Below are 57,671 nucleotides of genomic sequence, written 5' to 3'. Positions count from 1 at the left end.
ACAATGGCATCCTGCGATCATGCACCCGCCGGTCAGTCGACCTACACTTTCTGGTTATAACCTTGTGTGGGCTGCTTCCTTTGCCCTTCGACTTCATCCACCATAGCCGCGCTTTTGGGGGCGCCTGCTCCATTAGGTATACAGGTTTGACACCCCCAAGAGCTGTTACTAGCTTCATTGGATCCAACTTTAGTCATCGTTGAGGCAGACGTCGCGTGGCCGAGAAAATCAAATTGAGCAATGTGCTGGCCAGCGAGCAGCTGTTGCCGCACCAGGCCCGTGGCGTGATCGAAGAACGCCTGCGTAGTGCCATTCTTGATGGCCGTTTGCCCCCTGGTACTGCCATCCGCCAACAAGAGCTCGCTACCTTGTTCGGTGTAAGCCGCATGCCTGTTCGCGAAGCCCTGCGCCAGCTCGAAGCGCAATCACTGCTGAAAGTGGAAATGCACAAGGGCGCGGTTGTTGCGCCGCTGATCGGCGAGGATGCGGTGGACACCTATGCCCTGCGCGTGCTGCTTGAGACCGAGGCACTGCGCCAGTCCATTCCGCTGCTCGATGCCAACGACATCGCCAGTGCCCGCGGGTATATCCAGCAACTGGAAAACGAAACCCGTCACGCCGAAATCGGCCGCCTCAATCGACTGTTCCACATGTCGCTGTACAGCAAGGCGCCGAACAAGAAGCTGCTGCGCCTGATCGAGGACGAATTGAACGAGGAAGAGCGCTTCCTGCGGTTTCATCTTTCGTCCATGGGCCTGGGCAAGCTCACCCAGGACGATCACAACGCACTGGCGGATGCGGCTGGCGACAAGCTGGTGGATGAAGCAGTAACGGTGCTGGAACGGCACCTGAATAACGCATCGCGGGTAATCCGCAAGTACCTGGATACACAACGGAGCCGCTAGCGAGCAGTGACTGCATCAAGGTGCGGTCGAATAGGTTGCAAATTGATCTGCCCTTGTCAACAATGAGACTAATTATCATTCATGTCCATTGGTGGCAGCGCCCTCCCATGCCCAGCAACGATTCCGTGCAAACGCTCTACAGTGACCACCACGGTTGGTTGCATGCCTGGCTACGCAGCAAGCTGGGCAACGCCGCCGATGCCGCAGACCTGGCTCAGGACACCTTCGTACGCCTATTGCAACGTCGCGAACATCTGCAACTGAACACACCCCGGGCTTTCCTGAGAACGGTTGCGCGTGGGCTCGTGATCGACCACTGGCGGCGCGAGGAACTGCACAGGGCCTATCTCGAGGCGCTGGCACAGTTGCCGGAAGCGCAGGCCCCTTCGGCCGAAACCCGTGAGCTGCTGCTGGAATTGCTGGAGCGCATCGCGCGCATGCTCGAAGGCCTCAAGCCCAAAGTACGTCGTGCATTCCTGCTTGCCCAATGCGAGGGGCTGAAGCACCAGGCGATCGCCGACCAGATGGGGATCTCGGTGCGTACCGTGGAGCGCTATATCGCCGACGCGCTCTACCATTGCTACTTGCTGCGCTACGCCGACGAGTGTTGACGCAATGACCGATTCACAGCCCGGTGCAACAGCAGTCAAGCAGGCCATCCAGTTGATGCTGAGGCTGCGCGAGAGCGGGCATGCCCCTGCCCTGCAACAAGAGTGCAGGCAATGGCGCACTGCCCACCACGAACACGAGCAGGCTTGGCAACGAGTAATTCACCTGCATCAGGACCTCGACCTGCGTGCCATACCCGTTGCCGGGCTGGCTTTGCAAACCCTGGAGACCAGCCAGCGCCGCCTGCATCGTCGGCAGGCGCTGAAACTGCTTGGCGGCGTTGCCATGGTAGGGACGGCGGCATGGCTGGGAAAAGACCTCGATGCGGTCAACGCCTGGACATCAGACTACGCCACCGGCACGGGCGAACGACGCAGCTTTGCGCTTCCCGATGGCTCGCAGATGCAACTCAACACTCGCAGTACCGTCGACCTGGCCTTCAATGACCAGCAGCGCCTGGTCCGCCTGAAGCAGGGGGAATTGATGATTGCCTGCAACCGGCAGCGTTCCTTGCTTGTAGAAACTCGTGACGCGTTACTGGAAGGGTTCGAAGGACGCTTTGTGGCGCGTCAGGACAGCGACTGCACGCAGGTCAGTGTCAGCCATGGCAGGGTGGCGATACACCGGCCTGACAATGGCCAGCTGCAATGGATCGAAAGCGGCCAGAACTGGCGCCTGGATGCGCTAGGCACACACCAGCTCGAGCAGGTGGACATGGATGCGATGGCCTGGACAGAAGGCCTGATCGTCACCCGGAACATGCGCCTGTTCGACTTCCTCTCTCAGGTCAGCCGTTATCGCCATGGTTACCTGGGCTGCAACGACGATATTGCCGATTTGCGCCTGTCGGGTGTATTCCGCCTCGAAGACCCGGAGCAACTGCTGCAACTGCTGCCACGGACGCTGCCCGTGCGGCTTCGCCAACGTACACGCTGGTGGGTTCGCGTGGAGGGGCTGGCCTGATCTGACGGGGGCTATTGCGTTCAGGGCTGCTATGCAGCCCATCGCCGGCAAGCCAGCTCCCACAGGGATCGCACAAGGCCTGAGGGCTATGCGATCCCTGTGGGAGCTGGCTTGCCGGCGATGGGGCGCGTAGCGACCCCAACAACTTTTTTGACGGGTTTTGAATGCCGGTCCGGCTAGGACAGTAAGCGACACCTCCTGCCCTCACACTTCAACGGACCCCCTCATGCCTACCGCTCCCGCGCATATGCGCATGTTTACCGCGAATGATTTTCGATCTGTCTTGCACTCAGTATATTTACGCAAAGCAGTCCGGGCTGCCCTGTTTGGCACCTCCTTGGGCCTGACAGCCGTCACACCACTGTCCATAGCAGCAGAAACGGCCCAGGTAAGCCACCACTACGCGATCCCGGCCGGCCAGTTGGATGATGTGCTCAACCAGTTCGCCCGCCAGGCTGGCATCACCCTGTCGAGCACACCCCAGCTCACCCAAGGCTTGCAGTCGAATGGCCTGCAGGGGCAGTACTCTACCGATCAGGCACTGCGCAAGTTGCTAAATGGCAGCGGCCTGGGAGCCGTTAACCAGAACGGCCGCAGCTACGTGCTGCAGGTACAACCCCAAGGCGCTGCATTGTCATTGCCAGACACCGATGTCCGTAGCTTCACACTTGGCAATGCATTGGGCAGCATGGAGGGTTACAACGCTACCCACAGTCAGGTGGCGACCAAGACCAGCATGCCGCTGGTAGAGACATCACAATCGGTCTCGGTGGTTACCCGACAGCAGATGGACGACCAAGGCTCACAAACGGTTGCCCAAGCCATGCGCTACACACCTGGGGTACTGACCAACCCCTACGGGGCGACCCATCGTTATGACTATGTGGCCATGCGTGGCTTCAACGACGGCTCGGTAGACAACATCTACGTCGACGGGCTCAAGTCGATGGGAGACAACGGCACCTACAGCACCATGCAGGTGGACCCGTACTTCCTGGAGCGCATCGATATCCTCAAGGGACCGTCTTCGGTACTGTATGGCCGTAGCTCGCCAGGAGGCCTGGTGGCACTGACCACCAAGAAGCCGCTGTTCACCCCCTACCATCAAGTCCAGGCCACCCTCGGTACCCAAGGCCAGCGCGGCATGGGTTTCGATTTCAGCGGCTCCGTGGATGACGACAAGCGTATCGCTTATCGCCTGACAGGCCTGGCGGATGCTTCCGACACGCAGTTCGACCACAACAAGGAAGAACGCTACGCCATCGCGCCGGCCGTCAGCATCGACTTCAGCGAAGACACTTCGCTGACCCTGCAGGCCTACCTGCAACACGACCCCAACGGCGGCTATCACGGCGGTAACCCCGCAGATGGCATGCTGCACAAGCGCAACGGATTGCGCCTTTCGGACCATTTCTTCGAAGGCGAGCCGGGTATCGACAACTACGAGCGTACCCAACAGTCCTTCAGCTATCAGTTCGAGCATCGCTTCAACGATGTGTTCACGGCACGCCAGAACTTCCGCTATCAGGATTCCGACGTGTCGATGGACCAGGTGTATTCCGCCGGCTGGGCGGATGCCGACAGCAATATCCTCAACCGCGCCTATACCGGCGGCGACGAACGCCTGCATTCGTACATCATCGACAACATGCTGCAGGCGGAATTCTTCACCGGGGCCGCCAAACACACCTTGCTGCTGGGCACCGACTACCAGCGACGCAAGGCTGACGTGGCCTGGCGTTATGGCACAGTCGATCCGTTGGATGCAGGCAACCCGAAGTACGGCAACGGAAACCTTCACGTGCTGGGCGAGAACCGCTACCAGCGGCGCTTGCAGCAAACGGGCGTTTACCTGCAGGACCTGGTGGAGCTGGACCAATGGCGCTTCTCGTTGGGGCTGCGCCAGGACTGGGTGAAGGTGTCCGAGGAGAATCGCGACAGCAACACAAAGGTCAGTGACCAGCGCTCCAGGTTCACTACCCGCGCAGGAGTGCTCTACCTGTTCGAGAACGGCATTGCGCCCTATTTCAGCTACTCGGAGTCGTTCAACCCCAATACCGTGTCCGACCAGGAAGGACGCCCTCTGGCACCGACCGAAGGCACTCAATGGGAGGCTGGCATCAAGTATCAGCCGCCGGGTAGCGACAATCTGTTCACCGCATCGGTGTTCCGCATCGAGCAAGAGAACCTGGCCTCGAAGCAGCCTGACGAGGACTTCTATCGCCCTGTAGGGCAAGTTCGCTCACAAGGACTTGAACTGGAGGCCCATGTGCAACTGACCGACAGCTTGAAGCTGCTGGGCGGCTATACCTTTACCGATATCGAGTACGCAAAGTCGATGCCCAGCCTGGTGTCCGGCAACCTGGATAACAAGGGCAATTCGCCAACCCAGGCACCGAAACAGATGTTCTCGCTTTGGGCTGACTACAACTTCCACCAGGGGGCCCTGGATGGCCTGCGCTTGGGTGGTGGGGTGCGGTATGTGGGGTACAGCTGGGTGGATGCGGAAAACAGTATGAAGGTGCCCTCCTATACCCTGTTCGACGCCTCGATCGGCTATGACCTGGGCAAGGTCGGGCTGCGGGGGATGGATGTGCGCTTGAACGCCAACAACCTTACCAATGAAAGCTACATCACTTCGTGTGCCAGCTTGAACTACTGCTACATGGGTGAAGAGCGCAATGTCAGTGCCACGGTCAGCTATCAGTTCTGACCTGATTGCGACGCACATAAGCCCTGGGTTTTTTCGGCCCTGAAAGACAAAGCCCCTGTCTGCATCGCAGACAGGGGCTTTGGATTTGAATCTTGACGATGACCTACTCTCACATGGGGAAGCCCCACACTACCATCGGCGATGCATCGTTTCACTGCTGAGTTCGGGATGGGATCAGGTGGTTCCAATGCTCTATGGTCGTCAAGAAATTCTGTGTGCTGGCCCGTCCCTCGGACGTACCTGCGAATCTCTGTAGTTCCTACTTAAAGACAAAACCCCTACCTGCATGCGCAGATAGGGGTTTTGTGAAATGAATCTTGACGATGACCTACTCTCACATGGGGAAACCCCACACTACCATCGGCGATGCATCGTTTCACTGCTGAGTTCGGGATGGGATCAGGTGGTTCCAATGCTCTATGGTCGTCAAGAAATTCTGTTGCCAGAATGTCCAAATGGACAGCCCAGCGAATTCGGATATGCGATATTTGTGATGTTGCGAACTTTCGGTTGCTTCGTCTTCACCACCGCAATCTGCGCTAGCAAATTGCTTGGGTGTTATATGGTCAAGCCTCACGGGCAATTAGTATTGGTTAGCTCAACGCCTCACAGCGCTTACACACCCAACCTATCAACGTCGTAGTCTTCGACGGCCCTTTAGGGGATTCAAGATCCCAGTGAGATCTCATCTTGAGGCAAGTTTCCCGCTTAGATGCTTTCAGCGGTTATCTCTTCCGAACATAGCTACCCGGCAATGCCACTGGCGTGACAACCGGAACACCAGAGGTTCGTCCACTCCGGTCCTCTCGTACTAGGAGCAGCCCCTCTCAAATCTCAAACGTCCACGGCAGATAGGGACCGAACTGTCTCACGACGTTCTAAACCCAGCTCGCGTACCACTTTAAATGGCGAACAGCCATACCCTTGGGACCGGCTTCAGCCCCAGGATGTGATGAGCCGACATCGAGGTGCCAAACACCGCCGTCGATATGAACTCTTGGGCGGTATCAGCCTGTTATCCCCGGAGTACCTTTTATCCGTTGAGCGATGGCCCTTCCATACAGAACCACCGGATCACTAAGACCTACTTTCGTACCTGCTCGACGTGTTTGTCTCGCAGTCAAGCGCGCTTTTGCCTTTATACTCTACGACCGATTTCCGACCGGTCTGAGCGCACCTTCGTACTCCTCCGTTACTCTTTGGGAGGAGACCGCCCCAGTCAAACTACCCACCATACACTGTCCTCGATCCGGATAACGGACCTGAGTTAGAACCTCAAAGTTGCCAGGGTGGTATTTCAAGGATGGCTCCATGAGAACTGGCGTCCCCACTTCAAAGCCTCCCACCTATCCTACACAAGCAAATTCAAAGTCCAGTGCAAAGCTATAGTAAAGGTTCACGGGGTCTTTCCGTCTAGCCGCGGATACACTGCATCTTCACAGCGATTTCAATTTCACTGAGTCTCGGGTGGAGACAGCGCCGCCATCGTTACGCCATTCGTGCAGGTCGGAACTTACCCGACAAGGAATTTCGCTACCTTAGGACCGTTATAGTTACGGCCGCCGTTTACCGGGGCTTCGATCAAGAGCTTCGCTTGCGCTAACCCCATCAATTAACCTTCCGGCACCGGGCAGGCGTCACACCCTATACGTCCACTTTCGTGTTTGCAGAGTGCTGTGTTTTTAATAAACAGTCGCAGCGGCCTGGTATCTTCGACCGGCATGGGCTTACGGAGCAAGTCCTTCACCCTCGCCGGCGCACCTTCTCCCGAAGTTACGGTGCCATTTTGCCTAGTTCCTTCACCCGAGTTCTCTCAAGCGCCTTGGTATTCTCTACCTAACCACCTGTGTCGGTTTGGGGTACGGTTCCCAGTTATCTGAAGCTTAGGAGCTTTTCTTGGAAGCATGGTATCAACCACTTCGTCGCCTGAAGGCAACTCGTCATCAGCTCTCGGCCTTGAAATCCCGGATTTGCCTAAGATTTCAGCCTACCACCTTAAACCTGGACAACCAACGCCAGGCTGGCCTAACCTTCTCCGTCCCTCCATCGCAATAACTGGAAGTACAGGAATATTAACCTGTTTTCCATCGACTACGCTTTTCAGCCTCGCCTTAGGGACCGACTAACCCTGCGTCGATTAACGTTGCGCAGGAAACCTTGGTCTTTCGGCGTGCGAGTTTTTCACTCGCATTGTCGTTACTCATGTCAGCATTCGCACTTCTGATACCTCCAGCAAGCTTCTCAACTCACCTTCACAGGCTTACAGAACGCTCCTCTACCGCGTCATCAAAGATGACACCCGTAGCTTCGGTGCATGGTTTGAGCCCCGTTACATCTTCCGCGCAGGCCGACTCGACTAGTGAGCTATTACGCTTTCTTTAAAGGGTGGCTGCTTCTAAGCCAACCTCCTAGCTGTCTAAGCCTTCCCACATCGTTTCCCACTTAACCATGACTTTGGGACCTTAGCTGACGGTCTGGGTTGTTTCCCTTTTCACGACGGACGTTAGCACCCGCCGTGTGTCTCCCATGCTCGGCACTTCCAGGTATTCGGAGTTTGCATCGGTTTGGTAAGTCGGGATGACCCCCTAGCCGAAACAGTGCTCTACCCCCTGGAGTGATACATGAGGCGCTACCTAAATAGCTTTCGAGGAGAACCAGCTATCTCCGAGCTTGATTAGCCTTTCACTCCGATCCACAGGTCATCCGCTAACTTTTCAACGGTAGTCGGTTCGGTCCTCCAGTCAGTGTTACCTAACCTTCAACCTGCCCATGGATAGATCGCCCGGTTTCGGGTCTATACCCAGCGACTAAACGCCCTATTAAGACTCGCTTTCGCTACGCCTCCCCTATTCGGTTAAGCTCGCCACTGAATATAAGTCGCTGACCCATTATACAAAAGGTACGCAGTCACCTAACAAAGTAGGCTCCCACTGCTTGTACGCATACGGTTTCAGGTTCTATTTCACTCCCCTCTCCGGGGTTCTTTTCGCCTTTCCCTCACGGTACTGGTTCACTATCGGTCAGTCAGTAGTATTTAGCCTTGGAGGATGGTCCCCCCATATTCAGACAAAGTTTCTCGTGCTCCGTCCTACTCGATTTCATTGACAAGAGATTTTCGTGTACGGGGCTATCACCCACTATGGCCGCACTTTCCAGAGCGTTCCACTAATCTCAAATCAACTTAAGGGCTGGTCCCCGTTCGCTCGCCACTACTAAGGGAATCTCGGTTGATTTCTTTTCCTCAGGGTACTTAGATGTTTCAGTTCCCCTGGTTCGCCTCTTGCACCTATGTATTCAGTACAAGATACTCAGCTTATGCTGAGTGGGTTCCCCCATTCAGAGATCTCTGGATCACAGTCTGTTTGCCGACTCCCCAAAGCTTATCGCAGGCTACCACGTCTTTCATCGCCTCTGACTGCCAAGGCATCCACCGTATGCGCTTCTTCACTTGACCATATAACCCCAAGCAATCTGGTTATACTGTGAAGACGACATTCGCCGAAAATTCGCATGTTGCTCTTTCGAGCAGAACTCACAAATTTTACCTTAGCCTGATTAACCAGCAGTGAAACTGGTCATCAGTCTATATCTATCACATATCCGAATTTTTAAAGAACGATCTGACAAAAGTCAGAAATCAACATTCGATGCGAATGCTCATTTCTGAGTTTGATCAACTAAAACAAGTGGTGGAGCCAAGCGGGATCGAACCGCTGACCTCCTGCGTGCAAGGCAGGCGCTCTCCCAGCTGAGCTATGGCCCCGCATATTGGTAGGTCTGGGCAGATTTGAACTGCCGACCTCACCCTTATCAGGGGTGCGCTCTAACCAACTGAGCTACAGACCTAAGGGTAAAACTTTGGGTCTTGATCGTCTTCAACCATGAATCAAGCAATTCGTGTGGGAGCTCATCAGTAGGCTGATGTCGTCGATTAAGGAGGTGATCCAGCCGCAGGTTCCCCTACGGCTACCTTGTTACGACTTCACCCCAGTCATGAATCACACCGTGGTAACCGTCCTCCCGAAGGTTAGACTAGCTACTTCTGGTGCAACCCACTCCCATGGTGTGACGGGCGGTGTGTACAAGGCCCGGGAACGTATTCACCGCGACATTCTGATTCGCGATTACTAGCGATTCCGACTTCACGCAGTCGAGTTGCAGACTGCGATCCGGACTACGATCGGTTTTGTGAGATTAGCTCCACCTCGCGGCTTGGCAACCCTCTGTACCGACCATTGTAGCACGTGTGTAGCCCAGGCCGTAAGGGCCATGATGACTTGACGTCATCCCCACCTTCCTCCGGTTTGTCACCGGCAGTCTCCTTAGAGTGCCCACCATAACGTGCTGGTAACTAAGGACAAGGGTTGCGCTCGTTACGGGACTTAACCCAACATCTCACGACACGAGCTGACGACAGCCATGCAGCACCTGTGTCAGAGTTCCCGAAGGCACCAATCCATCTCTGGAAAGTTCTCTGCATGTCAAGGCCTGGTAAGGTTCTTCGCGTTGCTTCGAATTAAACCACATGCTCCACCGCTTGTGCGGGCCCCCGTCAATTCATTTGAGTTTTAACCTTGCGGCCGTACTCCCCAGGCGGTCAACTTAATGCGTTAGCTGCGCCACTAAAATCTCAAGGATTCCAACGGCTAGTTGACATCGTTTACGGCGTGGACTACCAGGGTATCTAATCCTGTTTGCTCCCCACGCTTTCGCACCTCAGTGTCAGTATCAGTCCAGGTGGTCGCCTTCGCCACTGGTGTTCCTTCCTATATCTACGCATTTCACCGCTACACAGGAAATTCCACCACCCTCTACCGTACTCTAGCTCGCCAGTTTTGGATGCAGTTCCCAGGTTGAGCCCGGGGCTTTCACATCCAACTTAACGAACCACCTACGCGCGCTTTACGCCCAGTAATTCCGATTAACGCTTGCACCCTCTGTATTACCGCGGCTGCTGGCACAGAGTTAGCCGGTGCTTATTCTGTCGGTAACGTCAAAACAGCAAGGTATTAGCTTACTGCCCTTCCTCCCAACTTAAAGTGCTTTACAATCCGAAGACCTTCTTCACACACGCGGCATGGCTGGATCAGGCTTTCGCCCATTGTCCAATATTCCCCACTGCTGCCTCCCGTAGGAGTCTGGACCGTGTCTCAGTTCCAGTGTGACTGATCATCCTCTCAGACCAGTTACGGATCGTCGCCTTGGTGAGCCATTACCTCACCAACTAGCTAATCCGACCTAGGCTCATCTGATAGCGCAAGGCCCGAAGGTCCCCTGCTTTCTCCCGTAGGACGTATGCGGTATTAGCGTTCCTTTCGAAACGTTGTCCCCCACTACCAGGCAGATTCCTAGGCATTACTCACCCGTCCGCCGCTGAATCAAGGAGCAAGCTCCCGTCATCCGCTCGACTTGCATGTGTTAGGCCTGCCGCCAGCGTTCAATCTGAGCCATGATCAAACTCTTCAGTTCAATACTGCTTGGGTTTTTAAGAAACCCTAAACTTGGCTCAGCAATCTCAAATGACTATGTGATTTCTCGCATGGCCACTTGTGATGCTGATAATCTTTGTGACTATCAGTCCGTACTCACAAGCACCCACACGAATTGCTTGATTCGATTTGTTAAAGAGCGTTTGGTTAAGAGCGTTTCGTCTCAACCGAGGCGCGCATTCTACGCTTTCCTCATTTGCTGTCAAGCGTTTATTTTGAAGTTTTTGCGAGAAACTCGTTTAACTTCAGACACTTAACTTGCTTCGATCTCTCGTCGCGGGAGGTGAATAATACAGCATTCAGAAACGCTGTCAACCACCTTTTTACCACCACCGGCTGGCCTTCAGCCTACCAGGAGAAGCGATAGCTTCTACTTAAAGACAAAACCCCTACCTGCATGTGCAGATAGGGGTTTTGCGAAATGAATCTTGACGATGACCTACTCTCACATGGGGAAACCCCACACTACCATCGGCGATGCATCGTTTCACTGCTGAGTTCGGGATGGGATCAGGTGGTTCCAATGCTCTATGGTCGTCAAGAAATTCTGTTGCCAGAATGTCCAGATGGACAGCCCAGCGAATTCGGATATGCGATATTTGTGATGTTGCGAACTTTCGGTTGTTTCGTCTTCACCACCGCAATCTGCGCTAGCAAATTGCTTGGGTGTTATATGGTCAAGCCTCACGGGCAATTAGTATTGGTTAGCTCAACGCCTCACAGCGCTTACACACCCAACCTATCAACGTCGTAGTCTTCGACGGCCCTTTAGGGGATTCAAGATCCCAGTGAGATCTCATCTTGAGGCAAGTTTCCCGCTTAGATGCTTTCAGCGGTTATCTCTTCCGAACATAGCTACCCGGCAATGCCACTGGCGTGACAACCGGAACACCAGAGGTTCGTCCACTCCGGTCCTCTCGTACTAGGAGCAGCCCCTCTCAAATCTCAAACGTCCACGGCAGATAGGGACCGAACTGTCTCACGACGTTCTAAACCCAGCTCGCGTACCACTTTAAATGGCGAACAGCCATACCCTTGGGACCGGCTTCAGCCCCAGGATGTGATGAGCCGACATCGAGGTGCCAAACACCGCCGTCGATATGAACTCTTGGGCGGTATCAGCCTGTTATCCCCGGAGTACCTTTTATCCGTTGAGCGATGGCCCTTCCATACAGAACCACCGGATCACTAAGACCTACTTTCGTACCTGCTCGACGTGTTTGTCTCGCAGTCAAGCGCGCTTTTGCCTTTATACTCTACGACCGATTTCCGACCGGTCTGAGCGCACCTTCGTACTCCTCCGTTACTCTTTGGGAGGAGACCGCCCCAGTCAAACTACCCACCATACACTGTCCTCGATCCGGATAACGGACCTGAGTTAGAACCTCAAAGTTGCCAGGGTGGTATTTCAAGGATGGCTCCATGAGAACTGGCGTCCCCACTTCAAAGCCTCCCACCTATCCTACACAAGCAAATTCAAAGTCCAGTGCAAAGCTATAGTAAAGGTTCACGGGGTCTTTCCGTCTAGCCGCGGATACACTGCATCTTCACAGCGATTTCAATTTCACTGAGTCTCGGGTGGAGACAGCGCCGCCATCGTTACGCCATTCGTGCAGGTCGGAACTTACCCGACAAGGAATTTCGCTACCTTAGGACCGTTATAGTTACGGCCGCCGTTTACCGGGGCTTCGATCAAGAGCTTCGCTTGCGCTAACCCCATCAATTAACCTTCCGGCACCGGGCAGGCGTCACACCCTATACGTCCACTTTCGTGTTTGCAGAGTGCTGTGTTTTTAATAAACAGTCGCAGCGGCCTGGTATCTTCGACCGGCATGGGCTTACGGAGCAAGTCCTTCACCCTCGCCGGCGCACCTTCTCCCGAAGTTACGGTGCCATTTTGCCTAGTTCCTTCACCCGAGTTCTCTCAAGCGCCTTGGTATTCTCTACCTAACCACCTGTGTCGGTTTGGGGTACGGTTCCCAGTTATCTGAAGCTTAGGAGCTTTTCTTGGAAGCATGGTATCAACCACTTCGTCGCCTGAAGGCAACTCGTCATCAGCTCTCGGCCTTGAAATCCCGGATTTGCCTAAGATTTCAGCCTACCACCTTAAACCTGGACAACCAACGCCAGGCTGGCCTAACCTTCTCCGTCCCTCCATCGCAATAACTGGAAGTACAGGAATATTAACCTGTTTTCCATCGACTACGCTTTTCAGCCTCGCCTTAGGGACCGACTAACCCTGCGTCGATTAACGTTGCGCAGGAAACCTTGGTCTTTCGGCGTGCGAGTTTTTCACTCGCATTGTCGTTACTCATGTCAGCATTCGCACTTCTGATACCTCCAGCAAGCTTCTCAACTCACCTTCACAGGCTTACAGAACGCTCCTCTACCGCGTCATCAAAGATGACACCCGTAGCTTCGGTGCATGGTTTGAGCCCCGTTACATCTTCCGCGCAGGCCGACTCGACTAGTGAGCTATTACGCTTTCTTTAAAGGGTGGCTGCTTCTAAGCCAACCTCCTAGCTGTCTAAGCCTTCCCACATCGTTTCCCACTTAACCATGACTTTGGGACCTTAGCTGACGGTCTGGGTTGTTTCCCTTTTCACGACGGACGTTAGCACCCGCCGTGTGTCTCCCATGCTCGGCACTTCCAGGTATTCGGAGTTTGCATCGGTTTGGTAAGTCGGGATGACCCCCTAGCCGAAACAGTGCTCTACCCCCTGGAGTGATACATGAGGCGCTACCTAAATAGCTTTCGAGGAGAACCAGCTATCTCCGAGCTTGATTAGCCTTTCACTCCGATCCACAGGTCATCCGCTAACTTTTCAACGGTAGTCGGTTCGGTCCTCCAGTCAGTGTTACCTAACCTTCAACCTGCCCATGGATAGATCGCCCGGTTTCGGGTCTATACCCAGCGACTAAACGCCCTATTAAGACTCGCTTTCGCTACGCCTCCCCTATTCGGTTAAGCTCGCCACTGAATATAAGTCGCTGACCCATTATACAAAAGGTACGCAGTCACCTAACAAAGTAGGCTCCCACTGCTTGTACGCATACGGTTTCAGGTTCTATTTCACTCCCCTCTCCGGGGTTCTTTTCGCCTTTCCCTCACGGTACTGGTTCACTATCGGTCAGTCAGTAGTATTTAGCCTTGGAGGATGGTCCCCCCATATTCAGACAAAGTTTCTCGTGCTCCGTCCTACTCGATTTCATTGACAAGAGATTTTCGTGTACGGGGCTATCACCCACTATGGCCGCACTTTCCAGAGCGTTCCACTAATCTCAAATCAACTTAAGGGCTGGTCCCCGTTCGCTCGCCACTACTAAGGGAATCTCGGTTGATTTCTTTTCCTCAGGGTACTTAGATGTTTCAGTTCCCCTGGTTCGCCTCTTGCACCTATGTATTCAGTACAAGATACTCAGCTTGTGCTGAGTGGGTTCCCCCATTCAGAGATCTCTGGATCACAGTCTGTTTGCCGACTCCCCAAAGCTTATCGCAGGCTACCACGTCTTTCATCGCCTCTGACTGCCAAGGCATCCACCGTATGCGCTTCTTCACTTGACCATATAACCCCAAGCAATCTGGTTATACTGTGAAGACGACATTCGCCGAAAATTCGCATGTTGCTCTTTCGAGCAGAACTCACAAATTTTACCTTAGCCTGATTAACCAGCAGTGAAACTGGCCATCAGTCTATATCTATCACATATCCGAATTTTTAAAGAACGATCTGACAAAAGTCAGAAATCAACATTCGAACTGAATGTTCATTTCTAAGTTCTGACAAGCTACTGCGTACGGCGAAAGTGGTGGAGCCAAGCGGGATCGAACCGCTGACCTCCTGCGTGCAAGGCAGGCGCTCTCCCAGCTGAGCTATGGCCCCGTATTCTACGGCTGAACCATGTAATGGTAGGTCTGGGCAGATTTGAACTGCCGACCTCACCCTTATCAGGGGTGCGCTCTAACCAACTGAGCTACAGACCTATAACAGGGTCGCGTTACAGCATCGTCTTTTACAATGAATCAAGCAATTCGTGTGGGAGCTCATCAGCAGGCTGATGTCGTCGATTAAGGAGGTGATCCAGCCGCAGGTTCCCCTACGGCTACCTTGTTACGACTTCACCCCAGTCATGAATCACACCGTGGTAACCGTCCTCCCGAAGGTTAGACTAGCTACTTCTGGTGCAACCCACTCCCATGGTGTGACGGGCGGTGTGTACAAGGCCCGGGAACGTATTCACCGCGACATTCTGATTCGCGATTACTAGCGATTCCGACTTCACGCAGTCGAGTTGCAGACTGCGATCCGGACTACGATCGGTTTTGTGAGATTAGCTCCACCTCGCGGCTTGGCAACCCTCTGTACCGACCATTGTAGCACGTGTGTAGCCCAGGCCGTAAGGGCCATGATGACTTGACGTCATCCCCACCTTCCTCCGGTTTGTCACCGGCAGTCTCCTTAGAGTGCCCACCATAACGTGCTGGTAACTAAGGACAAGGGTTGCGCTCGTTACGGGACTTAACCCAACATCTCACGACACGAGCTGACGACAGCCATGCAGCACCTGTGTCAGAGTTCCCGAAGGCACCAATCCATCTCTGGAAAGTTCTCTGCATGTCAAGGCCTGGTAAGGTTCTTCGCGTTGCTTCGAATTAAACCACATGCTCCACCGCTTGTGCGGGCCCCCGTCAATTCATTTGAGTTTTAACCTTGCGGCCGTACTCCCCAGGCGGTCAACTTAATGCGTTAGCTGCGCCACTAAAATCTCAAGGATTCCAACGGCTAGTTGACATCGTTTACGGCGTGGACTACCAGGGTATCTAATCCTGTTTGCTCCCCACGCTTTCGCACCTCAGTGTCAGTATCAGTCCAGGTGGTCGCCTTCGCCACTGGTGTTCCTTCCTATATCTACGCATTTCACCGCTACACAGGAAATTCCACCACCCTCTACCGTACTCTAGCTCGCCAGTTTTGGATGCAGTTCCCAGGTTGAGCCCGGGGCTTTCACATCCAACTTAACGAACCACCTACGCGCGCTTTACGCCCAGTAATTCCGATTAACGCTTGCACCCTCTGTATTACCGCGGCTGCTGGCACAGAGTTAGCCGGTGCTTATTCTGTCGGTAACGTCAAAACAGCAAGGTATTAGCTTACTGCCCTTCCTCCCAACTTAAAGTGCTTTACAATCCGAAGACCTTCTTCACACACGCGGCATGGCTGGATCAGGCTTTCGCCCATTGTCCAATATTCCCCACTGCTGCCTCCCGTAGGAGTCTGGACCGTGTCTCAGTTCCAGTGTGACTGATCATCCTCTCAGACCAGTTACGGATCGTCGCCTTGGTGAGCCATTACCTCACCAACTAGCTAATCCGACCTAGGCTCATCTGATAGCGCAAGGCCCGAAGGTCCCCTGCTTTCTCCCGTAGGACGTATGCGGTATTAGCGTTCCTTTCGAAACGTTGTCCCCCACTACCAGGCAGATTCCTAGGCATTACTCACCCGTCCGCCGCTGAATCAAGGAGCAAGCTCCCGTCATCCGCTCGACTTGCATGTGTTAGGCCTGCCGCCAGCGTTCAATCTGAGCCATGATCAAACTCTTCAGTTCAATACTGCTTGGGTTTTTAAGAAACCCTAAACTTGGCTCAGCAATCTCAAATGACTATGTGATTTCTCGCATGGCCACTTGTGATGCTGATAATCTTTGTGACTATCAGTCCGTACTCACAAGCACCCACACGAATTGCTTGATTCGATTTGTTAAAGAGCGTTTGGTTAAGAGCGTTTCGTCTCAACCGAGGCGCGCATTCTACGCTTTCCTCATTTGCTGTCAAGCGTTTATTTTGAAGTTTTTTGCGAGAAACTCGTTTAGCTTCAAACACTTGACTCGCTGCGATCTATCGTAGCGGGAGGCGAATCATACAGCGTTTAGAAGCGCTGTCAACCACCATCTCAACCGCTGCCGATCATTCGATCGAAGCGCTCCTGACACTACCTGAATCGCCTAACTAATTGATTTACAATAAGTTTTACGCTTCGACTACGTCAGAAGTGGGGCGCATTATAAGGGGATTCGAAACCGCGTCAACCCTTAATTTCAAGAAACCTTGATATCGCTGAAAAGCAAAGCGGGGAGGCCTGACGGCCACCCCGCTTTTCACCAGGGCCAAACGTCCTTAAAGCACACCGGCACTGCGCAGCCGCTGCACCTCACCGGCATCCAGCCCCAATACATCCTCCAGCACCACCTCGGTATGCTCACCCAGCAGCGGCGGCGCCCGACGGTACTCCACCGGCGTATCCGACAGCCGTATCGGGCTCGCCACCTGCGGCACACTCCCCGCCAACGGATGCGGAATGCTCACCGCCAACCCGCGCGCCAGCACTTGCGGGTCCTGGAACATCTGCGCCAGGTCATTGATAGGCCCGCACGGCACACCTGCAGCCTCCAGTTGGCTCACCCATTCCGCCGTGGTCTTGAACACCGTGGCCTGGCGAATCAGAGGAATCAGCTCGGCCCGGTTGGCAACCCGCAGCTTGTTGGTAACGAAACGCGGGTCGTCCGCCCACTGCGGCTGCCCGGCCACCTCGGCGAACTTGCGGAACTGGCTATCGTTGCCCACGGTAAGGATGAAGTCGCCATCCGCCGTCGGAAAATCCTGATAAGGCACGATATTGGGGTGCGCATTACCCAGGCGACGAGGCGGGCTGCCCGTGGTCAGGTAGTTCATCGCCTGGTTCGCCAGGCAGGCCACCTGCACATCGAGCAACGCCATGTCGACATGCTGACCCAACCCGGTCTGCTCGCGATGGGCGAGGGCAGCGAGGATCGCCACCGTGGAATACAACCCGGTAAGGATGTCGGTCAGCGCCACCCCTACCTTGACCGGCCCCGCACCTTCCTCACCTTCCGGGCGGCCGGTCAGGCTCATCAGCCCGCCCAACCCCTGGATCATGAAGTCATAACCCGCGCGCCTTGCATAAGGCCCGGTCTGCCCGAACCCGGTGATGGAACAATAGATAAGCTGCGGGTTGATCGCCTTCAGGCTCTGGTAGTCCAGACCGTAGGCAGCCAACCCACCAACCTTGAAGTTCTCGATGACGATATCGGACTTCGCCGCCAACTCACGCACCAGGCGCTGCCCCTCGGCCTGTGTGAAGTCGATGGTAACCGAGCGCTTGTTGCGGTTGGCCGACAGGTAATAGGCCGCCTCACTGGTGTTCTCACCCTCGGCATCCTTGAGGAAGGGCGGCCCCCATGAGCGGGTATCGTCACCACTGCCAGGGCGCTCGACTTTGATCACATCGGCACCAAGGTCAGCGAGAATCTGGCCAGACCATGGGCCGGCCAACACGCGAGAAAGGTCCAGCACCCTCAGATGTGATAGCGCGCCCATGGGCTGGCTCCTTATCAATAGAAGGCCTGGATGCCGGTCTGCGCACGCCCCAGGATCAGTGCATGCACATCGTGAGTACCCTCATAGGTGTTGACCACCTCCAGGTTGACCAGGTGACGAGCCACGCCGAACTCATCGGAAATGCCATTGCCACCCAGCATGTCACGCGCCATGCGAGCAATATCCAGCGCCTTGCCACAGGAGTTGCGCTTCATGATCGACGTGATCTCCACTGCAGCTGTGCCTTCGTCCTTCATCCGCCCCAGACGCAGGCAGCCCTGCAGTGCCAGGGTGATTTCCGTCTGCATGTCGGCCAGCTTTTTCTGGATCAACTGGTTGGCAGCCAACGGGCGACCGAATTGCTGACGGTCCAGGGTGTACTGACGCGCGGTGTGCCAGCAGGCTTCCGCAGCGCCCAGCGCACCCCAGGAGATGCCATAGCGGGCGGAGTTCAGGCAGGTGAACGGGCCTTTGAGGCCGCGCACATCCGGGAAGATGTTTTCCTCCGGCACGAACACGTTATCCATGACGATTTCGCCAGTTATCGAGGCGCGCAGGCCGACCTTACCGTGAATCGCCGGCGCGCTGAGACCTTGCCAACCCTTTTCCAGAACAAAACCGCGGATATCACCCGCATCGTCCTTGGCCCAGACCACGAATACATCGGCGATCGGGCTGTTGGTGATCCACATCTTGCTGCCAGTCAGGCGGTAGCCGCCGTCGACCTTCCGGGCACGAGTAATCATCGAACCCGGGTCGGAGCCGTGGTTGGGCTCGGTCAGGCCGAAGCAACCGATCCACTCGCCGCTGGCCAGTTTGGGTAGGTACTTCTGCTTTTGTGCCTCGGTACCGAACTCGTTGATTGGCACCATCACCAGCGACGACTGCACACTCATCATCGAACGATAACCCGAGTCGATGCGCTCTACCTCGCGAGCAATCAGGCCATAGCACACGTAGTTCAGGCCACTGCCACCGTACTGTTCGGGAATCGTGGCGCCCAGCAACCCGACCTCGCCCATTTCACGGAAGATCGCCGGGTCGGTCTGTTCATGACGGAAGGCCTCGAGCACACGCGGGGCCAGCTTGTCCTGGGCGAACTGATAAGCGCTGTCACGCACCATGCGCTCTTCTTCAGTGAGCTGCTGATCGAGCAGCAGTGGGTCGATCCAGTTGAAGCTTGCTTTACCGGCCATGAGCGAAATCCTCGAAATAGGGGGCAGTTTCTTGTGCCTTTGAGCCTAGGCCTGATCGGCCGACGGGACAAACGAGGATTGCGCACCAATTAGTGATAATTTGTCACTTCGTAAATCGGCAAAACGCCATATTGACAGCCTTACGAGTGAGGTTGACGTACATGCGCCGCAAGATCCCCAGTACCGCCGCCCTGGTTTGCTTCGAGGCGGCGGCGCGCAACGAGAGCTTTACCAAGGCCGCCCAAGAACTCGCCCTGACCCAAGGTGCCGTCTGTCGGCAGATAGGCGGCCTGGAAGCCTTCCTCAATGTGGAACTGTTCCGCCGCTCGCGCCGCGGCGTGAAGCTGACCGAAGCCGGCCTTTCCTACAGCCGCCAGGTGGCTGCCCAACTGGACGCGGTAGAGCGCGACACCTTGTCGGTAATGCGCCAGCAGGGCGCCAACGTGATCGAGCTGGCCGTGGTGCCCACCTTCGGCACCCAATGGCTGCTACCGCGGCTCAAGGACTTCCAGCAGCGCCACCCGGAGGTCACGGTAAACCTCACCAACCGCACCCGGCCATTCCTGTTTGCCGACACCACCTTCGATGCCGCTATCTACTTCGGCGATGCCGACTGGTCCGGCACCCAGTCGCACCGGCTGATGGGGGAAAACCCGGTACCGGTGTGCAGCCCGTCGCTGCTGGACGGGCAGGGCTCACTCGACGCTCAGCGTATTGCCCAACTGCCGTTGCTGCAGCAGAGCACGCGCCCCTATGCCTGGCGGCAATGGTTCGGCAGCGTCGGCATGAATGTGGAACGCGACATGACAGGCCCGCGCTATGAACTATTCTCGATGCTCGCCCAGGCGGCCATGCATGAGATGGGCATCGCCCTGATTCCACCGTTCCTGATCCAGCGCGAGTTGGAGGAGGGTAGGTTGGTGGTCGCTAACAGGCATGCCCTGAGTAGTGACAAGGCCTACTATCTGATGATTCCGGAGCGCAAAGTGGAGTCGGCTTCGCTACGCGCCTTTCGTGACTGGCTGGTAAGCCAGGCCCAGGCGTACACGGCCAAGACGTGAGCAGTCATGATAAATTGACTTCGTAGTCAATTATTTTTAACACCTACAGATATATGTATTTGTCGCATATACATAAACTGTTATGCAGTAGCAAAAATCCGCTTTAACCCTGCTTACGGCGCGGCTTCGCGGGTTATTTTGCGACATTCACCAAGCCGTAAGCGAATCAACCGCAAATTTTTTGTTTTTTTCTCCTAATCTGCCAATAGCCTATGTTTGACAGGCTGCAGCCTGGCCGTTGCGACATACGGTCACAGGGTGACTTGTAGTTTTGACTTCGTTTCGCTCCAGAACCGGTTGAAGGCCTCTGGCTTCGTCTGCAAAATGCTTCGCCCGCCCGGGATTCGGCGGGTCGGCGCTCCACAGCCGCCCCAGCGCACCATCCGAAGTGCGCTGGCTTTTAAAAAGACAAAAGGTCACCGCAGGAGAAATAGTCGTGCACATTGGTGTTCCTCTCGAGACGCAGACCGGTGAGACAAGGGTCGCTGCGACCCCGGAAACCATCAAGAAACTGATTGGCCAGGGCCATCAGGTCACCGTCCAACGGGGGGCAGGGCTCAATGCCAGCATTCCGGACAGTGCCTATGAGGCCGTGGGTGCTTCCCTGGGGAGTGCAGCCGATGCCTACGGCGCCCAATTGGTGCTCAAAGTGGTCGCCCCCAACGACCAGGAACTGGCCCTGATCAACAGTGGCAGCCTCCTGGTGGGCATGCTCAACCCCTTCAACAGCGAGCTGATCGGCAAGATGGCCGAGCGCGGCATTACCGCGTTCGCCCTGGAAGCCGCGCCGCGCACCTCGCGGGCGCAGAGCCTGGACGTGCTGTCGTCGCAGGCCAACATCGCCGGTTACAAGGCGGTGTTGCTGGCTGCCCATCACTACCCACGCTTCATGCCCATGCTCATGACCGCCGCCGGTACCGTCAAGGCCGCGCGCGTGCTGATCCTGGGCGCGGGCGTTGCCGGCCTGCAGGCCATTGCCACGGCCAAGCGCCTGGGCGCGGTGATCGAGGCATCCGACGTACGCCCGGCCGTGAAGGAGCAGATCGAGTCGCTGGGCGCCAAGTTCATCGACGTACCCTACGAAACCGATGAAGAGCGCGAATGCGCCGAAGGTGTCGGCGGTTATGCCCGGCCGATGCCGGCAAGCTGGATGCAACGCCAGGCCCAGGCCGTGCACGAGCGCGCCAAGCAGGCGGATATCGTCATTACCACTGCGCTGATCCCGGGGCGCAAGGCGCCGACCCTGCTCAGCGCCGAAACCGTCGCGCAGATGAAGCCCGGCTCGGTGGTCATCGACCTCGCAGCAGCCCAAGGCGGCAACTGCCCACTGACTGTCGCCGACCAGGTGGTACAGGAGAACGGCGTGATCATCGTTGGCCCGACCAACCTGCCGGCCCAAGTGGGCGCCGATGCCTCGGCACTGTATGCACGCAACCTGCTGGACTTCATGAAGCTGCTGTTCGACAAGGACGGCGCGCTGGTCATCAACCTCGAAGACGACATCGTCGCGGCCTGCTTGATGTGCCGTGATGGTCAGGTCGTCCGCAAGAACGGCTAAGGAGCACGACAATGGAAGACATGCTGATTTCCCATGGCATCTACAACCTGATCATCTTCGTGCTGGCCATCTATGTGGGCTACCACGTGGTGTGGAACGTCACCCCGGCACTGCACACTCCGCTGATGGCCGTGACCAACGCCATCTCTGCAATCGTCATCGTCGGCGCCATGCTGGCCGCCGCCCTGACGGTGACCCCGGCCGGCAAGCTGATGGGCACCCTGGCAGTGGCCCTGGCCGCAGTCAACGTGTTCGGTGGCTTCCTGGTCACCCGTCGCATGCTTGAGATGTTCAAGAAGAAAACCAAGAACGAGGCGCAGAAGTAAGCATGAGCATGAATCTGGTAACGCTCCTCTACCTCGTCGCTTCGGTGTGCTTCATCCAGGCGCTCAAGGGCCTGTCGCACCCGACCACCTCGCGGCGCGGCAACCTGTTCGGCATGATCGGCATGGGTATCGCCATCGTCACTACGGTCGGCCTCATTTATAAGCTCGGGGCCGAGCTTGCCACCGCCGGCATCGGCTACGTCCTCGTTGGCTTGCTGGTCGGCGGCACCGCCGGTTCGATCATGGCCAAGCGCGTCGAGATGACCAAAATGCCGGAACTGGTCGCCTTCATGCACAGCATGATCGGCCTGGCAGCGGTGTTCATCGCCATTGCCGCGGTGCTGGAACCGCAATCGATGGGCATCGTTGCCGCCATGAGCGACCCGATCCCCACCGGCAACCGTCTGGAGCTGTTCCTCGGCGCAGCCATTGGTGCCATTACCTTCTCCGGCTCGGTGATCGCCTTCGGCAAGCTGTCGGGCAAGTACAAGTTCCGCCTGTTCCAGGGCGCACCGGTACAGTTCACCGGCCAGCACAAGCTGAACCTGATCCTCGGCCTGACCACCATCGCCCTGGGCCTGCTGTTCACCTTCACTGGCCACTACAGTGCCTTCACCCTGATGCTGGTATTGGCCTTCATCATGGGCGTGCTGATCATTATTCCGATCGGGGGCGCCGACATGCCGGTGGTGGTGTCGATGCTTAACAGCTATTCGGGCTGGGCAGCGGCAGGTATCGGCTTCTCGCTGAACAACTCGATGCTGATCATCGCAGGCTCTCTGGTCGGCTCGTCCGGTGCCATCCTTTCGTACATCATGTGCAAGGCGATGAACCGTTCGTTCTTCAACGTCATCCTCGGTGGCTTCGGTGGTGATGCCGATGCCGGCGCGGCGCAAGGCTCCAAAGAGCAGCGCCCGGTGAAGTCCGGCTCTGCCGACGATGCCACCTTCCTGCTCAGCAACGCCGACAGCGTGATCATCGTCCCTGGCTACGGCCTGGCGGTGGCTCGCGCCCAGCACGCGCTCAAGGAACTGACCGAGAAGCTGAGCCACAACGGTGTGACCGTGAAGTACGCGATCCACCCGGTGGCCGGCCGTATGCCCGGGCACATGAACGTGCTGCTGGCGGAGGCCGAAGTGCCGTACGACCAAGTGTTCGAGATGGAAGACATCAACGCCGAGTTCGGCCAGGCCGATGTGGTGCTGGTGCTGGGCGCCAACGACGTGGTCAACCCTGCGGCGAAGAACGACCCCAAGTCGCCGATCGCCGGCATGCCGATCCTCGAAGCGTTCAAGGCCAAGACCATCATCGTCAACAAGCGCTCCATGGCCAGCGGCTATGCCGGCCTGGACAACGAACTGTTCTACCTCGACAAGACCATGATGGTGTTCGGCGACGCCAAGAAAGTCATCGAAGACATGGTCAAGGCGGTGGAGTGACAACGCCCGCTGCAAACCAGTTGATATAAAGGAAGCCCCGGTCAGAATCTGCCGGGGCTTTTCTTTTATTGATCCGGATCAACGGCTCTATTCCAAGGCTTCTCATACGACCATGGTCGTGGGACGGCAAGGGGCGAAGTCTCTAGACTGCGCTGCAGTAGTTTCAGTAGCCCGAGATAACAATCCATGTACCGTGATCGTATCCGCTTGTCCTCCCTGCACAGCAAGGTAATGAGTGCGGCTGATGCCGCTGGTCTGATCGAGGACGGCATGACCGTCGGCATGAGCGGTTTCACCCGCGCCGGCGAAGCCAAGGCCGTACCACATGCACTGGCCGAACGTGCCAAGCAGTCGCCACTGAAAATCAGCCTGATGACCGGCGCCAGCCTGGGCAACGACCTGGACAAGCAACTGACCGAGGCCGGCGTGCTGGCTCGCCGCATGCCGTTCCAGGTCGACAGCACCCTGCGCAAGGCCATCAACGACGGCCAGGTGATGTTCATCGACCAGCACCTGTCGGAAACCGTCGAGCAGCTGCGCAACCAGCAGCTGAAGCTGCCGGACATCGCGGTCATCGAAGCCGTGGCCATCACCGAGCAAGGCCATATCGTGCCAACTACCTCGGTGGGCAACTCGGCCAGCTTCGCGATCTTCGCCAAGCAGGTGATTGTCGAGATCAACCTCTCGCACAACACCAACCTCGAAGGCCTGCACGACATCTATATCCCGACCTACCGCCCGACCCGCACGCCAATCCCGCTGGTCAAGGTCGACGACCGTATCGGCAGCACCGCCATCCCCATCGACCCGGCCAAGATCGTCGGCATCGTCATCAGCGACCAGCCGGACTCGCCGTCCACCGTATTGCCGCCGGATGACGAAACCCAGGGCATCGCCGACCACCTGATCAACTTCTTCAAGAAAGAAGTCGAGGCCGGCCGCATGACCAACAAGCTTGGCCCGCTGCAGGCCGGTATCGGCAGCATTGCCAACGCAGTGATGTGCGGCCTGATCGAGTCGCCGTTCGAAGACCTGACCATGTACTCCGAAGTACTGCAGGACTCCACCTTCGACCTGATCGACGCCGGCAAGCTGAGCTTCGCCTCCGGCAGCTCGATCACCTTGTCGACCCGCCGCAACGCCGACGTGTTCGGCAACCTGGAGCGTTACAAGGACAAGCTGGTACTGCGCCCACAAGAAATCTCCAACCACCCGGAGGTGGTCCGTCGCCTGGGCATCATCGGTATCAACACCGCGCTTGAGTTCGATATCTACGGCAACGTCAATTCCACACACGTGTGCGGTACCAAGATGATGAACGGCATCGGCGGCTCGGGTGACTTCGCCCGTAACGCCCATCTGGCCGTGTTCGTCACCAAGTCGATTGCCAAGGGTGGGGCGATTTCCAGCGTGGTGCCGATGGTCAGCCATGTCGACCATACCGAGCATGATGTGGACATCCTGGTCACCGAGCAAGGCTTGGCCGACCTGCGCGGCCTGGCGCCACGCGAGCGCGCCAGGGCGATCATCGACAACTGTGTGCACCCGGACTACCGCGCAGCACTGAGCGACTACTTCGATCGCGCCTGCCAGCGTGGCGGCCATACCCCGCACATCCTGCGTGAAGCCCTGAGTTGGCACGAGAACCTGGAAGAAACCGGGCGCATGCTGGCTAGCTGATACAGATGTGGTACGGAACAGCGGCCCTGCTCCCGCTGTTCCGGCTTCTTCGCATGCTTGCCAGCGAATGGGCCATAACAGTCCAACCCGTCTATCAAGATACCTGGCCGCCGCTACTCAGCTAATCTGTACTACTGTACTGGTAATTTCACGCCTTCCTGGCAGACAAATACCTTTGGTTTAATGAAAATGCACCAAATAAGGGCAGACCAGTACAGTTACGCCAGTTTCGAGTGCAACAGTAGGGTTACACAGTTAACTGGACCATCGTCTTTCAACTGAACTGTATCTACTGTTATGGACGACAGAGGAGGATCATTGGCATCAGTTAAATCACTACCTAATCCCGCCATAAGCGGAAGGATGAAACATCATGGAACGTACCCTCAGTTCCGGTCTGGTTTTTGAAAGCAACGCCCAACAATCCAACGCTTCGCTGCCGCTGCGCGCTCTGTCCACCTTGCTGCTGTGGCAGCGCCGCATGGCCAGCCGCCGTCAACTGGCTCGCCTGGACGCCCGCCTGCTGGCCGACGCCGGTATCAGCGAGTCGCAGCGTTACGAAGAGCTGAGCAAGCCATTCTGGCGCTAAGCTCCGGCTTGCCGGCTTCGGCCGGCACCGCGAATTCCCGAAACCCGTTGCAGGTGACTGCGACGGGTTTTTTGTTTGCAGGCGGCATGCCAGAGCCTTTTCCAAGCGAGCCTGTACAGTTTTAAAAACCATAAATCAGACCAGAACAGTTTATTGGTGCGCTGTTCATTAACATCCAGAAACACCGGCGCGTGATACGCTTGGCGTAACAGTCTGGTAGAACGCACTGTTGAAAAGTACCGCGACGAGCTGTGCGAGCGTCCGATAAAGCAGAACCACCCGACCCTAGTCCAGGAGTCCACGATCATGTCCCGTAAATACCTGATTGGCGCCGCCCTGATGCTGAGCCTGGCCGGCACCGCAAACGCCACCAGCTTCGTTGTAACCACCGACGCCGTCGTTGGCGCAGTGGCCGCGTCCACCGATGCCACTTCCGATATTTCCTCCTCGTTCCGTGACGACAAGATCGTCCAGGCCGCCCGTGACGACGCCGCCAGCTTCGTTGGCAGCCAGGGCGACATCCGCGGAGCCAAGCTGGAAAGCGCTTTCCTGCACATCCGCTCGCAGATGCCAACCCTGCAGGCCAGCGACGCGCAACTGGCGCAGGCCATCCTGGCGCTCTGACCCCGGCTGAGCCATTCAGCTGTGCTGGTCACCACCAGCACAGCCGTACTCACCATTGCCGCCCACGTTTCCAGCTGTTGTAGAGCCCATGCGTTATCTGTTGCCGTTGCTGTTCTCCGTTATTGGCATGGCCAGCGCCCATGCCATGGATACCACTACGCAAAGCCTGGTCATCACCGGCTATGTCACCAGCCAGGTCACCAGCGCACCGTTCGACCGCAAACTGGTCCGCCAGGCCCAGGACGATGCCGCTGCCTTCGTCGCCAGCGACGGCCAGATCCGCGGTGCACGGCTGGAGGCAGCACTGGAATCATTACGCCACAATTGCACACGGCATACCGTCGGCGATCTGGAACTGGCGCGAGCAATTCTCGTCCAATAATTAAATCTGACTCCCTGTATTTTTCGGAGATGCTCCATGCGTAAACCGCTGATTGCCGCTACCCTCGGCATGCTGCTGCTGGCCGACCTGGCCCAGGCACAGACCCTGGTGGCCACCAGCAATATCATCGTGCGGGCCTTTGGCCGTTCGATCGATTTCACCTCTGACACCACCACCTCGATCCGCGATTCCAAAGTGGTGCGCGAAGCCCATGACGACGCCGCCAGCTTTGTCGCCAGCAACGGTGACATCCGCGGCGCCCAGCTCGAGGCCGCCTTCAACACCCTGCGCGAGCGCGTGCCGCAAGCGCGTGACGCCAGCGACCAGGTACTGGCTGAAGCCATCCTCGCGCTGTGAACCGCGTGCGCGCCTGGCTGCTCGGCTGCGCCCTGACGCTGCTCGGCACGCCCGCCCTGGCCGACCTGCAGCTCGAGCTGCAGGCGTCCGGCCTTGACTCACAGCAGGCCCTGGCCACTCAGGCTCTGCTCGACGAAGCCATGGGCAAGCTGCCCCCCAGCTTCAAGCAACAGCTGAACCGCCGCGTGCGTGTCAGCTGGAGCGACGACATGCCTGCCGACGCCTATGGCCAGGCATCGCTGGTATCTACCCTCGAACTCAATCGCCGCCTGCTTCCCAGCCTCACCGATGGCAGTGCGGCCACCGAACGCACCAACCGCCCGCATGGCACGGTGCGAGAAGAACTGCTGGCCACCGTGCTGCACGAACTCACTCATATCTATGACCGTGCCCGGCTGTGGCCCAGCGCCGAGAACGCGCTGATCGCCCGTTGCAAGCGCCAGCAAGGTACGTTGGGCAAGGTCGGCCTGCCCGAAGCATGCCGTGGCCAGGCCGAGCGCCGCTTCACCCTCAGCGACGACCCGCGCCTCCTCGACCTGGCCGGCTGGCAGCAGTACGTGGGCCGACGCGGCGAGCGCGAGCAGCACAACGGCCAGTTCGTGCGCAGCCCCGACAGCTATGAACTGAGCAGCCCCAAGGAGTACATCGCGGTCAATATGGAGTACTTCCTCCTCGACCCGAGCTACGGCTGCCGCCGTCCGGCGCTGAACCAGTACCTGCGCGAACACTTCGGCTGGGCACCGCAGCAGGACAACTGCGCCAAGGGCCTGCCGTTCATCAATGCCGGCAGCGACTTCGCCCGCCAGCCGCTGGGCGAAATCGACCCCGAGCGGGTCTATGAGGTGGACTACCTGCTGGCCGAAGCCAACCAGAACCTGGTCAGCCGCTGGGGCCACAGCATGCTGCGCCTGGTGATCTGCAAGCCGGGCCGCCCACGCGGGCCGGACTGCCGCCTGGACCTCGACCAGAGCCTGGTGCTGTCGTACCGTGCCTTCGTCAACGATGTGCAACTTTCCAGCTGGGACGGCCTGGTCGGTGCCTACCCCTCGCGCCTGTTCGTGCTGCCGCTGGGCCAGGTGATCGACGAGTACACCAAGACCGAACTGCGCAGCCTGGCCTCGGTGCCCTTGCGGCTCGACCGCGACGAGATCGAGAACCTGGTGCGTCAGGCCGCCGAAATGCACTGGAGCTACGATGGCAACTACTGGTTCCTGTCCAACAATTGCGCAGTAGAGTCATTGAAGCTGCTGCGCAGCGGCACCGCCAACCCGCGCCTGAACGACCTCGACAGCATCATGCCCAATGGCTTGCTGGCTGTGCTCAAGGGCAGGGGACTTGCCGACACCAGCGTGCTCGACGACCCCCGCGAAGCGTTGCGCCTGGGTTATCGCTTCGACTCCTACCGTGACCGTTACCAGGCCATGTTCGAGGTGTTGAAGAAGCAGTTGCCAATCAAGCAGGGCAAGGTTGAGGACTGGCTGGCCCTGGACGCCGAGCAACGGCGGGCCTGGTTCGCCCAGGCCGACCTGCGTACCAGCGCCGCCTTGCTGCTGCTTGAACAGGCCAGTTTACGCCGGCAACTGCTGCTGGCCCAGGACGAGGTCAAGCAGCGTTACCTGAACGCCGCCGCGCTGAAGGATGGCAGCGTCAGCAAGGCCGATGCGACCCTCAGACAGATGCTTGCCAACAGTGGCTTCCTCAGCCGCCCGGCAGAGTTGCTCGACAGCAAGGGCTACGGGCTGCCGCAGCCGCAGGAGCGCAAGCATCTGGAACAGGTCAGCAGTGAGCGGCAAGCGCAGTTGCTGCGCTTGAGCACAAGCCTGGACAAAGAGGTGAGGGCGCTGCTGGAGCCTTCGCGGGCCAAGGAAATTGCGGCGGTGGAAGCCAATGTGAAGCAGGTGGGCGAACATCTGCGGGCGCTGCACAAGGCCGCCGGTGGCCTGCAATTGTAACGTCCACTGTGCCGGCCTCTTCGCGGGCATGCCCGCTCCCACAGGATCTGTACAACACCTGAGATCTGCGCCGTCCCTGTAGGAGCGGGTTTACCCGCGAAAGGGCTGGCACAGACAGCACAAGGCCTACAGGTTCTCCTCCGCCTCCGAAGGCAAATCCTCATCCAGATGCAACCAAGGCAACCGGCTACCCACCCAGATATGCCGGTTGGCCCTGACCCGTTCCGGGTGGTCCAGCGTCGCCACCGTCACATCCACCGTCTCCGGGCTATGTGTAGTCACCAACGCCACATGCGCCCCGCAATGCCCACAGAAGTACCGGCTGCAACTGGCCGGCGCCACATAGCAGTTCGGCTCGCCCGCCAGCCACCGGAACCCCGAGCGGGGCAGGGTAAGCCAGGTCACCACCAGCCCGCCACTGACCCGCCGGCAGATCGAACAATGGCAATGGGCAATGTCCATCAGGTCGCCCTCCAACCGATAACGCAAGGCGCCACAATGGCAGCCACCCTCGGTCACATCCTGCATCACCTACCTCTCGTCGCCTTAGCTTCGGCGAAAGCTGGCTGAAAGCTTGCCCTCATAGGATAGCCCCCACTACCGGCACAAGACCGGTCAGCCAGGGCACCCGGTAACCACCGCGCCCGGCCCAATCAACAACAACAATGGTGATTCTGATGTATTCCTGTGCCCGACTTTCCGTAGCCCCCCTCCGCATGCTCCCTGCACAGCGCCAAGCGCGCTGATCCGCCCGAATCGACGTTCCTTTCGCCGCGCCACGCCTGGAGTATTGCCATGCTGACCTTCCTCGGCTTTGCCATGGTCATCACCTTCATGTACCTGATCATGACCAAGCGCCTGTCGGCCTTGATCGCGCTGATCCTGGTACCGATCCTGTTCGCCCTGTTCGGCGGTTTTTCCGCCAAGATCGGCCCGATGATGCTCGAGGGCATCAGCAAGCTCGCACCTACCGGCGTGATGCTGATGTTCGCCATCCTCTATTTCGCCCTGATGATCGATTCCGGCCTGTTCGACCCGGCCGTGCGCAAGATCCTCAAGCTGGTCAAGGGCGATCCGCTGAAAGTGTCCGTCGGCACCGCGGTACTGGCCCTGGTGGTCTCGCTCGACGGTGACGGCGCCACCACCTACATGATCTGCTGCGCCGCCATGCTGCCAATGTACAGCCGCCTGGGCATGAGCCCGCGGATCATGGCCGGCCTGATCATTCTCGCCGGCGGGGTAATGAACATGACCCCCTGGGGTGGCCCGACCGCCCGCGCCGCCAGCGCCCTGCACGTGGACCCGTCGGACATCTTCGTGCCGATGATCCCGGCCATGCTGTTCGGCGTGCTGGCAATCCTGGCCATCGCCTACATGTACGGCAAGCGTGAACGTGCCCGCCTGGGCGAGTTGCACCTGCCCACCGACGACATCGACCACAGCCAAATTACCGTTTCGCAGTACCCGGACGCGCGCCGGCCAAAATTGCTGTACTTCAACGGTGCCCTGACCGCTGCCCTGATGGTCGCGCTGGTTGCCGGCGTGTTGCCGCTGCCCGTGCTGTTCATGATCGCCTTCAGCATCGCCATGATCGTCAACTACCCGTGCCTGCAGCAGCAGAAAGACCGCATCGCCGCCCACGCCGGCAGCGTGCTGGCGGTCACCGGGCTGATCTTTGCAGCCGGCATCTTCACCGGCATCCTGTCGGGCACCGGCATGGTCGACGCCATGTCCAAGAGCCTGCTGTCGGTCATCCCCGAGGCGTTGGGCCCATACCTCGCGGTGATAACCGCGATCGTGAGCATGCCGTTCACCTTCTTCATGTCCAACGACGCATTCTACTATGGCGTGCTACCGGTGCTGGCCGAAGCTGCCAGCCACTACGGCATCAGCCCGGTGGAAATGGCCCGTGCGTCGATCGTCGGGCAGCCGGTACACCTGCTAAGCCCCCTGGTACCCTCCACCTACCTGCTGGTGGCCCTGGCCGGGATCGAGTTCGGCGATCATCAGCGCTTCACCTTGAAGTGGGCAGTGCTGGTGTGCCTGTGCATAATGCTCGCCGCGCTGCTGATGGGGATTTTCCCGCTGTTCAGTAGTCTTTAATAAACACGTATTTCCCTAACGCGACGCGCCCGGATCCGGGCGCGTCGCCTTTACCGTTCGAAGGAAGACACATGGAATGGCTGACCAGCCCGGAAATCTGGGTTGCCTTTTTTACCCTTACCGCGCTTGAGATCGTCCTCGGTATCGATAACATCATCATGATCTCGATTCTGGTCAGCCGCATGCCCAAGCACATGCAGCCGCGCACCCGGATCTTCGGGCTGGCCCTGGCCATGGTCACTCGTATCATGCTGCTGCTGTCGATCACCTGGGTCATGCGCCTTACCGCCGACCTGTTCGTGGTCCTGGGCCAGGGCATCTCCGGGCGGGACCTGATCCTGTTCTTTGGTGGCCTGTTCCTGCTGTGGAAAAGCTCGCAAGAGATCTATCACGGCCTGGAAGGCGAGGACGAAAACCCGGAAGAACCGAAAGGCGCGGGTGGCAAGTTCTTCTACACCATCATCCAGATCGCCATCATCGACATCGTGTTCTCGCTGGACTCGGTGATCACTGCGGTGGGCATGGTGTCCCACGTACCAGTGATGATCGCCGCGATCATCGTCGCCGTGCTGGTGATGATGCTGTGCGCTGGCACCATCAGCGATTTCATCGACAAACATCCGTCGTTGAAGATGCTCGCACTTTCGTTCCTGATCGTGGTCGGTACCGTGCTGATCGCCGAATCTTTCGACGTACATGTACCTAAAGGCTATGTCTACTTCGCCATGGCGTTCTCGCTGGCGGTGGAAGCCATCAACATCCGCATGCGAACTGCCTTGGCCCGCAAGAACGGCAAAGAGCACGAGCCAGTGAAACTGCGCAAGGACATTCCGGGTCAATAAGATCAGGAAGTGCAGGACAAAGGGCCCTTCGGGCCCTTTTTTCATTTCCGCCATATTTCAAACAAATGACAGCCATGCGAAGCTGGCGACAGCTCCGCAGAACAACTAAAGCTTTGAGTGAGCACTGAAAATTCTTCAAATGCTCACGCTTCGTCTCTTGGCCCTCTGGGCCAATGCAACAGGGGGCCGTCGCCATGCTGACCCTGCTCAACCTGCTCTCGGCCGTTACGCTTCTGGTCTGGGGCACCCACATCGTGCGTACCGGCATACTCCGGGTATTCGGCTCGAGCCTGCGGCGCATCATCAGCCAGAACATGAGCAAACGCCCGCTCGCGTTCGTCGCAGGCATTCTGGTCACAGCCCTGGTGCAAAGCAGCAACGCCACAGCCATGTTGGTCACCTCGTTCGTCGGCCAAGGCCTGATGGCCATGACCCCGGCCTTGGCAATCATGCTCGGCGCCGACGTGGGTACCGCGCTGATGGCCCGGGTGCTGACCCTGGACCTGTCCTGGCTGTCGCCGCTGCTGATCTTCCTGGGTGTGATCTTCTTCCTCTCGCGCAAGCAGACGCGGGCGGGCCAGCTGGGCAGAGTAGGCATCGGGCTTGGCCTGATCATCCTGGCACTGGAGCTGATCGTGCAGGCAGCTACACCGATTACCCACGCCCAGGGCGTAAAGGTGCTGTTCGCTTCGCTCACCGGCGACATCATGCTCGACGCCTTGGTCGGCGCACTGTTCGCCATGATTTCCTATTCCAGCCTGGCCGCCGTGCTGCTCACCGCGACACTGGCCGGCGCCGAAGTGATCAGCCTGCCGGTGGCCATCGGCCTGGTGGTGGGCGCCAATATCGGCAGCGGATTGCTGGCCTTCATCAGCACCAGCATGCAGAACGCCGCTGGCCGCCGTGTGGCCCTGGGCAGCCTGCTGTACAAGCTGATCGGCTTGCTGCTGATCATCCCAGTGCTGCACCCGCTGGTGGGTTGGATGGACTCACTGAGCTTCAGCCCACAGGAGCTGGTCATCGGCTTCCACCTGCTCTACAACACGCTGCGTTGCCTGATCATGCTGCCCACGGTCAAACCCATGGGCCGGCTGTGCAACAGCCTGCTGCCCGAACGGGAAAACGGCAACGGCCAGATTCGCCCTCGCCATCTCGACACCTCGGCGCTGGAAACCCCCAGCCTGGCACTGGCCAACGCCTCCCGCGAAACCCTGCGCCTGGGCGATATCGTCGACAGCCTGCTCGAAGCCATGCTCGGAGCCCTACGCGGTACCCAGGCCGCCTTGCCGCAGCAGGTCCGCGCCTTGGGCGAGGACGCCGAAGCCTTGTACAGCGCGATCAAGCTGTACTTGGCGCAGATTTCACGTGAAGGCCTCAGCGAACAGGACAACCGCCGCTGGGCAGAAATCATCGAACTGGCGATCAACCTCAAGCTGGCCTGCGACCTGATCGAGCGTATGCTGCGCAAGGTCCAGCAGCAGAAAACCAGCCAGCGCCGGGAGTTCTCCCAGGTGGGCCTGGAAGAACTCACCGGCTTGCAGGAACAGCTGCTGGCCAACCTGCGCCTGGGTTTGTCGGTGTTTCTCAGTGCCGACCCGGAAAGCGCCCGTCTGCTGCTGCGGGAAAAACGCCGATTTCGCGCCCAGGAACGGCGCCTTGCGCACGCCCATGTCAGCCGCCTGCAGCGCAAGGTAGTGCAAAGTATCGAGACCAGTTCGCTACACTTGGAGCTGATCGCCGACATGAAACGGTTGAACTCTTTGTTCTGTAGCAGTGCCTATGTGGTACTGGGCGGCTCGGACACGGGCGGGCTGATGCTCGACAGCGTGCCGGACGAAGCCCGACTGCCGTGATTTCGCCTACCTGAGGACCCAAGCTCGCCCATGCGTTGCCTGATGTTCGTTTGCCTGCTGATCTGCAGCCTGCCCTCATTCGCCCTTGACCGCTCGCGGGTTGAAGGTTACCTGTTGCCCAACGGCCTGCAGGTGATCCTGAAAAACGGCTATGAACGTGACCATGTAGCGATTCGCCTGGTGGTCGGCGTCGGCCTGGATGACTTCAATTGCGAGCAGAAAGAGCTGCCGCACCTGCTCGAGCACCTGCTGTTCAGCGGCATCGACGCAACCGGCGAGGGTGGCCTGGAAGAGCGGCTGCAATCGTTGGGCGGCGAGTGGAACGCCTACACCAGCAGCGCCGACACCACCTTCGTCATCGAAGCCCCGGCGCGCAACCAGCGCAAAGTCCTCGACCTGCTACTGGCGGTGATCCACGAAACCCGCATAGATGCCAAGGCCCTGGCCACTGCCAAGCGCATCATCGAGCGTGAAGATGGCGGCCATTATGGCCACCTGCAGCGCTGGCTCGACCGCCAGGACATCGGCCACCCCGCCAGCGACCAGTTGGCCACCGAGCTAGGCCTGAAATGCCCGGAGCGCTCCAACCTCGACGACATGACCCTGGAGCAGGTGAACACCTTGCGTGACCGCTGGTACGCGGCCAACAACATGACCCTGATCGTGGTCGGCGGCCTCGACCGCCTGCTGCCGGCCTACCTGGAGCGCACCTTTGGCGAATTGCCCGCCACCGAGCCAGAGGAGCGCCGCACCCTGGAAAGCATCGGCCAGCAAGCTGAACAGCGCCGCGACCTGACCCGCGGCTGGCTGGGCGACAGCGTCAAGCTGCACTGGCTGTTCGTCGAGCCGGTGCTGGACAACGACCATCAGGCCACCCTCGACCTGCTGTCGCACTATCTGGATTGGGCGCTGTATGACCAGCTGCGCTTGCGCAACGGGTTGTCCTACGGCCCTTCGGCACAACGCGAGAGCTTCGGCGACACCGGCCTGCTAAGCCTCAATGCCGACCTGGAGCGCGAGGACATCGACCAAGCGGTCGAGGTGATGCAGAAATTGTTCGATCACCTGCGCAAGGAAGGCCTCGACCCGGACACCTTCGAGCGCATCAAGTACGCCAGCGTCGCCAAGGAAAGCTGGAGCACCCAGGGCAACAGTGCCTTGGCCGACTACTATTGGGGCGCGCTGAACGACTATAGCGACGGACGCTTCGCCAACCCGGTGCGCAAGCTGCGGCAGGTCAGCCTGGCGCAGGCCAACGAGGCGCTGAAGGAACTGCTCAAGGAAGATGGCTATGTGCGTATCGAAAAGCCGTTGCTTGGCTATGATGAACTCTATGGGCTGGTTGCCTTGCTATCGGGGCTGATCCTGGCAGCGGGGCTGTTGCGCTGGCGTCGGCACGGTCCGGAAAAACCGAGCGGTGCTACACGCTAGCGGTGAATAGGCGGTATCCTTTTGCCAGTACCGGCCCCTTCGCGGGTATCGCAACGCGGTCCCTGTGGGAGCGGGTTCACCCGCGAAGAAGCCGGCACAGCCACCATATCCTTTCTGTTGTAGCCCCCAATGCCCCAAATCCCCCACATCGTCCAGCGCATCATCGAACTGCTCAAACGCTACCCCGGCATCATCGCGCTCGGCGGTTTTCTCTCCGGCATCGGCAGTTTTATCCTGGTCGACCGCCAGGCTGGCCTTGCCAGCTGGGTAGCTGTGCTCATGCTGGTCAGCTGGCTCTGGCTGATGCTGGAAAACACCCTCACCGGCCTGTTCGCGCGCACCTTCAACCGCGAAATACCGCAGCCATTGCTGCGCTATGCGACACAGATGATCCACCAGGAATCGCTGTTCTTCGTACTGCCGTTCTTCTTCATCACCACCACCTGGAACAGCGGCCAGTTGGTGTTCACCGGCCTGCTTGGTGCCGCCGGGCTGATTTCGATCATCGATCCGCTGTACTACAAGTGGCTGGCACCGAGGCGCTGGCTGTTCCTGGCGCTACATACCCTGACCCTGTTCGCCGCCCTGCTGACCGCGCTGCCGATCATCCTGCACCTGACCACCGCGCAAAGCTTCAAGCTGGCCCTGATCGCAGCCATGGCCCTGTCGTTTCCCAGCCTTGCCAGCAGCTTCCCGATCAACAACTGGCGCCGTGCCGTGGCCCTGGTGCTGGTCACCCTGTCGGTTGGCGGCGGGGGCTGGCTTCTGCGCTCCTGGGTGCCACCAGCAACCTTGTGGATGACCGAAGTGGCGGTCAGTACCGAAGTGCTGAACCGCCAGCCGGGCGATTCGCTGCACGAAATTGCCGCCAGCCGCATCCGTAGCAGCGGCCTGTACGCCTACACCGCGATCAACGCGCCACGCGGCCTGAACGAGCGGATCTATCACGTGTGGCAAAAGGACGGCCAGGAAGTTGATCGCATTGCCCTGGACATCCATGGCGGGCGCAAGGAAGGCTACCGGGCCTGGACCCACAAGCAGAACTTCCCGCCGAACCCGGTGGGCAAGTGGCAGGTGAGGGTACTGACAGAGGATGGGCAGGTCATCGGTGTGCTGCGCTTCAAGGTGGTCGATGACGCACCCGCAGGGTGAGTGAAAGGGGGCCGCTTTGCGGCCCTCAAGGTCAGTGAAGACAGCACATAATCACCAAACAGCCCATGCCCGCTGCGCTATGATCAGGCCCTAAGCCTTAGCGCCGAGTCAGTAGCATGGAGCCGATGACCACCCCCAGCGCCACCCTGGACACCAGTAGCCAACCGGCCTGCCTGCGCATTACCGGTGACTGGACCCTGGCGCACTACGCCAGCCTCAAGCGTGAGAGCGAGCGCCTGCGGGCGCAATATGCTGCCGATACCGTCGCCGACCTCAGCCAACTGGGACGCCTGGATACTGCCGGTGCCTCGCTGCTGGCCGAACTGCTCGGCTCCGAACGCCTGTCGCGCTGCACCCATGGCCTGCCCGAAGCCAGCCGCGCCCTGCTCAAGAACGTCTATTGCTCGGTGCAGGACTACTGCATCCCGGTCAAGGAGCCAGAGCGTAACGTGCTGCTGTTGCTGCTGGAACGCATCGGCTGCGCCGTCGGTACCTTGTGGCAAGACACCATGCAAGTGCTCGGTTTCGTTGGCCTGATCCTCGAAACCCTGCTGCGCCGTGCCCTGCAACCCCATCGCTGGCGCTTTACCCCGGTCGTGGCGCACATCGAACAGACCGGTCTGGACGCCGCGCCCATCGTCGCCCTGCTGACCTTCCTGGTGGGCGCGGTGGTGGCCTTCCTCGGCGCCACAGTGCTAGCCGATTTCGGCGCCACCATCTTCACCGTCGACCTGGTGGCATTCTCGTTCCTGCGAGAGTTCGCCGTGCTGCTGACCGCCATCCTCATGGCCGGCCGCACCGCCAGCGCGTTCACCGCGCAGATCGGCTCGATGAAGGCCAACGAGGAAATCGACGCCATCCGCACCCTGGGCCTGAACCCCATGGAGATGCTGGTGGTGCCGCGCGTACTGGCGCTGTTGATTTCGCTGCCCTTGCTGACCTTCCTCGCGATGATCTGCGGCATCGTCGGCGGCGCGGTGGTGTGCGCGCTGACACTGGACATCTCGCCAGCCATGTTCCTGTCGCTGCTGCAAAGCGACATCGGCGTGCAGCACTTCCTGGTCGGCCTGGCAAAGGCACCGTTCTTCGCCTTCCTGATCGCCGCGATCGGCTGCCTGGAAGGCTTCAAGGTCAGCGGCAGCGCCGAATCGGTGGGCGCGCACACCACCTCGGCGGTCGTGCAGTCGATATTCGTGGTCATCGTTCTGGATGCGGTGGCTGCGCTGTTCTTCATGGAGATGGGCTGGTGAGTGGCCAGGAACGTGTGATCGAGGCCCGCGGCATCTGTAACCGCTTCGGCCGTCAGAGCGTGCACGAAAACCTCGACCTCGACCTGTATCGCGGCGAGATACTCGCCGTGGTCGGCGGCTCGGGCAGCGGCAAGTCGGTGCTGTTACGCAGCATTATTGGCCTGCGGCGGCCCAACGAAGGGCAGATCAAGGTGTTCGGCCAGGACCTGTCCGGCCTGCGCGAAGAGCAGCGCTCACTGGTCGAGCGGCGCTTCGGCGTGCTGTTTCAGAAGGGCGCGCTGTTCTCTTCGCTGACTGTCACCGAAAACGTGGCATTGCCGCTGATCGAGCACGCCGGGCTGTCCCGCGCCGATGCCGAGCACCTGGCCGGGGTGAAACTGGCCCTGGCCGGGCTGCCAATCTCGGCCGCCGACAAATACCCCGCCTCGCTGTCCGGGGGCATGATCAAGCGCGCCGCGCTGGCCCGGGCACTGGCACTGGACCCTGACATCCTGTTTCTCGACGAACCCACCGCCGGCCTGGACCCGATCGGCGCCGCCGCCTTCGACCAGTTGATCCTGACCCTGCGTGACGCCCTGGGCCTGTCGGTTTTCCTCATCACCCACGACCTCGACACCTTGTACACCATTACCGACCGCATCGCCGTGCTGTCGCAGAAGAAGGTCCTGGTGGCCGGCCCGCTGGCCGAGGTCGAGCAGACCGACGACGCCTGGATTCAAGAATACTTTCATGGCCCACGCGGGCGCGCAGCCGAGCAGGCCGCCACCCGTGCCAGGCAGGAGCGCTGAGCAATGGAAACCCGAGCCCATCACGTTCTTATCGGCCTGGTCACCGTCCTGGTGGTGGCCGGCGCCATGCTGTTCGGCCTGTGGCTGGCCAAGTCGAGTGTCGACGACGCCTTCAAGGACTACGAAGTGGTGTTCAACGAAGCCGTCTCCGGCCTGTCCCGCGGCAGCCCGGTGCAGTACAACGGCATCAAGGTTGGCGATGTGTCCACCCTGCGCCTGGACCCGAAAGACCCGCGCCGGGTACTGGCACGGGTGCGCCTGAGCGCCGACACCCCGGTGAAGGAAGACACCCAGGCCAAGCTGACCCTGGCCGGCGTGACCGGCAACTCGTTCATCCAGCTCAGCGGGGGCACCCCGCAAAGCCCCGAGTTGAAAGGCAAGGACGGCAAGCTGCCGGTGATCATCGCATCGCCCTCGCCAATCTCGCGCCTGCTCAATGACAGCAGCGACCTGGTGACCAACATCAACCTGCTGCTGCATAACGCCAACCAGATGTTTTCCGAGGACAACATCGGCCACCTCAGCAACACCCTGTCCAACCTCGACAAGACCACCGGCGCCTTCGCTGGCCAGCACGGCAGCATCACCCAGGCCATCGAGCAACTGGTGCAGGTGGGCAAGCAGGCCAGCGCCACCCTGGCCGAAACCCAGGCACTGATGCGCAATGCCAACGGCCTGCTGGGCAGCGAAGGCAAGCAGGCAATCGGCAGCGCCGAGCAGGCCATGCAGTCACTGGCCGAGAGCACCGCCACCATCAACCGCCTGCTCGAGGACAACCGCGAAGCCATCGGCGACGGTGCCCAGGGCCTTAACCAGCTGACCCCGGCGATTCGCGAGCTACGCGAAACCCTAAACGCACTCAAAGGCATTTCCCGGCAACTGGAGGCCGACCCTAGCGGCTACCTGCTCGGCCGCGACAACAACAAGGAGTTCCAACCATGAAACCGTCGCTGCGCCTGCTGGCCCTGGCGGCCGCACTGAGCCTGGCCAGTGCCTGCTCGATCCTGCCGCAGAGCGAGCCCGTCGACCTGTACCGTCTGCCGGTGAACCAGCCCGGCCGGACGGCGCCGGCGCTGGACTGGTCATTGCGCCTGAACAAGCCGCTGGCCAGCGAAGTGCTGGCCGGGCCACGGATTGCAGTGATTCCCCAGGGCGATGTGGTCAGCAGCTACAAGGGCGCGCGCTGGAGCGACGCAGTGCCGGTGCTGCTGCGCAACCGCCTGCTCGACGGTTTCCAGCGTGACGGCCAGGTACAGCGCCTTAGCGCCGACGATAGCAACCTGCAGGCCGACTACGAGCTGGCTGGCGAGCTGCAGGCGTTCCAGACCGAATACCGCGCGGGTGGGGCGGTGGAGGTGGTGATCCGCTATGACGCACGTCTGGTCCAGGGCCGCAGCCAACGCATTCTGGCCAGCAAACGCTTCGAAATCCGCCAGCCGCTGGCCGACAAGCAGGTGTCAGCGGTGGTTGCCGGCTTCGGGAAGGCCTGCGACCAGCTGACCGGGCAGGTGGTCAGTTGGACCATTGCGCAGGCGGGTAGTACACAACCACCATCAGTCCGTTGAATCAGGCCCGGTTCTATCTCCTGTCAGGGCCTCATCGCCGGCAAGCCAGCTCTCATAGAACAACACATGACTCATTGGTTCGGCGAGGTTCTGTAGGAGCAGCCTTGTGCTGCGAAGAGGCCGGTACTGACAAAGCCTTTCTATCGCTTGTACCGGCCTCTTCGCAGCACAAGGCTGCTCCTACAAAGGCCGCGTCAGACGAGCGATATTTGTTCTCTGCGCGACAGCGCAGCCCAAAAGGGCTGGGTAATCTCCCACAGGTACTTCGCATGCCTTGAAGTCTGTGAGGTCAAGGTGGGAGCTGGCTTGCCGGCGATGGGCCGCAAAGCGGCCCCAAAAAGGTCAGGCGAAGAACCAGTAGCAGACGAAGATCGCCGCGATCACACCGGACAACTCCGCCAGCAATGCGCAACCGACGGCATGGCGCACGCGCTGGATACCCACCGCACCAAAGTAAACCGCCAGCACGTAGAAGGTGGTTTCGGTACTCCCCTGAATCGTCGCCGCCACCAGCGCCGGGAAACTGTCCACACCGTGGGTCTGCATGGTCTCGATCAGCATCGCCCGCGCCGCACTGCCGGAGAACGGCTTGACCAGTGCCGTGGGCAGGCCTTCGACGAAGCGGGTGTCCAGGCCCAGCCAGGTCACCGCATGGCGAATACCGTCCAAAGCCAGCTCTAGGGCGCCTGAGGCCCGCAATACACCCACCGCCACCAGCATCGCCACCAGGTAAGGCAACAGGCCCTTGGCCACATCGAAGCCTTCCTTGGCGCCTTCGACAAAGGCTTCATACACCTTCACCCGCTTCAAGGCGCCGATCACCAGGAACAGGATGATCACGCCAAACAACGTGAGGTTGCCCAGGATCGACGACAGGCTCGCCAGCGCGGCCGCCGAGAGGGTGCCGAGAAAGGCCATGAACCCGCCCAGCAGCAATGCACCGGGGATCAGGTAGGCGAGCACTACCGGGTCCCACAGGCGCAGGCGCTGCATCACCGCCACCGACAGCAGGCCGACCAGGGTCGAGACGCTGGTGGCCAGCAGGATGGGCAGGAACACCATGGTCGGGTCCGCCGCACCTTGCTGGGCCCGGTACATGAAGATGGTCACCGGCAGCAGCGTCAGCGACGAGGCGTTGAGCACCAGGAACAGGATCTGCGCGTTGCTCGCCGTGGTGCTACTGGGGTTCAGCTCCTGCAGTGCGCGCATGGCCTTCAGGCCGATCGGCGTGGCGGCGTTGTCCAGGCCCAGGCCGTTGGCGGCGAAGTTCATGGTGATCAGGCCCAGGGCCGGGTGGCCGGGCGGAACTTCCGGCATCAGCCGGGCAAACAGCGGGCCGAGCACCTTGGCCAACCACTCGACGATGCCAGCCTTCTCGGCGATCTTGAGAAAGCCCAGCCACAGGGTCAGCGTGCCGAACAGCAGCACCATCACCTCGACCGACAGCTTGGCCATGGCAAAGATGCTCTCGACCATCGCCGCGAAGATGCCGGCGTTGCCGCCTACCAGCCATTGGGCCAGGGCGGACACTGCCGCCACCAGGAAAAAGCCAAGCCAAAGGCCGTTGAGCATCCGTGTGTTCCCCCTGAAAAATGCCCGAATGATAGCGGAAGTTGTCTGTACCGGCCTCATCGCCGGCAAGCCAGCTCCCACAGGGATATCACAAGGCCGGAAACCAGCGCGGTACCTGTGGGAGCTGGCTTGCCGGCGATAGGGCCGGTACCGGTGCCTGTGATCCTCACAGGCAACAAAAAGCCCCGACAGGTCGGGGCTTCTTGTTCAGCTCATCAGGCTCAGCGCTTGGCAGCTTCGCCAACCATGGCCGCTTCCTGCTTGCCGGCCATCAGCGAGGCGTAGTACTTCTCGCCCTTGGCGGCGTCGTACATGCCTTCCCAGCGCGCGATGACCAGGGCTGCCAGGGCGTTGCCCACAACGTTCAAGGCGGTACGGGCCATGTCCATGATGCGGTCGACACCGGCGATGAAGGCCAGGCCTTCCAGCGGGATACCCACGCTGCCCAGGGTGGCCAGCAGCACCACGAAGGAAACACCCGGTACGCCAGCGATGCCCTTGGAGGTGACCATCAGGGTCAGCACCAGCAGCAGCTGCTGGCTCCACGACAGGTCGATACCGTACAGCTGGGCAATGAATATGGCCGCGATGCTCTGGTACAGGGTCGAGCCGTCGAGGTTGAACGAGTAGCCGGTCGGTACCACGAACGAGCAGATCGACTTCGGAGCACCGTACTTCTCCATCTTCTCGATCACGCGCGGCAGCACGGTTTCCGAGCTGGAGGTGGAGTAGGCGAGAATCAGCTCATCTTTCATGATGCGCATGATCTTGATCACCGAGAAGCCGAACAGGCGGGCAACCAGGCCCAGCACCATGAAGGCGAAGAAGGCGATGGCGAAGTACACCAGTACCACCAGCTTGGCCAGCGGCAGCAGCGAGCTGAACCCGAAGTTGGCCACGGTCACGGCGATCAGGGCGAACACGCCGATAGGGGCGTAGTTCATGATCATGTGGGTGACCTTGAACATGGTCTCGGAAACCGCCTGGAAAGTACGCACCAGCGGGTCGCGCAGCTCTGCCTGCAGGCTCGACAGACCCAGGCCGAACATCACCGAGAAGAAGATGATCGGCAGCATTTCGCCACGCATCAGCGCTGCGAAGATGTTCGACGGGATCAGGTTCAGCAGGGTTTCGATGAACGCATGCTCATGCTGCACCTCGGCCGCGGTAGCCTGGTACTTGGAGATGTCCACTGTACCCAGGGTGCTCATGTCGATGCCGGCGCCCGGGTGGAACAGGTTGGCCAACACCAGGCCGACGACGATGGCGATGGTGGTCACCACTTCGAAGTAGATGATGGTCTTCAGGCCGATGCTGCCCAGTTTCTTCGCGTCGCCAACCCCGGCGATACCCACGATCAGCGACGAAATCACGATCGGGACGACGATCATCTTGATCAGGCGAATGAAGATGTCACCAGCGGGCTGGAGGACGTTGCTGATCCACCATGCCTTTTCTGCACTGAAATGATTCAGTAGAGCGCCGATTGCAACACCCAGGACCAGACCGATGACGATCTGCCAGGCGAGGCTCAGTTTTGCCTTCTTCATGTCTTTACCCTTTGTTCTAGTGGTCATGGGCACCCAACGGAAACGCGCGTAACAGAGCTGTTGGCTAGGTCACGGGCAGCAGCTGCTTCCGTCCGGCGACTTCATGTAAGGACACCGCAGGCGAGCGACAGGGGCGCTCGGCCGGCGAAAAAGGCGGCAACTATTGCGATGGCAAAGGGGGAAATCTAATGCCTGAAGCGCATGACCCATGCCGTTTATGCATAACGTTTCTGACCAAAACGGGAGGTTCGCAAGTGCTTGATTTCCAACGTTCGGAATCCCGAACAAGACCAAACCGCCATATTTAGGCAGATTTGGCAGGGTAAAAAGGACAGGGGCGATGGCTTGTTCGACAATCCGAATGGCCGAAATGCCACTTGAACAAGCGCCGAGCTGATCGAAAAAAATTGATGTGCGGTCGAGACAAAATGTGTCTCGAAGAAGAAATCGCGCAGGAAGAGACGTTTCCTACATGGCTCCTCGGAAGTCAGGTCTGGTCAGATGCCCCTATGGCACCGCCGACCTGAAACTTCCGATTCCGCCGTTCCTGACCCGGCCCATTGCTGGAGGCACTCCCTGTACCCCTAGGCCACTCCGATCCTGCAACAATCAGAACAGCCCGGCCCCTTGGTCATGTGCAGCCCCTCCTCGGGGCGGCGCATCATAGAAGGCTGAAATATAGAAAGGTTCAGCTTCTATTACGTGACAGTGCATGACCTTTCATCCGTACCGGGTACAAACGCTCAGTACCAGTTCGGGTCACGCTTGAGCTGCTCCTGCAGCATCGCTTTCATGCCGTCGTCCGGCTCACCCAGCCAGCGGTACTGTGCGTGGCGGGTGGGCGACTTGTCGTTCGGCAGACCTTCGGGCACCTCCACGAGCATCCCGTAGGCATCATCCTTGTCCCAGCTGAACGCCACGATCAGGCGCTTGTAGGTGCAGTTGTCCTTGCCTTCGCACAACGGGCCGACCAGGTACTTGTCGCCGTCCTCGGTAACGGCAGACATCTGCTGCTGGGAACTGCCGGTCAGATTGACCACCCAGTCAGGCAGGCGTTCCTCGCCTTTGATCGTGTCCTGCCAGGTTTCCCTGTACTCCGGGTCCGAGCCGAGCAACTGGTCGACCCGGACCTGGCCGTCATTGGCCGCCATCGCCGCTGCACTGCCACCCAGTAACAGGGCGGCAGCCAGGGCTGTCCAACGCTTCCTGCCCATCTTCAACCTCGTCCACGTCCAAAGAAGAAGGAGGCTACGAACAGCACCAGGAAGACAATGAACAGAATCTTCGCGATACCCGTGGCAGCGCCCGCGATACCACCGAAGCCCAGTACGGCGGCGACAATGGCGATGATGAGGAAAGTGATAGCCCAACTCAGCATGGTGGTTCTCCTTTCTTTTTCGGAATCGGTTCAGCCGGCGGTCAGAACACCCAGCGGTCCTGGGGTACGATATTTTCCAAGGTGGCCGGTGACGCAGCGGCCTGGCCGGTTGGCAGCGGGTCGGCGGCCTTGACCAGGGTGTTGGCACGGGTTGCCTGAATCTGCGTCAACAGGGCGGTCTGCGCCGCCACTTGCTCGGCCAGGCGTGCGGTCTGCCAGCTGTAATAGAAGAGGCCAGCGGCCAAAGTCAGTACCAGCGCCAGGCTGAGTGACAACACCTGGCGCAGGGGCAGTGCGGCGCTCTGCAAGCGGTTGACGGATTGGCAGTTCATGCCGGCTCCTCCTGCTGTAATTCTTGTTCAAACCTGAATAAGTAATTGCAGCCTGCATGCCAGCCTTTTGAATCAAATAAAATCCTTTTAAATCAAATATTTACGCAGAAACGCGATAATCGACAGGGACGTATCCTGCACGATGCCTTCCTTGGGGTCGTGCGAATTGCACGATCAACCTTCGACCTTGGTCGCTACCTTGAGCAGGTCGGCGTCCACCCCGCGCACGCCGATGATCTGCCTAGCGATTTCCACGGCGATGGTTTTCTGCTCGCTGCTGACCACTTCGCCTGAAAGCCGAACCAGCCCCTCTTCGCTGGCTACTTTCAGGTTCAGGCCATCAAGGTTGCGGCTGAAGCGGTAGCTGTTCTGGATCTTGTCGATGATCCAGCTGTCACTCGGCTGCGGCCCGGTCGGCAGCCCAATCGGAGCTTCCCGGGCCTTGGCCATGGCGGCGGTATCGAGGCTGACCAGGTTGTTGACCAGGTGCACGCCCTCCGTGGTGCGCGCCACCACGCCGGCCAGCTCCTTGGCCTCGGCACTGTCGACCTTGCCGCGCAGGGTCACCACACCTTCGCTGCTCTGTACATCTATAGGTGCCTTCTCGGTTATGCGGCTCCATAGCAGCCGAGCACGGATCACCGCGGCCAGGGTGGCATCCTCCAGGCGCTGGGCGTAGGCACGCAACGCCAGCGGGCGCTCCACCAGCTGGGCATTGACCCGCAGTTGGTTGTCAACTTGCTCGATGCCACGGGTAGCCAGAGCCACATGCTCTGCCAGCTGGCGCTCGACGTCGTTCTCCACCTCACCGGAAAGGCGCGCCTGCTTGCCATCCACCACGACCTGAATACGGAACGGGTCGAGCATGCGGTTCAGCGACAGGGCAGTTTGCAAGGCCCCCTCCAGGCGGGCGTCTTGCACCGGATCGGCGAATACCGGCGTGAACACCGGTAGCAGTGTGGCTGCCAACATGGCGGCTCGGATGGAAAAGGGCATGGCAGTGCCTCCTTTTGTAGGCAAAAACTGAAAATCCTCGCAACCAATGTGCCACCGTGCGCCTCTAAGAAAATCATCTGGATAGCGCGGCCTCCACGCGCTGATTGGCCAGTGGCTAGCATGCAAAGGACAGGTTCCTTCACAATGGACCATGCAACTTGCCCGATTTTTCCCACACTAAATGAAGATCTTTCCTAAAGGAGCGCAGCACATGGAGTCAGCCCAGGACAACCAAGGCCGCATTCTGCTGGTGGATGACGAGTCCGCGATCCTGCGCACCTTCCGCTACTGCCTGGAGGACGAGGGCTACAATGTGGCAACGGCCAACAGCGCCGCCCAGGCCGAAGCCTTGCTGCAGCGCCAAGTATTCGACCTGTGCTTCCTTGATTTGCGCCTGGGCGAGGACAACGGCCTCGATGTGCTGGCGCAGATGCGTATCCAGGCCCCCTGGATGCGGGTGGTGATCGTCACCGCGCACTCAGCGATCGATACGGCGGTAGACGCGATCCAGGCCGGCGCCGCCGATTACCTGGTCAAGCCGTGCAGCCCCGACCAGCTGCGCCTGGCTACCGCCAAACAGTTGGAAGTGCGCCAGCTTTCCGCGCGACTGGAGGCCCTGGAAGGTGAAGTGCGCAAACCCAAGGACGGCCTCGACTCGCACAGCCCGGCCATGATGGCGGTACTGGAAACCGCCCGCCAGGTCGCTACCACCGACGCCAACATCCTCATCCTTGGCGAGTCGGGCACAGGTAAAGGTGAACTGGCCCGGGCCATCCACGGCTGGAGCAAGCGCGCGCGCAAATCCTGCGTGACCATCAACTGCCCGTCACTGAACGCAGAGCTGATGGAAAGCGAGTTGTTCGGCCACACCCGCGGCGCCTTCACCGGCGCCAGCGAAAGCACCCTGGGGCGAGTCAACCAGGCAGATGGGGGCACGCTGTTCCTCGACGAGATCGGCGATTTCCCGCTGACCTTGCAGCCCAAACTGCTGCGTTTCATCCAGGACAAGGAATACGAGCGCGTCGGCGACCCGGTAACCCGTCGCGCCGATGTGCGCATACTCGCCGCCACCAACCTCAACCTCGAAGAGATGGTGCGTGAGAGCCGTTTCCGCGAAGACCTGCTGTATCGCCTGAACGTCATCACTTTGCACCTGCCGCCGCTGCGCGAGCGCAGTGAAGACATCCTGACCTTGGCCGACCGCTTTCTCGCCCGCTTCGTCAAGGAATACTCTCGGCCTGCGCGCGGCTTCAGTGACGAAGCCCGCACAGCCCTGCTCAACTACCGCTGGCCCGGCAACATTCGCGAGCTGCGTAACGTGGTGGAGCGGGCCAGTATCATCTGCCCACAGGAACGCGTGGAAATCAGCCACCTGGGCATGGGCGAGCAGCCTGCTGGTAACGCCCCTCGCATAGGCGCCGCACTGAGCCTTGATGAGCTGGAGCGCGCCCACATTGGCGCGGTGCTGGCCGCCAGTGACACCCTTGACCAGGCGGCCAAGACCCTGGGAATCGATGCATCCACCCTGTACCGCAAGCGCAAGCAGTACAACCTATGAAATGGCCGCCCATGAAGCTGCGCACGCGGCTTTTCCTCAGCATTTCGGCGCTGGTCACCGTGGCCCTGCTCGGGCTGCTGCTGGGTCTGGTCAGCGTGCTGCAGATGGCCACGGTGCAGCAGCGACTGGTGCGCGATACCACCCACACCTTGGAAATAGGGCTGAAGTTGCGCCAGAACCTTGGCGAACAGTTGACCCTGATCCTCGATGACGAGACCGCCCCGGAAAACCTGCGGCTGCTGCAAGACAACTTCCAGACCCTGCTGAACCAAGGGCTGGACCAAGGTGGCGAGCGCACCGGCTTCAGCAAGGCCAGCAGCAACTACCAGGCCTTCCTCCAGGCCTACCGCGACAGCCCGGCGCCCTCCCGCAGCATGGGCGTTGACCAACCACTCGGGGCCGCGTTCAACCAGGTCCGCACCGATCTGATCGATTCCCACAAGCAGGCCCTGGAGCACATCACCCGCAGCGAGGAGCACACCCGCGACCACGCCCTGCTGGTCAGCGGCGTACTCGGCCTGATGGGTTTGGTGGTACTGGTACTGGGCTTCATCACCGCGCACAACATCGCCCGGCGCTTCGGCCAGCCGATCGAAGCATTGGCCAAAGCGGCCGACCAACTCGGCAAAGGCGATTTCGACGTCACCCTGCCGGTCACACAGGCCACCGAACTGAACCAGCTCACCCGCCGCTTCGGCCTGATGGCCGATGCCTTGCGCAAGCACCAGGCCACCAACGTCGATGAACTGCTGGCTGGCCAGCAACGCTTGCAGGCCGTGCTGGACAGCATCGACGATGGCCTGCTGATAATCGATCGCCAGGGCCGCCTGGAACACCTCAACCCGGTGGCGCAGCGCCAGCTGGGCTGGACCGACAGCCGCGCCGGCAGCAGCCTGGCCGAAGCCCTGCAGCGCCCGGAACTGGAACAGCAGCTACGCCAGGTACTGCGCGGCGGCAACCTCGACCGCCAGCCAGACGACCTGAACATGGACGTCGATGACGAAACGCGCCTGCTCGCCTACAGCCTGACCCCGGTCAGCCACCCGCAAGGGCCGATACTTGGCGCAGTGATGGTGTTGCATGATGTAACCGAGCAGCGCGCCTTCGAACGCGTGCGCAGCGAGTTCGTCCTGCGCGCTTCCCACGAGCTGCGCACTCCGGTGACTGGCATGCACATGGCCTTCGGTCTGTTGCGCGAGCGGCTCAAGTTCCCGCCAGAGGCGCGCGAGCATGACCTGCTGGAGACCATTGGCGAGGAAATGCAGCGCCTGACCCAGTTGATCAACGACCTGCTCAACTTCAGCCGCTACCAGAGCGGGATGCAGAAGCTCGAGCTGGCTCCCTGCGCCATAGACGAACTGCTGGAACGTGCACAACATCGCTTTGCCGAGCCGGCGGCGAACAAGCAGATCGAGTTGATCACGGAGCTGGAGCCGCCGCTACCGCGTATCCAGGCCGATGTCGCCCAACTCGACCGGGTGCTGGACAACCTGTTGCACAATGCCGTCCGCCATACCGCCAGCGGCGGTCGTATCCGCCTGCATGCACGACGGCATGCGGAGCGGGTGATCATCAGTGTCGAGGACAACGGCGAAGGCATTGCCTATGGGCAACAGGGGCGCATCTTCGAGCCTTTCGTGCAGGTAGGGCGCAAGAAAGGCGGCGCGGGGCTGGGGTTGGCGCTGTGCAAAGAGATCGTGCAGCTGCATGGCGGGCGCATGGGCGTGTTTTCCCGACCGGGGCAGGGAACCCAGTTCTACATGGCACTACCGGTCTGAATGTACCCTGCCCCCGGCCCCATCTTCGGTGCCGGATCAGTCAATGCTCAACCCGCCGCGGCAGCCGACCTCGAGTCACCAGTTCGGCAAACTGCCGGGCATTCAGTGGCCGGGCAAAAAGCCAGCCCTGGCCATAATTGACCCCTTCGCTGTTCAGCAGCACCGCTTGGTCTTCACACTCGATTCCTTCGGCAATCACCCGCAGGTGCAGATCGTGGGCCATGCGAATGATATGCGGGGCAACACCGCTACTGGCGGCGTCGTGCCCCAAGGCATCGATAAACGCCTTGTCGATCTTCAGGCAATCCACTGGCAGGGTTTGCAGGTACGCCAGGCTGCAATAGCCAGTCCCAAAATCGTCGATCAGCACTTGATGCCCCACTGCGCGCAGCGCCTGGAGGTTGTCGCGGGCCACAACCACGTCGATCAGGCCGCGCTCGGTCACCTCGAAGGCGATCTGGCTGGCCGACACACGGTGCAAGGCCAGCAAGCGTGCCGCCACCCGGCCGATGCGCGGCACCATCACATCACAGGCCGCCAGATTCACCGAAATGTACAAGTTGGGATGCGAGCGCAGCAGTTGCCCTAGCTGTTCCAGCACACGCTGCAGGACAAAGTCCGTGATCTGGCGAATCTGCCCGGTGTTTTCCGCCAAAGGGATGAACAGGTCCGGGCTGGTCAGGGTACCGTCCGGGCGGCGCCAGCGCACCAGAGCCTCGGCCCCGACACAGCGTCGGCTGTCGAGCTCGAAGATCGGCTGGTAGAGCACCTGCAGTTCGCCGCGACGCAAGGCATTCTGCAATTCCGAGCTCATCGACCGCCGCTGCAGGATCAGTTGCAGTACCAGCCAGCCGATGCAACAGGCCGCCAGTACACTGCCGGGGAACAGAAGCCAGAGCATGCCGTTCATCCTCAACGGCAGGCTCGCCCGCGGGGCGATCAGCACCAACTGGTAGTCCGGTGACTTGGTCGGCATTCGGTAGATCAGGCGATCGCTGAGTTCAAGCAGCGACTTGTGGCTGGTTGACCAGGCCGAAGGAGGCGGCCATACCTGCGGTGGGCCCAGCACGGGGATGGCCCGGGCACCGTTGTCCAACACCACCACCAGGCTGCCGCCCGGGGGCAGGTCGACCACATCGGTCAGGTGCCCACGAGAGGTGGATACCACGAACTTGCCCCTCCCAAGCATCAGCGCGGCCAGGTTCTCGTTCGGCTCGGTCGTGGTATTCAGCCAGTAGCTGTAGGTCGGCCCTTGGATGTCGGGGGCGCGCAAGGGTTCGAACGCCCGCTCATCACCGCGGTTTGAGCAGGCCACATCTCCATCCACGTACGCCGCTTCATAAATGAAGCGGGAACTCAGGCCTACCTGCTGCAATGCCGTCAGCATCGCCGGGCTGCAGCCGCGCAAGGGTTGCGCCTGCAGCAGGTCGACCCCTTCGCGCAACTGGCCGAACACCTGCTCGAGGCGCTCCAGAAAGCGTTCGCCCTGGGCGTTCATCTGTGCACTCTCGCTTTGCTTCATCTGTTGCAGGGCAATACCGATGCTTGCAGAAAGCAACAGTGCCGCGCTGGCCAGTGCTGCCAACGTGGCCAGCATCCAGGGACGGTAAAAAATTTGGCGCAGCAAGGCGATGAGGGCTGACATCGAGGGCATCCAGTTGATTACTAGGTTATAGCAACTGAATCAGGAATCACCTTTGCCGTTTGGCGCTTCGCTACAAGCGCCGAAGGCCGCTTCTAAACAAGAGCCCGTCTCACCTTGGCAGATCAACGCATCCGGTTGAGCACCTGCAGCATCGCCGCCGTCTGCGCATCCGGCATGCCATCGAAGCGCTGCGGGCGGAAACGCATCTGGAAGGCGGCGATCACATGGCGGGTGGCAACATCCAGTACCCCAGTCTGCTCGATCGCATAGCCAAACCGCGCCAGCTCCTGCTGGTACCAGCCCACGCTCGGCGGGTTGACGCTGAAATAGGCTTGCTGCCGTGCCACGGCAGTTGCATCCGGCCAGACCCCCAGCCCGGCGTCGGCCAGGCGTTTCCACGGAAATAGCGGCCCAGGGTCAAGCTTGCGCAGCGGCGCGATATCGCTGTGGCCAATGATGTGCCGTGGCTCGATGTTGTTACGCTTGACGATGTCCTTGAGCAGCGCGATCAGCGACTGGACCTGCGCTTCGCTGTAAGGGTGCCAGACCCGCCCATTTGGCGTGTCGGTGAAGCCCGGGTTGACGATTTCGATACCGATGGACGAGGAGTTCAACCAGGTCCGCCCCTGCCACTGGCTATCACCGGCATGCCAGGCGCGGCGGCTTTCATCCACCAGCTGGTACACCGTCGCCGGGCCGTCACCAATCAGATAGTGGCTGCTGACTTCCCCATGGGTCAGCAACGCCAGGGAACGCTCCAGCGAAGCATTGGTGTAGTGCAGGACAACGAACTGGATGCGGTTGTCCTGGTTGATCGAAGGGTGGCTACGGTCGATGCGCAGGCCGGTCGAGCAACCGGCGACAGACAACAGCAGGAAGGAAATCAGGGTTTTTTTAAGCGTGGAAAGCACGTCAGTGGCCTCAGCGTATGAGCGCTACAGTATAACGTGCTCCCCAAGGGCCGTGCGTGCCGCGAGTCTGCAGTTACCGGCTATGCCAGCTCGACACGGTTGCGTCCCGATTCCTTGGCCCGGTAAAGCGCCGCATCGGCGCGCTTGAGCACCTGATCGCCGCGCTCGCCGGGACGGAATGCACCCAGGCCGATGGACGTGGTGATCACCACCCGTTCGCCCTTGAAGTGGAACGGGCACGCCTCGACCGTGGCCCTCAGCACCTCGGCTATCTGGGCAGCGGCAGCCGGCGAGGTCTGCGGCAGCAGCAGGACAAACTCCTCGCCGCCAAACCGGGCGATGAAGTCATGGCCGCGCAGGCGCTTGCGCAACTGGTCGGCGACGATCTTCAAGACCTTGTCCCCAGCCAGGTGCCCATAGCTGTCGTTGATACGCTTGAAATGGTCCAGGTCGAGGATCGCCATCGCCAGATGGCCGCCGTGTGCCTGCCATTCGAGCATTTCGCGCTCGACCCGCTCGCTCCAGGCCGCACGGTTGGGCAGGCCGGTGAGGGGATCGAGCAAGGCCTTCTGGCGCTGCTCTTCCAAGTGCTCACGGTAGCCGAGCGCCTCTTGCTCCATGTTCGCCACCCGCTCCGACAGCCCTTGCAGGCGTCCAGCCAGCTCCTGTTCGCGGCGATCACGCTCATGCTTGTGCTCATCCATGGTCACCAACAGACCTTCCAGGCGGTTTTCCAGAATGTGCTTGAGGCTGTCGACGTCGGCGGCACCTTGCACACTGCTCTGCAGCCCGTCGACGTGCTCACGCAGCTGGGTATCTAGCTCGCGGGCGGCCGAGCTGTTGTCGGCATGGCCGGCGCTAGCCTCGTGCAGGTGGCTCTGGAAACCTTCCAGGCGTTCGTTGAGCTGCTGCAGGTAGGTTTCGAATTCGTGCTGGCCGCTGTCGGTGATCGCCAGCATGAGCACAGCCAGGTCATCCAGCACCGGTATCAGCTCATACCAGTTCAAGCCCCGGGCGACGCGTTCACGCATCTCTAGCGCCTGGGCCTTGTGTCGCTCCGGCAGGCTGAGGTCATCGAGCAAGCCGATCAGAGTATGCTCGATGTGCTCGGCAACCTGGCTGTAGGGCGGCTCCACCGCGTAGGGCAGGGCGTAGGGGCCATCTTCGCCAAAGGTTTCTTCGAGTGTTTGCGCCGGTCCTGCTTCAACCGGCGGCTCGCTGGCGATAGCTACCGGTGCCGGTACATCGTCCGGGAGCGGCTGCGGCAGCGGGGCTGGTGACAGTTCGGCCGTTTCGATAAGCGCCGGGCCTGGTGCCTCCAGCTCGGGCTCCGATATTACGAGGGCTTCGACAACAGAAGCTGAGGAGGCTGGCAGCGGCTGTAGCGCGTCCATATCGTCGGGCTGCGGGGCATCGGCAGGTGCCGCCAAAGGCTGCGCCTCGGCAACCGGCAGCGCCAGAGGCACAAGCGCTGGCTCGCCTTGCACGCCATCCTCGCGGCTGCCGAACAAGCGCTGCAAGAAGCCGGGGCGGGTCTCCGCCGCCGATTTACCCAAGGCTGACAGCGCGCGGCCCTGCAAGCCGCTCAACTCGCCCAGCAACGGTGGCAGGTCGCGTGACTGGGCCACTCCGCCATCGAGCTTCTTCGCCAGCTTTTTCAACGGACGCGACACATCGTTCGGCAATGGCAGGCCTTGCAGCTGGTCGACCAGCGCTGTCAGCGCATCGCTGACCTGGTTCATGCGGGCTTCCCGACGCTGTTCGGAGTCCAGTACCGCCTTCTCAAGACGAGGAATCAACCCGGCAAGGCCGGCGTCCATGTTGTCGCTGCGGATGACCTCGCGCATTTCCTTCATGCACTGGTCCACCACCTTGTCGCTGCCTTCGGCAGCCAGGGTGCTGCGTACCAAGCCACGACGCAGCAGGTCGAGACGGGCGTCCCAACGGCGCTCGAGCTTTTCCTGCTGCTCGATGCTTTTCAGGTATTTTTCTTTCCAGCGCTCAGCGTCTTCAGTCATGCCCGGGTCCGCAAACGGTGATGGCAATTAGCTCAGGACCGGCAGCGTATCCACAGTCAATGCATCAGGCAATCGAATCTCTACAGCAACGGGAAGGTGGTCGGAAATTGGCTGCGCCAGCACCTCGACACGCTCCAGCGTGAGGCTTGGGCTGAGCAGGATATGGTCCAGGCAACGCTGTGGACGCCAGCTGGGGAAAGTGGCCTCGACTTGCGGGGCTATCAGGCCCAGGTCGCGCAACGGCGAGTGCTCCAGCAGGTCGGTGGCATGGGTATTCATGTCGCCCATCAGCACCTGATGGCGGTAGCCGCCAATCAGCTCGCGGATGTAACCCAGTTGCAGGGCGCGGGTCTTGGCGCCGAGGGCCAGGTGCATCATCACCACGATCAGCGCATCTTCGCCCTCGCCAAAGCGCACCAGGATCGCACCACGCCCAGCCGGGCCAGGCAATGGGTGATCCTCGAGCAGTTGTGGCTTCAAGCGGCTGAGCACGCCATTGCTGTGCTGGGCAAAACGCCCAAGGTTGCGGTTGAGTTGCTGGTACCAGTAGGGGAAGGCGCCCAGGTGGGCAAGGTGCTCGACCTGGTTGACATAGCCCGAGCGCAGGCTGCCGCCATCGGCCTCCTGCAAGGCTACCAGGTCGAAGTCGCCCAGCAGTTGGCCAATCTTCTGCAGGTTGCCGGCACGCCCGTTGTGCGGCAGCAGGTGCTGCCAGCTGCGAGTCACGTAATGCCGGTAGCGCTCGGTGCTGATGCCCACCTGGATGTTGAAACTGAGCAGCCGCAGACGACCATCCTCGGGCAGGCCAGGGGCATGCAAGTGATGCTCGTTGACCTGCGGCTGGTGCAGGCCAATGCCACGCGCGGTTCTGAAGCGGCGCATGGGTTACGCCGCTTACTTAGCGGCGCGCTCCTTGGCGATCAGCTGGTCGGCAACGTTCAGTACGCCTTCCGGCCCGCCGGCGGTACCCAGGTCGAAGCGGTACTTGCCGTTGACCACCATGCTCGGTACGCCGGTGATCTCGTACTTCTTCGCCAGTTCCTTGGCCTGGTTGACCTGGCCCTTGATGGCGAACGAATTGAAGGTGGCGAGGAACTTGTCCTTGTCCACGCCCTGGGTGGCGAGGAAGTCGGCCATGTCCTGCGGGTCGGTCAGGCGCTTGCGCTGGTTCTGGATGGCATCGAACACCGCGGCGTGTACCTTCTGCTCGACGCCCATGGCTTCGAGGGTCAGGAACATCTGGCCATGGGCGTCCCACGCGCCACCGAACATGGCTGGTACGCGCTTGAAGTTGACGTCCTTGGGCAGTTTATCGACCCACGGGTTGATGGTCGGCTCGAAGTGATAGCAGTGGGGGCAGCCGTACCAGAACAGCTCGACCACTTCGATCTTGCCAGGTACGGAAACCGGAACAGGGTTGCTCAGCTCGAGGTATTCCTTGCCAGCGACAGGCTCGGCGGCCTGGACGGCAGTCATACCGAATACGCTGGCAGCGACCAGCGCGGCGCTGAGAATCAGTTTACGCATGCTTTACTCCTGGGCAGTCATTGGTCGCCACGACGCGACCTGCACTGAGACAGGCCGGGAACGGGCCGAGTTCTGTAGTGTAACGGCTGCGGACGGAAAAAAGGGCGGTCCGGCCGCCCTTTCATCATTGGCCTACAACATTAACTGAAGGTTAATGCGCCGCCTGTAATGGCCTCAGTGCAGGCCCTGGATGTAACTGGCCAGCGCCTCTATGTCGTGGTTGCTCAGCTTGCCGGCGATGGTGCGCATGGTCATGGCATCGCCATCGTTGGTGCGGTTGCCTTCGCGGAAGTCGGTGAGCTGCTTGGTCACGTACTGCGCGTGCTGCCCGCCCAGGTGCGGGAAGCCGGCCAAGGCGATACCCGCGCCGTTCGGCGAGTGGCAGCCGGTGCAGGCTGGCATGCCCTTTTCCAGGTCTCCACCGTTGAACAGCGCCCGGCCACGTTCGACCAACTTGGGATCGGCGGCGCCCACGCTGCCTTTCTGGCTGGAGAAGTAGGCGGCGATATCGGCCAGGTCCTGGTCGCTGAACGCGGCCAGCATGCCGGTCATCTCCAGCACGGTACGCTTGCCCGACTTGATATCGTGCAATTGTTTTTCAAGGTAGCGCTGGCCTTGGCCGGCCAGTTTCGGGAAGTTCGGTGCCAGGCTGTTGCCGTCGGGGTTGTGGCAGGCGCCACAGACGGCCGTCTTGGCCTGGCCGGCGGCGGCATCGCCTTTGACGGGTTGCGCAGCAGTGGCCGCACCTGCGACACCCAGGGTCAACAGCAGACTCACGACTAGTTTGTTCATCAGCTAATCCAACACGGCTAAGGGTGAAATGTTATGTATCGGGACTGCCACTCATCCAAAGGATGACCAAACGGTAGTCCTCGGCACTGCAGTCCATGCACAATCCACGCGGCGGCATAGCCTTGAAACCCTGGGTCACGTGCTTCACCAGTACATCCATGCCTTGCGCCAGCCTTGGCTCCCATGCTGCCCGGTCACCCTGCCTGGGTGCCTGTGGCAACTGCCCGGTGTGACAGGCCGCACACGTGCGGTTGTACAACACCTCGGGATCCTGTGTAGCCTGTGCGCTGAAAAACGGCAGGAACATACCGACAGCAAGCAGCCATTTCGCCATGCGGAACGACCTTCAGGGTTGGGGGCCGCGCTGCGTTCTGTTGCGCGAGCTATTGTTCGACACCCCATGCCCGTTCTCCTTCGCCGGGAGAATGAGCACACAAAAACTGGGGCATTATATACTTCCGCCATCCAAACGGAAACGACACCGCTTGCCAGGCTCGGGCCTATAGAGTCAGGCAACACCCACATCGGATATCCCATGCAAGTCAAGAACCCCATCCTCGGCCTCTGCCAGAAAGCCAAATTCGCCCTCAGCGCTGCCAAGGTCGAACAATGCCCGGACGACCAGGGTTACGAGGTGGCTTTCGCCGGCCGCTCCAACGCCGGCAAATCCAGCGCCCTCAACACCCTGACCCATGCCAGCCTGGCACGCACCTCGAAAACCCCCGGGCGCACCCAGCTGTTGAATTTCTTCAGTCTGGACGATGAACGGCGTTTGGTCGACCTGCCAGGCTACGGTTATGCAAAAGTCCCGATTCCGCTCAAGCAGCACTGGCAGAAACACCTGGAAGCCTACCTGGGCAGCCGGGAGTGCCTGCGTGGCGTGATCCTGATGATGGACGTGCGCCACCCGATGACCGACTTCGACAAGATGATGCTCGACTGGGCCAAGGCCAGCAGCATGCCGATGCACATCCTGCTGACCAAGGCCGACAAGCTGACCCACGGCGCGGGCAAGAACACCCTGCTCAAGGTGCAGTCGGAAATCCGCAAGGGTTGGGGCGATGGCGTGACCATCCAGCTGTTCTCGGCGCCCAAGCGCCTGGGCGTGGAAGAGGCATACCGGGTGCTGGCGGACTGGATGGAGCTGGAAGACAAGCCAGTAGCCTGAGGCCTGCACCGCTCGTTGTAGGAGCAGCCTTGTGCTGCGAAGAGGCCATGACAGGCTGTATAGGTCTGCTGGCTGTACCGGCCCTTTCGCAGCACAAGGCTGCTCCTACAGGGGTAGCTGTGCCATCAGGTCAAATTCCGGGCAAAAAAAACCCCGGACTTCGTATGGGGAGGGGGAAGTTCGGGGTCCAAGTCCGGACCGCTAGGGCGGGGTCCAGATATCT

42 protein-coding genes, 4 tRNA genes, 7 rRNA genes and 1 pseudogene (1 of these 54 only partly in view) are annotated in these 57,671 nt (G+C 59.9%); 26 read left to right on the top strand and 28 right to left on the bottom strand.

Features of this window, described 5'->3' with window-relative positions; all coding sequences use genetic code 11:
• On the bottom strand, positions 1–10 hold the start of the coding sequence (gene lapG, locus M1D87_RS00820) for a cysteine protease LapG (RefSeq protein ID WP_003259712.1). 752 nt of this gene lie to the left of the window's left edge; the window shows 10 of its 762 coding nt (coding positions 1–10); it begins with the start codon at positions 8–10; its stop codon lies off the left edge, out of view.
• 205 nt (positions 11–215) lie between these two features.
• Between lapG and M1D87_RS00815 the strand changes: the two genes are divergently transcribed.
• The 4 genes from M1D87_RS00815 to M1D87_RS00800 all read left to right on the top strand — a co-directional run bounded on the left by M1D87_RS00815 (position 216) and on the right by M1D87_RS00800 (position 5,190).
• Positions 216–905 carry a GntR family transcriptional regulator gene (locus M1D87_RS00815; RefSeq protein WP_015268512.1) on the top strand — a complete coding sequence of 230 codons (690 nt, stop codon included), beginning with the start codon at positions 216–218 and terminating at the stop codon, positions 903–905.
• A gap of 107 nt (positions 906–1,012) precedes the next feature.
• A complete protein-coding gene (locus M1D87_RS00810; RefSeq protein ID WP_015268511.1) occupies positions 1,013–1,516 on the top strand; it encodes a sigma-70 family RNA polymerase sigma factor in 504 nt (167 codons plus the stop codon).
• A gap of 4 nt (positions 1,517–1,520) precedes the next feature.
• Positions 1,521–2,477: a FecR family protein gene (locus M1D87_RS00805; RefSeq protein WP_123085613.1), complete on the top strand. Its 957-nt coding sequence runs from the start codon at positions 1,521–1,523 to the stop codon at positions 2,475–2,477.
• Between the two features lie 253 nt (positions 2,478–2,730).
• Positions 2,731–5,190 carry a TonB-dependent siderophore receptor gene (locus tag M1D87_RS00800; RefSeq protein WP_123085614.1) on the top strand — a complete coding sequence of 820 codons (2,460 nt, stop codon included), beginning with the start codon at positions 2,731–2,733 and terminating at the stop codon, positions 5,188–5,190.
• Between the two features lie 90 nt (positions 5,191–5,280).
• Here M1D87_RS00800 and rrf (M1D87_RS00795) read toward each other — a convergent pair.
• The 13 genes from rrf (M1D87_RS00795) to M1D87_RS00735 all read right to left on the bottom strand — a co-directional run bounded on the left by rrf (M1D87_RS00795) (position 5,281) and on the right by M1D87_RS00735 (position 19,271).
• Positions 5,281–5,396: ribosomal RNA gene (rrf, locus tag M1D87_RS00795) — 5S ribosomal RNA — on the bottom strand.
• A gap of 109 nt (positions 5,397–5,505) precedes the next feature.
• Positions 5,506–5,621: ribosomal RNA gene (gene rrf / locus M1D87_RS00790) — 5S ribosomal RNA — on the bottom strand.
• A 131-nt stretch (positions 5,622–5,752) separates the two neighbouring features.
• Positions 5,753–8,644 (bottom strand): 23S ribosomal RNA (locus M1D87_RS00785).
• Positions 8,645–8,877: 233 nt separating this feature from the next.
• A tRNA-Ala gene (locus M1D87_RS00780) sits at positions 8,878–8,953 on the bottom strand.
• Between the two features lie 6 nt (positions 8,954–8,959).
• Positions 8,960–9,036 (bottom strand) — tRNA-Ile (locus M1D87_RS00775).
• Positions 9,037–9,122: 86 nt separating this feature from the next.
• Positions 9,123–10,659, bottom strand: a 16S ribosomal RNA gene (locus M1D87_RS00770).
• 446 nt (positions 10,660–11,105) lie between these two features.
• Positions 11,106–11,221, bottom strand: a 5S ribosomal RNA gene (rrf, locus tag M1D87_RS00765).
• Positions 11,222–11,352: 131 nt separating this feature from the next.
• A 23S ribosomal RNA gene (locus M1D87_RS00760) occupies positions 11,353–14,244 on the bottom strand.
• A gap of 243 nt (positions 14,245–14,487) precedes the next feature.
• Positions 14,488–14,563: transfer RNA gene (locus tag M1D87_RS00755), tRNA-Ala, on the bottom strand.
• Positions 14,564–14,587: 24 nt separating this feature from the next.
• Positions 14,588–14,664, bottom strand: a tRNA-Ile gene (locus M1D87_RS00750).
• A gap of 85 nt (positions 14,665–14,749) precedes the next feature.
• A 16S ribosomal RNA gene (locus tag M1D87_RS00745) occupies positions 14,750–16,286 on the bottom strand.
• Together the 16S, 23S and 5S rRNA genes with 4 tRNA genes alongside form the textbook arrangement of a ribosomal RNA operon.
• Positions 16,287–16,854: 568 nt before the next feature.
• Entirely contained in the window at positions 16,855–18,075 is a 1,221-nt protein-coding gene (locus M1D87_RS00740; protein WP_123085462.1) for a CaiB/BaiF CoA transferase family protein, read from the bottom strand.
• Positions 18,076–18,089: 14 nt separating this feature from the next.
• Positions 18,090–19,271, bottom strand: a complete 1,182-nt coding sequence (locus tag M1D87_RS00735; RefSeq protein ID WP_003252907.1) for an acyl-CoA dehydrogenase — start codon at positions 19,269–19,271, stop codon at positions 18,090–18,092.
• A 161-nt stretch (positions 19,272–19,432) separates the two neighbouring features.
• Here M1D87_RS00735 and M1D87_RS00730 point away from each other — a divergent pair, with 161 nt between their 5' ends.
• The 10 genes from M1D87_RS00730 (at position 19,433) to M1D87_RS00685 (ending at position 29,239) form a co-directional block, all read left to right on the top strand.
• On the top strand, positions 19,433–20,332 hold the full coding sequence (locus tag M1D87_RS00730; RefSeq protein WP_023662930.1) for a LysR family transcriptional regulator: 900 nt from the start codon (positions 19,433–19,435) through the stop codon (positions 20,330–20,332).
• A 436-nt stretch (positions 20,333–20,768) separates the two neighbouring features.
• The gene (locus M1D87_RS00725; protein ID WP_015268506.1) at positions 20,769–21,890 is read left to right on the top strand and encodes a Re/Si-specific NAD(P)(+) transhydrogenase subunit alpha; all 1,122 of its coding nucleotides are present in this window, start codon (positions 20,769–20,771) and stop codon (positions 21,888–21,890) included.
• Positions 21,891–21,901: 11 nt separating this feature from the next.
• Entirely contained in the window at positions 21,902–22,216 is a 315-nt protein-coding gene (locus tag M1D87_RS00720) for an NAD(P) transhydrogenase subunit alpha part 2 (RefSeq protein WP_003256966.1), read from the top strand.
• A 2-nt stretch (positions 22,217–22,218) separates the two neighbouring features.
• Entirely contained in the window at positions 22,219–23,655 is a 1,437-nt protein-coding gene (locus M1D87_RS00715) for an NAD(P)(+) transhydrogenase (Re/Si-specific) subunit beta (RefSeq protein ID WP_123085461.1), read from the top strand.
• Positions 23,656–23,841: 186 nt separating this feature from the next.
• Positions 23,842–25,335, top strand: a complete 1,494-nt coding sequence (locus M1D87_RS00710; RefSeq protein WP_003256967.1) for an acetyl-CoA hydrolase/transferase family protein — start codon at positions 23,842–23,844, stop codon at positions 25,333–25,335.
• 373 nt (positions 25,336–25,708) lie between these two features.
• Positions 25,709–25,924 carry a DUF1127 domain-containing protein gene (locus tag M1D87_RS00705; RefSeq protein WP_003256968.1) on the top strand — a complete coding sequence of 72 codons (216 nt, stop codon included), beginning with the start codon at positions 25,709–25,711 and terminating at the stop codon, positions 25,922–25,924.
• A 306-nt stretch (positions 25,925–26,230) separates the two neighbouring features.
• Positions 26,231–26,548, top strand: a complete 318-nt coding sequence (locus M1D87_RS00700; RefSeq protein ID WP_015268503.1) for a DUF2388 domain-containing protein — start codon at positions 26,231–26,233, stop codon at positions 26,546–26,548.
• 88 nt (positions 26,549–26,636) lie between these two features.
• The gene (locus M1D87_RS00695; RefSeq protein ID WP_039612428.1) at positions 26,637–26,930 is read left to right on the top strand and encodes a DUF2388 domain-containing protein; all 294 of its coding nucleotides are present in this window, start codon (positions 26,637–26,639) and stop codon (positions 26,928–26,930) included.
• Between the two features lie 36 nt (positions 26,931–26,966).
• Complete coding sequence (locus M1D87_RS00690) at positions 26,967–27,287, top strand: DUF2388 domain-containing protein (protein WP_003256970.1); 321 nt, start codon at positions 26,967–26,969, stop codon at positions 27,285–27,287.
• Positions 27,284–29,239, top strand: coding sequence for a DUF7844 domain-containing protein (locus tag M1D87_RS00685; protein ID WP_123085459.1), 1,956 nt, complete (start codon positions 27,284–27,286; stop codon positions 29,237–29,239). The genes M1D87_RS00690 and M1D87_RS00685 overlap by 4 nt, the downstream gene beginning before the upstream one ends.
• 126 nt (positions 29,240–29,365) lie before the next feature.
• Here the strand turns inward: M1D87_RS00685 and M1D87_RS00680 are convergent, their stop codons facing one another.
• Positions 29,366–29,767, bottom strand: coding sequence for a GFA family protein (locus M1D87_RS00680; protein WP_123085458.1), 402 nt, complete (start codon positions 29,765–29,767; stop codon positions 29,366–29,368).
• A 267-nt stretch (positions 29,768–30,034) separates the two neighbouring features.
• Here M1D87_RS00680 and M1D87_RS00675 point away from each other — a divergent pair, with 267 nt between their 5' ends.
• From M1D87_RS00675 to M1D87_RS00635, 9 genes are all read left to right on the top strand, one after another.
• Positions 30,035–31,342 carry a CitMHS family transporter gene (locus M1D87_RS00675; RefSeq protein ID WP_039612426.1) on the top strand — a complete coding sequence of 436 codons (1,308 nt, stop codon included), beginning with the start codon at positions 30,035–30,037 and terminating at the stop codon, positions 31,340–31,342.
• A 71-nt stretch (positions 31,343–31,413) separates the two neighbouring features.
• Positions 31,414–32,184 carry a TerC family protein gene (locus M1D87_RS00670; RefSeq protein ID WP_003256974.1) on the top strand — a complete coding sequence of 257 codons (771 nt, stop codon included), beginning with the start codon at positions 31,414–31,416 and terminating at the stop codon, positions 32,182–32,184.
• A gap of 194 nt (positions 32,185–32,378) precedes the next feature.
• Positions 32,379–34,037, top strand: coding sequence for a Na/Pi cotransporter family protein (locus M1D87_RS00665; RefSeq protein WP_023661571.1), 1,659 nt, complete (start codon positions 32,379–32,381; stop codon positions 34,035–34,037).
• A 30-nt stretch (positions 34,038–34,067) separates the two neighbouring features.
• On the top strand, positions 34,068–35,468 hold the full coding sequence (locus M1D87_RS00660) for a M16 family metallopeptidase (RefSeq protein ID WP_015268495.1): 1,401 nt from the start codon (positions 34,068–34,070) through the stop codon (positions 35,466–35,468).
• 129 nt (positions 35,469–35,597) lie between these two features.
• A complete protein-coding gene (locus tag M1D87_RS00655) occupies positions 35,598–36,620 on the top strand; it encodes a DUF5924 family protein (RefSeq protein WP_015268494.1) in 1,023 nt (340 codons plus the stop codon).
• Between the two features lie 116 nt (positions 36,621–36,736).
• Entirely contained in the window at positions 36,737–37,870 is a 1,134-nt protein-coding gene (locus tag M1D87_RS00650; protein WP_123085456.1) for an ABC transporter permease, read from the top strand.
• The gene (locus M1D87_RS00645; protein ID WP_123085455.1) at positions 37,867–38,658 is read left to right on the top strand and encodes an ABC transporter ATP-binding protein; all 792 of its coding nucleotides are present in this window, start codon (positions 37,867–37,869) and stop codon (positions 38,656–38,658) included. The genes M1D87_RS00650 and M1D87_RS00645 overlap by 4 nt, the downstream gene beginning before the upstream one ends.
• Positions 38,659–38,661: 3 nt before the next feature.
• On the top strand, positions 38,662–39,600 hold the full coding sequence (locus tag M1D87_RS00640; protein ID WP_046616914.1) for an MlaD family protein: 939 nt from the start codon (positions 38,662–38,664) through the stop codon (positions 39,598–39,600).
• Positions 39,597–40,223, top strand: a complete 627-nt coding sequence (locus M1D87_RS00635) for an ABC-type transport auxiliary lipoprotein family protein (RefSeq protein ID WP_123085454.1) — start codon at positions 39,597–39,599, stop codon at positions 40,221–40,223. The genes M1D87_RS00640 and M1D87_RS00635 overlap by 4 nt, the downstream gene beginning before the upstream one ends.
• A 342-nt stretch (positions 40,224–40,565) precedes the next feature.
• Here the strand turns inward: M1D87_RS00635 and M1D87_RS00630 are convergent, their stop codons facing one another.
• The 6 genes from M1D87_RS00630 to M1D87_RS00605 all read right to left on the bottom strand — a co-directional run bounded on the left by M1D87_RS00630 (position 40,566) and on the right by M1D87_RS00605 (position 46,051).
• Complete coding sequence (locus M1D87_RS00630; RefSeq protein ID WP_085619011.1) at positions 40,566–41,795, bottom strand: nucleoside recognition domain-containing protein; 1,230 nt, start codon at positions 41,793–41,795, stop codon at positions 40,566–40,568.
• Positions 41,796–42,016: 221 nt separating this feature from the next.
• On the bottom strand, positions 42,017–43,345 hold the full coding sequence (gene gltP / locus M1D87_RS00625; protein ID WP_003256981.1) for a glutamate/aspartate:proton symporter GltP: 1,329 nt from the start codon (positions 43,343–43,345) through the stop codon (positions 42,017–42,019).
• 743 nt (positions 43,346–44,088) lie between these two features.
• Positions 44,089–44,559, bottom strand: a complete 471-nt coding sequence (locus M1D87_RS00620) for an inhibitor of vertebrate lysozyme family protein (protein ID WP_003256983.1) — start codon at positions 44,557–44,559, stop codon at positions 44,089–44,091.
• Between the two features lie 2 nt (positions 44,560–44,561).
• A complete protein-coding gene (locus M1D87_RS00615; protein WP_003252966.1) occupies positions 44,562–44,723 on the bottom strand; it encodes a DUF1328 domain-containing protein in 162 nt (53 codons plus the stop codon).
• A 41-nt stretch (positions 44,724–44,764) separates the two neighbouring features.
• A complete protein-coding gene (locus tag M1D87_RS00610; RefSeq protein ID WP_039612421.1) occupies positions 44,765–45,055 on the bottom strand; it encodes a hypothetical protein in 291 nt (96 codons plus the stop codon).
• Positions 45,056–45,229: 174 nt separating this feature from the next.
• The gene (locus M1D87_RS00605; RefSeq protein ID WP_123085453.1) at positions 45,230–46,051 is read right to left on the bottom strand and encodes a BON domain-containing protein; all 822 of its coding nucleotides are present in this window, start codon (positions 46,049–46,051) and stop codon (positions 45,230–45,232) included.
• Between the two features lie 211 nt (positions 46,052–46,262).
• Between M1D87_RS00605 and algB the strand changes: the two genes are divergently transcribed.
• Entirely contained in the window at positions 46,263–47,609 is a 1,347-nt protein-coding gene (gene algB / locus M1D87_RS00600) for a sigma-54-dependent response regulator transcription factor AlgB (RefSeq protein ID WP_015268485.1), read from the top strand.
• Positions 47,606–49,387 carry a KinB sensor domain-containing domain gene (locus M1D87_RS00595; RefSeq protein WP_123085452.1) on the top strand — a complete coding sequence of 594 codons (1,782 nt, stop codon included), beginning with the start codon at positions 47,606–47,608 and terminating at the stop codon, positions 49,385–49,387. The genes algB and M1D87_RS00595 overlap by 4 nt, the downstream gene beginning before the upstream one ends.
• Before the next feature lie 40 nt (positions 49,388–49,427).
• Here the strand turns inward: M1D87_RS00595 and M1D87_RS00590 are convergent, their stop codons facing one another.
• From M1D87_RS00590 to M1D87_RS00560, 7 genes and pseudogenes are all read right to left on the bottom strand, one after another.
• The gene (locus M1D87_RS00590) at positions 49,428–51,032 is read right to left on the bottom strand and encodes an EAL domain-containing protein (RefSeq protein ID WP_015268483.1); all 1,605 of its coding nucleotides are present in this window, start codon (positions 51,030–51,032) and stop codon (positions 49,428–49,430) included.
• A gap of 122 nt (positions 51,033–51,154) precedes the next feature.
• Positions 51,155–51,943: an N-acetylmuramoyl-L-alanine amidase gene (locus M1D87_RS00585; RefSeq protein ID WP_013970322.1), complete on the bottom strand. Its 789-nt coding sequence runs from the start codon at positions 51,941–51,943 to the stop codon at positions 51,155–51,157.
• Positions 51,944–52,023: 80 nt separating this feature from the next.
• Positions 52,024–53,961 carry a GGDEF domain-containing protein gene (locus M1D87_RS00580; protein WP_123085451.1) on the bottom strand — a complete coding sequence of 646 codons (1,938 nt, stop codon included), beginning with the start codon at positions 53,959–53,961 and terminating at the stop codon, positions 52,024–52,026.
• Between the two features lie 27 nt (positions 53,962–53,988).
• Positions 53,989–54,821, bottom strand: a pseudogene (locus M1D87_RS00575) (endonuclease/exonuclease/phosphatase family protein).
• 34 nt (positions 54,822–54,855) lie between these two features.
• Positions 54,856–55,488: a thiol:disulfide interchange protein DsbA gene (gene dsbA / locus M1D87_RS00570; RefSeq protein WP_003256950.1), complete on the bottom strand. Its 633-nt coding sequence runs from the start codon at positions 55,486–55,488 to the stop codon at positions 54,856–54,858.
• 174 nt (positions 55,489–55,662) lie between these two features.
• Positions 55,663–56,280 (bottom strand): c-type cytochrome, encoded by a 618-nt coding sequence (locus M1D87_RS00565; RefSeq protein ID WP_003256951.1) that lies wholly within the window; start codon positions 56,278–56,280, stop codon positions 55,663–55,665.
• 31 nt (positions 56,281–56,311) lie between these two features.
• Entirely contained in the window at positions 56,312–56,614 is a 303-nt protein-coding gene (locus M1D87_RS00560; protein WP_015268479.1) for a c-type cytochrome, read from the bottom strand.
• 201 nt (positions 56,615–56,815) lie between these two features.
• Between M1D87_RS00560 and yihA the strand changes: the two genes are divergently transcribed.
• A complete protein-coding gene (yihA, locus tag M1D87_RS00555) occupies positions 56,816–57,448 on the top strand; it encodes a ribosome biogenesis GTP-binding protein YihA/YsxC (RefSeq protein WP_015268478.1) in 633 nt (210 codons plus the stop codon).
• The last annotated feature ends 223 nt before the right edge of the window (positions 57,449–57,671 follow it).

This window comes from Pseudomonas sp. SA233, assembly GCF_054792385.1.
This window is presented reverse-complemented; position numbering and strand designations above follow the sequence as displayed.

Coding starts and splice junctions, on each gene's coding strand:
- M1D87_RS00810 (WP_015268511.1), top strand. CDS start 1,013: ATGCCCAGCAACGATTCCGTGCAAACGCTCTACAGTGACCACCACGGT.
- M1D87_RS00805 (WP_123085613.1), top strand. CDS start 1,521: ATGACCGATTCACAGCCCGGTGCAACAGCAGTCAAGCAGGCCATCCAG.
- M1D87_RS00800 (WP_123085614.1), top strand. CDS start 2,731: ATGTTTACCGCGAATGATTTTCGATCTGTCTTGCACTCAGTATATTTA.
- M1D87_RS00740 (WP_123085462.1), bottom strand. CDS start 18,075: ATGGGCGCGCTATCACATCTGAGGGTGCTGGACCTTTCTCGCGTGTTG.
- M1D87_RS00735 (WP_003252907.1), bottom strand. CDS start 19,271: ATGGCCGGTAAAGCAAGCTTCAACTGGATCGACCCACTGCTGCTCGAT.
- M1D87_RS00730 (WP_023662930.1), top strand. CDS start 19,433: ATGCGCCGCAAGATCCCCAGTACCGCCGCCCTGGTTTGCTTCGAGGCG.
- M1D87_RS00720 (WP_003256966.1), top strand. CDS start 21,902: ATGGAAGACATGCTGATTTCCCATGGCATCTACAACCTGATCATCTTC.
- M1D87_RS00715 (WP_123085461.1), top strand. CDS start 22,219: ATGAGCATGAATCTGGTAACGCTCCTCTACCTCGTCGCTTCGGTGTGC.
- M1D87_RS00710 (WP_003256967.1), top strand. CDS start 23,842: ATGTACCGTGATCGTATCCGCTTGTCCTCCCTGCACAGCAAGGTAATG.
- M1D87_RS00705 (WP_003256968.1), top strand. CDS start 25,709: ATGGAACGTACCCTCAGTTCCGGTCTGGTTTTTGAAAGCAACGCCCAA.
- M1D87_RS00700 (WP_015268503.1), top strand. CDS start 26,231: ATGTCCCGTAAATACCTGATTGGCGCCGCCCTGATGCTGAGCCTGGCC.
- M1D87_RS00695 (WP_039612428.1), top strand. CDS start 26,637: ATGCGTTATCTGTTGCCGTTGCTGTTCTCCGTTATTGGCATGGCCAGC.
- M1D87_RS00690 (WP_003256970.1), top strand. CDS start 26,967: ATGCGTAAACCGCTGATTGCCGCTACCCTCGGCATGCTGCTGCTGGCC.
- M1D87_RS00680 (WP_123085458.1), bottom strand. CDS start 29,767: ATGCAGGATGTGACCGAGGGTGGCTGCCATTGTGGCGCCTTGCGTTAT.
- M1D87_RS00675 (WP_039612426.1), top strand. CDS start 30,035: ATGCTGACCTTCCTCGGCTTTGCCATGGTCATCACCTTCATGTACCTG.
- M1D87_RS00670 (WP_003256974.1), top strand. CDS start 31,414: ATGGAATGGCTGACCAGCCCGGAAATCTGGGTTGCCTTTTTTACCCTT.
- M1D87_RS00665 (WP_023661571.1), top strand. CDS start 32,379: ATGCTGACCCTGCTCAACCTGCTCTCGGCCGTTACGCTTCTGGTCTGG.
- M1D87_RS00660 (WP_015268495.1), top strand. CDS start 34,068: ATGCGTTGCCTGATGTTCGTTTGCCTGCTGATCTGCAGCCTGCCCTCA.
- M1D87_RS00655 (WP_015268494.1), top strand. CDS start 35,598: ATGCCCCAAATCCCCCACATCGTCCAGCGCATCATCGAACTGCTCAAA.
- M1D87_RS00650 (WP_123085456.1), top strand. CDS start 36,737: ATGGAGCCGATGACCACCCCCAGCGCCACCCTGGACACCAGTAGCCAA.
- M1D87_RS00640 (WP_046616914.1), top strand. CDS start 38,662: ATGGAAACCCGAGCCCATCACGTTCTTATCGGCCTGGTCACCGTCCTG.
- M1D87_RS00635 (WP_123085454.1), top strand. CDS start 39,597: ATGAAACCGTCGCTGCGCCTGCTGGCCCTGGCGGCCGCACTGAGCCTG.
- M1D87_RS00630 (WP_085619011.1), bottom strand. CDS start 41,795: ATGCTCAACGGCCTTTGGCTTGGCTTTTTCCTGGTGGCGGCAGTGTCC.
- gltP (WP_003256981.1), bottom strand. CDS start 43,345: ATGAAGAAGGCAAAACTGAGCCTCGCCTGGCAGATCGTCATCGGTCTG.
- M1D87_RS00620 (WP_003256983.1), bottom strand. CDS start 44,559: ATGGGCAGGAAGCGTTGGACAGCCCTGGCTGCCGCCCTGTTACTGGGT.
- M1D87_RS00615 (WP_003252966.1), bottom strand. CDS start 44,723: ATGCTGAGTTGGGCTATCACTTTCCTCATCATCGCCATTGTCGCCGCC.
- M1D87_RS00610 (WP_039612421.1), bottom strand. CDS start 45,055: ATGAACTGCCAATCCGTCAACCGCTTGCAGAGCGCCGCACTGCCCCTG.
- M1D87_RS00605 (WP_123085453.1), bottom strand. CDS start 46,051: ATGCCCTTTTCCATCCGAGCCGCCATGTTGGCAGCCACACTGCTACCG.
- algB (WP_015268485.1), top strand. CDS start 46,263: ATGGAGTCAGCCCAGGACAACCAAGGCCGCATTCTGCTGGTGGATGAC.
- M1D87_RS00595 (WP_123085452.1), top strand. CDS start 47,606: ATGAAATGGCCGCCCATGAAGCTGCGCACGCGGCTTTTCCTCAGCATT.
- M1D87_RS00590 (WP_015268483.1), bottom strand. CDS start 51,032: ATGTCAGCCCTCATCGCCTTGCTGCGCCAAATTTTTTACCGTCCCTGG.
- M1D87_RS00580 (WP_123085451.1), bottom strand. CDS start 53,961: ATGACTGAAGACGCTGAGCGCTGGAAAGAAAAATACCTGAAAAGCATC.
- dsbA (WP_003256950.1), bottom strand. CDS start 55,488: ATGCGTAAACTGATTCTCAGCGCCGCGCTGGTCGCTGCCAGCGTATTC.
- M1D87_RS00565 (WP_003256951.1), bottom strand. CDS start 56,280: ATGAACAAACTAGTCGTGAGTCTGCTGTTGACCCTGGGTGTCGCAGGT.
- M1D87_RS00560 (WP_015268479.1), bottom strand. CDS start 56,614: ATGGCGAAATGGCTGCTTGCTGTCGGTATGTTCCTGCCGTTTTTCAGC.
- yihA (WP_015268478.1), top strand. CDS start 56,816: ATGCAAGTCAAGAACCCCATCCTCGGCCTCTGCCAGAAAGCCAAATTC.